Genomic DNA, 57,671 nt, shown 5'->3' on the forward strand with positions numbered 1-57,671 from the left:
TGCTGGTTCAGGCCATCGCCGCCGACAAGCGTATCCTGGTCGTCGGTGATTTCGACTGCGACGGCGCAACCGCCTGCGCGGTCGGCGTGCGCGGTCTGCGCATGCTCGGCGCGCAGCATGTCTTCCACGCGGTGCCCAACCGCATGGTGCACGGCTACGGTCTGTCGCCGTCGCTGGTGGACGAGCTGGCTGCGCTGCAGCCGGATCTGCTGGTCACCGTCGATCACGGAATCGCCTGCCATGCCGGCGTGACCGCGGCCAAGGCGCGGGGCTGGCAGGTGCTGGTGACCGATCATCATCTGCCCGGTCCGCAGCTGCCGCCGGCCGATGTCATCGTCGACCCCAATCTGGACGGCGACGCCTTCCCCAGCAAGTCGCTGGCCGGTGTCGGCGTGATCTTCTACGTGCTGATGGCGCTGCGCCGGCAGATGCGCGAAGCGGGTGTATTTGCCGATGGCAAGGGTCCGGACCTGACCACCCTGTTGGATCTGGTGGCCGTGGGTACCGTGGCCGACCTGGTGGTGCTGGATGCCAACAACCGCGCCCTGGTCAGTGCTGGTCTGCGTCGGCTGCGCTACGGCCAGGGCTGCGTTGGCCTGAAGGCGCTGATCGAAGCCAGTGGCCGCGACGCTGCGCGACTGACCGCCACCGACATCGGCTTCGGGCTCGGCCCGCGCTTGAATGCGGCCGGTCGGCTGGAAGACATGGCGCTGGGAATCGCGCTGCTGCTCACCGAAGATCCGCGGCAGGCCCGCGAGATCGCGCAGACGCTGGAGCAGATCAACGCCGAGCGGCGTGCGGTGCAGCAGTCGATGACCGATGACGCCGAACAGGCGCTGTCGCGGGTGGTGCTCGATACCGCCGGGCAGCGTCCGGTGGCGGCCTGCCTGTTTGATGCGGATTGGCACCCCGGTGTGGTCGGCCTGGTCGCTTCGAAGATGAAGGATCGCCTGCATCGTCCGGTGATCGCGTTCGCGCCGGCCGAGCCGGGTGCCGACACCCTGCGCGGTTCAGCGCGTTCGATTGCCGGCCTGCATATCCGTGATGCGCTGGCCCTGATTGATGCGCGCCATCCCGGCTTGATCGAGCGCTTCGGCGGTCACGCAATGGCTGCCGGCTTGAGCATGCGACTGGATCATCTGGCCGACTTCGAAGCCGCGTTCGTCGCTACCGTGCTGGAAATGCTCGACCCGGCGGCACTGCAGCAGCAGGTGCTCAGTGATGGCGAACTGGCAGCGGACGAACTCGATCATCGCCATGCCGATGCGCTGCGCCTGGCCGGACCGTGGGGACAAGGTTTCCCCGAGCCGCTGTTCGATGGCCACTTCGAAGTGGCCAACTGGCGCGTATTGAAGGAACGGCATCTGAAGCTGGAGCTGCGCCTGCCCGGCGTACCGGGCACGATCAACGCGATCCACTTCGGTGGCTGGCACGGCAACGCACCAGGCAAGCATGTCCACCTGGCCTATCGCCTGGCCTGCGATGACTATCGCGGTGGCGCCGCGATCCAGCTGATCGTCGAGCACTGCCTGCCCGCATGAAAAAAGGGGGCGTCAGCGGACCTCGCTTACCCGTGTCGGCAGCTCCCAGGTTCCACCAGGAACGCCGCGGCACAGACCGCCGCTGATTGCCGAGGTCGCGACGAAGTGCGTGCCATCCCAGGTCCACGTTTCATCCGACACGCAGTCGGCCAGGCCGCGGCCCTTGTGCGAGGCGACGATCTGCCCGTCGCCATAGTCGATCGCATCACTGGTCACCCACTGCGGCTGGTAAGGCGCTTTCTCACCGATGACCCAGTAACCATCGCCGGTGTTGTAGGCCGCGCGCCAGCAGGGAACGTTGACCAGCAGATGCTTGGCGTCCAGACGCTGTATCTGCAGTGGCGAATTGCTGATCGGAAGATCCGGGTCGGCCTCGAGCAGACCATCGCAGCTGGGCTCTTTCAGGGTGGCGCGCAGCGCTGCACGCAGCGCCGGTGACGCGGCCAGCTTGGCGAATGCCGGGTCGTCCGGCGGCGTCGACAAGGTCGCTGCCTTGCGCACCACGGGTTTGGCAACGGCGGCAGGTACGCTGCTTTCGGCGGCAGTACCCTTGCGCATCACCGCGCCCGGCGTCCCCACGCGGCCCTGGAACTCGTCGGCCTTCAACAGCACTGCTGCTGCGCCCTTGTCCGACAGCGGCCACGCGTGCCCGGCGGTATCGACAACGGTGATGCCGCCATCGCGCACCAGCGCCGACAGCACTGCGGTGGTCTGCGTCGGGCTCAGCGCATAGGTGCCTGTGTCCTTGGCCGGCGCCAGCACACCGAGGTCACGCTGCTGGACGCGCAGGTGCAGCGCGCCCTTCGGCTGCGGCTGGTCGTCGATCGGCTGCAACGACACCCGGCCGTTGATGGCTTGATCGGGGCCGCCCTTCCGCGTCAGCAGCACGCTCAGGGTGCTGTCGTCGTCGCTGGCATAGCCGGCCGCGCGGCAGGTGCGGGTGTTGTCGCAGGCCACGACCCAGTCGTGATGCTGGAAATACAGCCCTGCAGGCGCATCGACGGCGCCGGCGGCCAACGGCCAGGACAGCGCCAGCAGGGTGGGAAGCAGGGGGTAACGCATGAGCATCCTTGCGCGGGATCGGGAAGTCGCACATGGTGCGCCCAGGGGCGGCGAAGAGCCAGCATCGAATTGCGTTAACCCCATCCACCCGTTTGGTGCGTTCAAGCAATCACGATCCCACTGGAGTCCTGTCATGGTCTTCGCCCGCTGCTGCACCGTACTGCTGTTGGCCCTGGCAACCTGGCCGGCAATGCCCCAGGCGTCGCGTCGTCCGGCACCGCCGATCGCCTCCACCCCGCTGCTGATCGCACCCGCGGCAGAACAGCCCGTGCAGCTGCGACAGGCGCGCATCGAAGGCGAGGTGCAGGCCGGCATCGCCCAGACCCGGATCACCCTGGAGTTCCACAACCCCAACCAGCGCGTGCTGGAGGGTGAGCTGCAGTTCCCGCTGGGCGAGGGCCAGCAGATCACCGGCTTCGCCCTGGACATCAATGGCGAGTTGCGCGAGGCCGTACCGGTGCCCAAGGACCGCGGTCGCCAGGTGTTCGAGGAGATCGCCCGTCGTGGCGTCGATCCGGGCCTGCTGGAGCAGACCGCCGGCAACCAGTTCCGGCTGCGCGTTTATCCGTTGCCGGCCGGCGGCAGCCGCCGTGTGCAGCTGGTCGTACGCGAGCCGCTGGCATACGCCGGGCAGGGCTGGCGTTGGACGCTGCCGCTGCAGTTCGTCGCCGGTGCCGCTGCCGTTGAACTGGACGTGCAGGCACCGAAGGGTGCTGATACTGGCAGTGCGCCGTTCCGCATTGATGAGGGCCGTCTGCACTGGCAAGGGCGCGGCGCACAGTTGCCGGCCCAGCTGCAATGGACGCTGCCGGCCGAGCGCAAGGCGCAGGTGCAGGTTGCCCGCTGGCAGGACGGTCACTACCTGCTGGCCCAGCTGCCGGTGCCTACGTCGGCCGCGCCGCGCCGTGTGCCATCGGAAGTGGGGCTGCTGTGGGACGGTTCCGGCTCTGCTGGCCAGCGTGATCGCACCCGCGAGTTCGCGCTGCTTGATCGCTACTTCGCTGCGATGGGCGAAGGCAACGTCGCGCTGACGGTGCTGCGTGATCGTGCCGAGCAGTTGCGTCGTTTCCGTATCCGCGGGGGCGACTGGAGTGAATTGCGCCGGGCGTTGATGTCGGTGCAGCCCGATGGTGCCAGTGCGCTGGCGCAGTGGCAGCCGCAGCCGGAGGTGAAGGAATACCTGATGGTCAGCGATGGCCTGCTGACCTACGGGCCGGAAGCATTGCCGGCGCTGGCCGCCGACCAGCGCCTGTTTGCGATCAGCAGTGCTGGTGCACGCACCGATGCCACCCGCCTGCGCGGTTGGAGCGAGGCGCATGCCGGCACTTTCGTGGCACTCGGCAGCGATATCGATGCCGCCGCGCGGGAACTGCTGTCGGTACCGCTGGATGTCCAGATCGATGCCGGCCGTGGCGTGCAGGATGTGGTGATCGACCGCCGCAGCCAGGCCCAGGGCTGGCTGTGGTTGCATGCGCGGTTGGCGGCCGAAGGTGTGCCGATGCGCGTACGCGTGGCTGGCGGCGAGTGGCAGGCACTGCCCGCGACGCAGAAGAACGAAGACGGTGATCTGCTGGCCGGCCTGTGGGCACAGGCGCGCCTGCAGCAGTTGTCGAGCGATCGACGCAGCAACCGTGAGGCGATGCAGCGGCTGTCGCAGCAGTTCAGCTTGGTGGGCCCGGATACCTCGCTGATCGTGCTGGAAACCCTGGACGACTACCTGCGCTATGCGATCCGTCCGTCGGGCAAGCTGCGCGCCGAGTACGACCAGCGCTTCGCACGCCAGGTTGCAGACCGCGAAGCGGCCGACCGCCAGCGTCTGGACAAGGTGGTGACGCAGTGGCAGCAGCGCCAACAGTGGTGGAATCGCAGTTGGCCGAAGGGCACACCGCCGCAGGCGGATTCGAAGGCGCTGGAGGTGGCGGCCGGCGCCCCGCCGGCACCGGTAGCGATGCTGGTTGCTCCAGCTCCCGCCGCAGCGGAGATGCAGTCGAATGCAGCCACTGCGCGCCAGCGTTCGGTCGCACGCCCGGCACCGGCGCCCGCGCCGATGATGGAAGCGGCCGCCGATGCGATGGTCGCTGGGCCTGCCGCTGCCAATGACGGTCAGCTGGGAATCAAGCTGGCTGCGTGGCAGCCGGATTCGCCGGTTGCCCGCCGCCTGCGCCAAGGGCCGGCGTCGCAACTGTATGACCGCTATCTGGCCGAGCGCGCGGCGAACGCCGACAGCAGCGCATTCTTCCTCGACGTGGCCGACCTGTTGATCGAACAGGGGCAGCGCGATCTTGCCCTGCGCGTGCTCTCCAACCTGGCCGAGATGGATCTGGACAACCGCCATCTGCTGCGCGTGCTCGGTTATCGGTTGCTGCAGGCCGACGCTCCGGCGCTGGCGGTGCCGGTGTTCGAGCAGGTGCTGGCGATGGGCCAGGAAGAACCGCAGAGCTTCCGCGACCTGGGCCTGGCGCTGGCCGCAGCGGGCAAGCCGCAGCAGGCGCTGGCGCCGTTGTACCAGGTGGTCGTACGGCCCTGGGATGCTCGTTTCGACGGCATTGCGCTGATCGCCCTGGACGAGTTGACCAACCTGGTGGCCGCCAGCAAGCCGCGGCTGGATACCAAGGGCATCGACCCGCGTCTGCTGCAGGCGATGCCGCTGGACCTGCGCGTGGTGCTGGCCTGGGATGCCGACAACAGCGACATGGACCTGTGGGTGACCGACCCGAACGGTGAGCGCGCCTACTACGGCAACCGCCTGACCTACCAGGGCGGGCAGATGTCGCAGGACTTCACCGGTGGCTATGGCCCGGAACAGTTCTCGCTGCGCAATGCCAAGCCCGGCAAGTACAAGGTGGAGGCGAACTACTTCGGCAGCCGCCAGCAGCTGGTAACCGGCGCAACGACGCTGATGCTGCGCCTGACCACCCATTGGGGTACGCCGAAGCAGGAGGACCAGATGGTGACGATGCGGCTGAAGGACCGTGCCGAGACCGTGCTGGTGGGGGAGTTCGAGGTGCGTTGATCACTGGGACGCCCGTGTAGGGTCGAGCTGGCTCGACTGCTTCGCTGTAGAGCCGAGCCTGTGCTCGGCTCTACAACCGTGCTGTTGCGGCGCGTGTGATCGGTGACTCTGGTGGATCGGCACGCAGCCCGAACAGCGGCCGCAGCCAGCGCACTCGGCGCACCAGCAGTTCGTGGATCAAGAGGCAGCCGATGACGGTGCCGATGATCACCAGCACCGGCTCCAGCCAAGCGCCCAGCTGCAGGGGCCGCAGCCAGTACAGCAGTACGATCAGCACGGTCTGGTGCAGGATGTACCAGCTGAAGACCGCCTCGCGGCAGTAGCCCAGGCCACGCCATGGCCGCGCAAGCAGGACCTGCGCCCAGCCGAAGATGGCCAGCAGGGCGCACCAGGTGTACATCGCGCGGCCGACGCGCTCGGTCTGCGCCCATGGCAGCGACAGTACCCATTCCGGCAGATCGCCAACATCGGGCATCCGGGCAAGTGCGCGGATGCCCAGTTCGACAGTCAGCCCGATCACGGCCAATACCAGGGTCAACCGCCGGCCACGCACCAGCAGGTCCCATCCACGCTGCCAGCGCGCTGCAAGGAAGCCGCCGAGGAACAGGGGCAGCGATTCGGCGTGGACATACAGGTCATCGACCAGCGCATGGGTTGGCGGATGCGTGGGCAGGATGACCAGCAGTGCCCACGCCAGCCACAGCACCGGCAGTAGCAGGCCCAGCGTGACGATCCAACGGTCGCGAAGATGCAGGCCCGGCAGGCGGTGGCGTAGCGGCCGCACTACGCTGGCCAACAGGATCGTCAGCAGCGTGTAGGGGATCAGGTATGCCAGGTACCACAGGTGGTTCCAGGTGAAGCCATAGGCTGCACCGCTGAAGCTGGCTCCCGGCCACGGCCGGAATTGCCAGTAGCGCCACAGGAAGGCGCCGAGCCCCGGCGTGACGTCGCCCTTGTCCACCGCCTCGCAGTAGGCCTGCAGCGAGACGACCGCGACGATGCCGAACAGCAGCGGCAACAACAGGCGCCAGCTGCGCCGCAACGCAAACTGCCAACGGCCGTGCGCGGGCAGGCACAGGCCCAGTGCGATGCCGGAGATGGCGAACAGCAGCGGCATGCGCCAGCGATTCAGCGCGATCATCGGCCACTGCAGCCACCCGGCCGTGTGAGCGCTCTTGAGGTGGAAGTCCCATCCGGCCACGTACGCCATGGCCACGTGGTAGAGGATCAGCAGCCCGAAGGCGCCGATGCGCAGGGTGTCGAGATCGTGGCGGCGGGTCATGGCGCTATCCGTGTTGGTGTCGTTGCAGGGTGGAAGACCTGCCGCGGTGTCACCATCAGGAGGGGGTAGCTGGATGTCCCGCAGGGCCCAATGGCGGGGCTGGGGGACGAATGGGGTACGTCACCGGGGCTGTGGTTGGCGATAATCCAGTGATGGACGAGCACAACCAGCAGGACCCGCAAGTGCGTGGCGAACCAATGGGCAGCAGCAGGCAAGGACGGCAGGTAGCCGTGTTCTGGGTCGTACTCTTCCTGGGGACGGCGGCGGCCAACGTGCTGGCCAAGGTGATGATGGCGGCGCGTGATGAACTGCCGCCGCATTGGATGGCGGTGACGATCGATGAATTCAGCAGTGCGCTGGTGTCGCTGCTGCTGTTGGTGTTGTTGATCCGCGCCGCCTCGCGTTGGCCGCTGCACGCCGACACCTGGCGGCAGTGGCTGATGCCGTACCTGTTGGGTGCGGTCGCGTGGTGGCTGCTGCACGTGAGTGGGATGGTCCTGCTGCGCAAGGCCGCGCACACCTTGCTTGGCAGCCACTACACCTTCGGTGACTGGCCGACGCAATGGTTCTATGAGTTCTTCAAGGATATCCAGACTTACGCGCTGCTGGTCTCGGCGGTACATGCCGTGGCCTGGTTCGGTCGTCGCCGACAGGGCGAAGCGACCCTGCTCGCCGCCCCCGATGAGGGCCCGCCGGTCGAGCCGGTCGATCGTCCCGACCATTTCCTGGTGCGCAAGCTGGGCAAGGAGTTCCTGGTGGCCACGGCCGATGTCGAGTACGCCCAGGCCGCCGGCAACTACGTGAACCTGCGGGTGCGCGGCCATGACTACCCGCTGCGGATCACCATGGCGGTGCTGGAAGCGCGGCTGGACCCGGTCCTGTTCCTGCGCAGCCACCGCAGCTGGCTGGTCAATCGTGACCAGCTGCGCTCGATTGAGCCGCTGGATGGCGGCGAGGCCTTGCTGCACATGGCTGACGGGGCCCGCGTGCCGTGCAGCCGGCGCCAGCTGCCGCTGCTGCGGCAGGCCTTGGGCGGGTAGGGGCGTGGCAGAGCGGGACCGGCTTCTGCGCCGGTTCACCCCGGCCTGCGGTATCATTTGCAGTCATCTTTTGAATGTATGACCGCCGACATGATCGAACTGAATCCTGTCCGCCAGCGCATCGCCGATCTGACCGATCGCGTGTTGTCGCTCCGGGGGTATCTTTGACTACGACGCCAAGAAAGAGCGTCTTGAAGAAGTAACGCGGGAGCTGGAAAGCCCCGACGTCTGGAACAACGCCGAGTACGCCCAGAACCTGGGGCGAGAGCGCTCGACCCTGGAAAAGACCGTGGGCGGCATCGCCGCGGTGCTGGAAGGCCTGAGCGACGCCACCGAACTGCTGGAGCTGGCCGAGTCCGAGCAGGACGAGGACACCGCGCTGGCCGTGGTGGCCGACCTGGACAAGCACCAGGCGCACGTGGAGAAGCTGGAGTTCCAGCGCATGTTCTCCGGCCAGATGGACACCGCCCCGGCGTTCGTCGACATCCAGGCCGGCGCCGGTGGCACCGAAGCCCAGGACTGGGCCGAGATCCTGCTGCGCATGTACCTGCGCTGGTGTGAATCGCGTGGCTGGAAGACCGAGCTGATGGAAGTGTCTGGTGGCGACGTCGCGGGCATCAAGTCGGCCACGCTGCGCGTGGAAGGTGATTACGCCTATGGCTGGCTGAAGACCGAGACCGGCGTGCACCGCCTGGTGCGCAAGTCGCCGTTCGACTCGGACAACCGCCGCCATACCAGCTTCACCTCGGTGTTCGTGTCGCCGGAAGTGGACAACAACATCGAAATCGACATCAATCCGGCCGATCTGCGTACCGACGTGTACCGCTCGTCCGGTGCCGGTGGTCAGCACGTCAACAAGACCGAGTCGGCGGTGCGTATTACCCACATCCCGACCAACACGGTCGTGGCCTGCCAGACCGGCCGCAGCCAGCACCAGAACCGCGACAACGCGATGAAGATGCTGGCCGCCAAGCTGTACGAGCTGGAAATCCAGAAGCGCAACGCCGAGCGCGATGCGGTGGAAGCCACCAAGTCCGACATCGGCTGGGGCAGCCAGATCCGCAACTACGTGCTCGACCAGAGCCGTATCAAGGACCTGCGCACCGGCATCGAGCGTTCGGATACACAGAAGGTGCTCGATGGTGACCTGGACGAATTCGTCGAGGCCAGCCTGAAGGCCGGCCTGGCGGTTGGCTCCAAGCGCATCGATGCCTGATGCGTGCCCGGCGACAGCGGTACCGTCCGCTGCCCGGGCCCTGCGTTGCAGGACGTCATCGGCGTCCCGCAATGCCGTTGAAACCTGCAGGGCAGGGTGATGATGCGCAGTGAAGCCGAACGCAAGGAACTGGGTGGCTTTCTCAAGGCCTGCCGCGCGCGGGTCGAGCCAGCAACACTGGGGCTGCCGGCGGGACGCAGGCGCACGCCGGGCCTGAAGCGCGAGGAAGTCGCGCTGGCGATCGGGGTCAGCGTCAGCTGGTACACCTGGATCGAGCAGGGCCGCGAAGTGCGTGCCTCGCCCGAGGTGCTGGAGCGCCTGGCGCAGGTGCTGCGGATGAGCGACGACGAGCGCGCCTACGCGTTCGCGCTGTCCGGCTACGGGGTGCCGCTGGAATCGCCCGACGAGACGGTGACCGACGGCCTGCGGCAGCTGGTGGAGGCGATGCAGCCGATCCCGGCCTACGTGCGCAATACCCGTTTCGACATCCTGGCGTGGAATCCGGCCGTCGCCGATCTGTTTGTCGACTATGGTCAGTTGGCGCCGCATGAGCGCAATACGCTGCGGCTGATGTTCCTGTATCCGCCGTACAGAACGTTGATCCTCAACTGGGAAGAAATGACCCGCGGCCTGCTGGCCAGCTTCCGCGCAGCGATGGCGCAGGCGCCGGACAAGGCGCCGTTCCTGGCGCTGGCCGAGGACATCGGCACGCACAGCGAACAGTTCCGTGAGTGGTGGCCGGAGCACGATGTCCGTCGTTTCGACGAAGGTGCCAAGAAGCTGAACCATCCCACGCGCGGGCTGCTGGAGCTGCAGTACGTGGCGCTGGTGCCGGAGAGCCGGCATGACCTGTCCCTGGTGACCTACCTGCCGCGCAGGTAAGGGGTTGTTCGGCAGGGCTTGCAGCCCTGCACCTGCAGAGGCCAGAGCCGAAGCAACAGCAACAGCAACAGCGGGCTATCCGTGGGTTGGCGGGGCGGTGTCGGATTGCGGGGACGCCGTGAACCCATCCATGGGGGCTTGGCCGCGGCATCCATGCCGCGGACACCCCGCAATCCGACACCGCCCCACCTCTGACAGATCCCCGCGATCGGGTAGATCCACGCCATGCGTGGATGGATCTCCATCGAAATCGAATATTTCGACAATTGAACGAAGAGCATCCACGCATGGCGTGGATCTACTGTGTCGACCAAGGTCGACACCTACCAACAGCAGCGGGAAATTGTCGAAGGCGGGGTGGGTCCGGTTGCGGGGGCGTGAGCGCCATGGATGGCGCGACCGAGCTTACATGGACGTACTTGCAGCGTCCCCCGCAGCCGGACCCACCCCGCCATCCCTCAGGAAACCAGCTTCTGCTGTTGTTTCGGCTGTTGCCGTTGATTCGGCAGGTGCAGGGCGCAGCCCTGCCGATAACCCCAACCCCATTCAGGCAGGTAAGTGCAGGTCACAGGATAAACAGACGCCTTGTTGCCTTTGCCGATCGGGTCCACATTCCTTGTCAGGAAACGGGCAGCCGCCCGTTGTCGAGACAACAGGAGACCTGCATGTCCGCTTCCCCCGCAGCCCCCGCTGCCATTTCCCGTGATCCGGCCACCGGCCAGCAGATCGCCAGCCACCCCTTCGCCACTGCCGCCGAACTGGAAGCGATCCTTGATCGCGGACAGGCCGGCTTTGCTGCCTGGAGTGCGCAGTCACTCGAGCAACGCGCGAACGTGCTGCGTGCGATGGCAGCCGTGCTGCGTCGCGACCGCGAGCCCCTGGCCGCGCTGGCCACCGCCGAGATGGGCAAGGTCCACGCCGAGTCGCTGGCCGAGATCGAGAAGTGCGCGGTGCTGTGCGACTGGTACGCCGACAACGGCGCGGCGTTCCTGCGCGACGAACCGACGTCAGTGGCCGACAACAAGGCCTATGTCTCCTACCTGCCGCTGGGCGTGGTGCTCGGCATCATGCCGTGGAACTTCCCGTACTGGCAGGTGATGCGCGCGGCCGTGCCGATCCTGATGGGCGGCAATGGCTTCCTGCTGAAGCCGGCCGAGAACATCGTCGGCACCGCCGCGCTGCTCGCCGCTGCGTGGCGCGATGCGGGCCTGCCGGAGGGAACCTTCATCGCCGCCAACATCAGCCGCGAGGGCACCAGTGCCGCCATCGCCGATGATCGTATCGCGGCGGTGACCCTGACCGGCAGCGTCGCCGCCGGGCGCAGCATCGCTGCGCAGGCCGGGCAGGCGCTGAAGAAGGTGGTGCTTGAACTGGGTGGCTCGGATCCGTTCATCGTGTTGGCCGACGCCGACCTGGAGGCCGCGGTCGATGCCGCCGTGGCCTCACGGTTCCAGAACACCGGGCAGGTGTGCATTGCCGGCAAGCGCATCATCGTCGAAGAAGCCGTGTATGAGCGTTTCGTGGCGCTGTTCTGCGAGCGTGTGCAGGCGCTGACCGTCGGCGATGGCCGCGAAGCCGGCAACCGGATCGGCCCGATGGCCCGGCAGGATCTGCTTGAACAGCTTGATGCGCAGGTACGCGCCTCCGTCGAGGCCGGTGCGCAGCTGCTGGTGGGCGGCAAGCAGCTTGATCGCCCCGGCAGCTTCTATGCCCCCACCGTGTTGGCCGGCGTCGAGCCGGGAATGCAGGCGTTCGATACCGAGACCTTCGGGCCGGTGGCGTCGATCAGCCGTGCGCGCGATGCCGACCATGCGGTGGAGCTGGCCAACCAGAGCGAGTTCGGGCTCAGCGGCAATCTGTGGACGGGCGACCACGCCCGTGCGATGCAGCTGGCACGCCGTCTGCAGACCGGTGGCGTGTTCGTCAACGGCTTCTCGGCCTCCGATCCGCGCGTGCCGATCGGCGGCGTGAAGAAAAGTGGCTTCGGCCGCGAGCTGTCGCACTTCGGTATCCGTGAATTCGTCAACGCGCAGACCGTGTGGTTCGACCGCCGTTGACGCGGGCCATCCACGCTTGCTGTCAGCATCCCTGCAACGTTCCATCATCACGCATTGCGAGAAGGACGCCATTCCATGTCCAAGGGTTCCGATCTGCTCGTCGCCGCACTCGAAAACGAGGGCGTCGAGCGCATTTTTGGCATTCCCGGTGAAGAGAACCTCGATGTCGTCGAGTCGCTTCGCCACTCCAGCATCGAGCTGGTCATCACCCGCCACGAACAGGCTGCCGTGTTCATGGCTGCTACCTATGGTCGCCTGACCGGCAAGCCGGGCGTCTGCCTGGCCACGCTCGGCCCAGGCGCACTGAACTTCACCACCGGTGCGGCCTATGCACTGCTCGGTGCGTGGCCGGTGATCATGATCACCGGGCAGAAGGGCATCGTTGCCAGCAAGCAGGCGCGCTTCCAGATCGTCGACATCGTCAGCACGATGAAGCCGCTGACCAAGTCCGCACGGCAGATCGTCTCGGCACGCACCATCCCGACCATCGTCCGCGAGGCGTTCCGCACCGCCCTGGAAGAGCGCCCCGGCCCGGTGCTGCTGGAACTGCCCGAGGACATCGCGGCAATGGAGGTCGAGGACGTCGCAATGATCCCGCCACACCCGGTGGATCGGCCGATTGCCAGCCCCGAGGCATTGGATCGTGCGGCGCAGATCATCCGCGACGCCAAGCGGCCGCTGCTGGTGATCGCGTCGGCGGCATCGCGGCCGCAGTCCAGCGAGGCGCTGTCGGCCTTCGTGCTGCGCGCCGGCATTCCGTTCGTCACCACACAGATGGGCAAGGGCGCAGTCGCCGGCGGCTCGGGCCTGTACATGGGCACGGCGGCGCTGAGCGAGCGCGACTACGTGCACATGGCCATCGACCAGGCCGACGTGATCGTGACCATTGGCCACGAGGTGACGGAGAAGCCGCCGTTCGTGATGCGCCCGGGTGGCCGCACGGTCATCCATATCGGCTATTCGCAGGCTGCGGTCGAGCAGGTGTACTTCCCGCAGGTAGAGGTGATCGGCGATATCGGCCGCTCGCTGACCCTGCTGGCCGACCGTATCGAAGGCAACGTAGACAACGCCGCGGCACTGCTGCCGCTGCGTGCGACGATCCTGGAGCACATCGCCGATCGTGCCGAAGAGGCCGGCTTCACCCCGCAACGGCTGGTGCATGACGTGCGCCAGGTGATGCCGCCGGATGGCATCGTGGCGCTGGACAACGGCATGTACAAGATCTGGTTTGCGCGCAATTACCGTACCCAGGTGGCGAACACGCTGCTGCTGGACAACGCATTGGCGACGATGGGTGCGGGCCTGCCGTCGGCGATCATGGCCTCGATCCTGTACCCGCAGCGCCGCGTGCTGGCGGTATGTGGCGATGGCGGTTTCATGATGAACAGCCAGGAGCTGGAGACGGCGCGCCGGCTGGGCCTGAACCTGGTGGTGCTGATCCTCAACGACGGTGCCTACGGGATGATCCGCTGGAAGCAGGCGGTGGACGGCTTCGCCGATTACGGCATGACCTTCGGCAATCCGGACTTCGTCAAATACGCCGAAGCCTATGGCTGCCAGGGACACGAGGTGACCGCGATCGAGCAGTTCATTCCGACGCTGGAAGCGGCGTTCACGGCGGGTGGCGTGCATCTGGTGTCGGTGCCGATTGATTATTCGGAGAACCAGCGGGTGCTGGTGGACGAGCTGCGGCAGGCGTTCCCCGGGAACGGGTGAATCCGGGGCATGGCCCGTTAGGTGTGGACCTTGGTCGACACGGGGGCGCCAACCAAGGTTGGCGGCTACCAGGGCGTCGGTGCCGCGATATCCGGTAGGTGTCGACCTTGGTCGACACACGATGAATCGCCAACCAAGGTTGGCGGCTACCGGAGCAGGGGCGGCCCAAGGCCGGGGAGGGGCCATCCGGAGGCCGGGGCAGGGCGCTTTTGGTATGCTGGGCAACCGGCTGTGCCGGGCGCAAGACTCCCCCTCACTACACGATTCCCGCAGATCCATGAGCGAAGCTACCGATACCCCCCCCGTCGACGAAAACAAGTTGATCGCCGAGCGCCGTGAGAAACTCAAAGCGCTGCGTGGGCAGGGCATCGCGTACCCGAACGACTTCCGTCGCGAGGACTTCGCCGGCAGCCTGCAGGAAGAATTCGCCGATGCGGAACAGTGGACCGCCGAAACCTTGGAAGGCAACGGCCGCCAGGTGAAGATGGCCGGTCGCCTGATGGCCAAGCGGGTCATGGGCAAGGCCAGCTTCGCCCAGATCCAGGACGAGTCCGGTCGCATCCAGCTGTTCCTGCAGGGTAGCGTGCTGGGCGATGCCTACACCGCCTTCAAGGGCTGGGACGTGGGCGACATCATTGCGGTCGAAGGTAGCCTGACCCGTACCAAGACCGGCGAGCTGTCGGTCAAGGCCGAGTCTATCCGCCTGCTGACCAAGTCGCTGCGCCCGCTGCCGGACAAGTGGCACGGCCTGGCCGACGTCGAGCAGCGCTACCGCCAGCGCTATGTCGACCTGATCGTGACGCCGGAGTCGCGCGCGGTGTTCATCAAGCGCTCGAAGATCATCCGTGCGATGCGTGCATGGCTGGACAACCGCGACTTCCTCGAAGTCGAGACGCCGATGATGCATTACATCCCCGGCGGCGCGGCGGCCAAGCCGTTCACCACCCACCACAACGCGCTGGACCTTGACCTGTACCTGCGCGTGGCGCCGGAGCTGTACCTCAAGCGCCTGACCGTCGGTGGCCTGGAGCGCGTCTACGAAATCAACCGCAACTTCCGCAACGAAGGCGTCAGCACCCGCCACAACCCGGAATTCACCATGATGGAGCTGTACGAGGCGTATGCCACGTACAACGAGATCATGGACCTGACCGAAGGCGTGATCCGTGACGTGGCGCAGGCGGTCAACGGCTCCACCACGGTGGAGTGGGATGGCGCCAACATCGACCTGGGCCCGGCGTTCCGCCGCTGGCGCATGGACGAGGCGGTACGCCACCACAACCCGGAAATCTCCGCTGCCGACTGCACCGACCGTGATGCGCTGCTGCGCCATTGCGAGCGCTTGAAGATCCGCGTCAAGCCGTCCTACGGCTGGGGCAAGCTGCTGCTTGAGATCTTCGAAGCCACCGTCGAACACACCCTGATCCAGCCGACCTTCATCACCGATCACCCGGTGGAGGTCTCGCCGCTGGCCCGCGCCAACGACAACGATCCGGGCTACACCGACCGTTTCGAACTGTTCGTCAACGGCAAGGAACTGGCCAACGGCTTCTCCGAGCTGAACGACCCGGAAGACCAGGCCCAGCGCTTCCAGGCGCAGGTGGCGGCGAAGGAAGGCGGCGACGACGAGGCCATGCACTACGACGCCGACTACATCCGTGCGCTGGAGTACGGCATGGCGCCGACCGGTGGCCTTGGCATCGGCGTCGATCGCCTGGTGATGCTGCTGACCGGCAGCAGCTCGATCCGCGACGTACTGCTGTTCCCGTACATGCGTCCGGAGCAGTAATCGGCGTTTTTCGGCGTCTGTTTGTGCGCGCCGTCTCGGTTTGAGACGGCGCGATTGACGCGTCCCGCACTCGGCGTATCGTTATTGCACAACCTTGACACTGGCTATGGCTTGATGGCGTCAGGGGAGGCCGCAATGTGGAGAATCCGCTTCACATTGTGACGACGATCATGAATCGGGGAGCTTGTGACGGGAGTCGAGCCGATGCAGGGTGCCAGCGTGCACAGCGGCGGGGTATCCTCGCCCGCTGACCTTTCAGCATGGTCGAGAAAGCAGGCAGAGAACGCCTTGAACATCGTCATCGTCGATGACCAGACTTCCGCACGGACGATGCTTCGTCACGTCATCGAAGACATCGCGCCGGAACTGAGCGTGCATGACTTCGGCGATCCGTTGACCGCGTTGGCATGGTGCGAATCGTATCCGGTCGACCTGCTGCTTCTCGATTACCGCATGCCGGAGATGGACGGGCTGGAATTCGCCCGCCGCTTCCGCCGGCTGCCCAAGCATCGCGATATCCCGGTAATCCTGATCACCGTGGTCGGCGACGAGCCGATCCGGCAGGCGGCGCTCGAAGCCGGCGTGATCGATTTCCTGGTCAAGCCGATCCGCCCGCGCGAGCTGCGCGCACGCTGCTACAACCTGTTGCAGTTGCGCCAGCAGACCGAGAACGTGAAGCAGCGCGCCCTGTCACTGGAGCAGCGGCTGCTGGCCAGCATGCATGAGGTGGAGGAGCGCGAGCGCGAGACGCTTTCGCGGCTGGCACGTGCGATCGAGTTCCGTGATGCCGGCACCAGTGCCTACCTTGAACGGATGGCGCGCGTGGCGGGCCTGATTGCCGAGCAGCTGGGCCTGCCGGAAGACGACGTCAAGCTGATCGAAATGGCTGCGCCGCTGCATGACATGGGCAAGATCGCCATTCCCGATGCGGTACTGCTCAAGCAGGGCAAGCTCAATGATGAGGAGCTGGCGATCATGCGTCGGCATCCGCGCATTGGCCATGAGCTGCTCAGTGGCAGCCAGAACCGCTTCATCCAGGTCGGTGCATTGATCGCGCTGCGTCACCACGAGCGCTACGACGGCAGCGGTTATCCCGATGGCCTGGTCGGCGACGCGATCCCGCTGGAGGCGCGTATCGTCGCCGTGGCGGACGTATTCGATGCGCTGATCTCGCCACGCCCCTACAAGGAAGCGTGGACGATGGAAGCCACCATGGCCTACCTGTACGCCCAGCGTGGGCGTCTGTTCGATCCGCGTTGCGTGGATGCATTGCTGCGCGGCCGCGAGCAGCTGGAACAGATCTGCGCCGAGCACTCCATCGCCTCTGCACGGCCGGGACTGGGCGCGTGAAACGCCTGCTGTCGCGATTGCGGCTGCGCCTGTCCCAGCGACAGGACAGCGAGCACGGACAGCAGATCGTCCGCATCATCCTGATCAGCCTGATCCTGGCGTACGTGCTGCTGCCTTCGGCACGGCATGAACTGCCGCACAGCCAGTATGTCGGTGTGCTGGCGATCGTGCTGACCGGCCTGAGCCTGTCGCTGCTGTTGTTCGGCTGGCTGCTGTGGCGACCGCAGCGCTCCGATCCCCGGCGCGTGCTGGGCATGCTGGCCGACTACGGGCTGATCGCCGCCGGCATGATCCAGATGGGTGAGCCACTGTCGTGGGTCTACATCGTGGTGATGTGGGTGACGGTGGGCAACGGCATGCGCTTCGGCAACCACTACCTGTATGTGGCCGTGGCGATGGCGATGGTCAGCTTCGGCAGCACCGCACTGTCCACCCCGTACTGGCAGCAGAACGCACGCCTGGCCATCGGCCTGTGGCTTGGCCTGGCGGCGGTTCCCCTGTATTTTTCCACGCTGCTGCGGCAGTTGACCGAAGCGATGGCCGAGGCGCGGCGCGCCAGCGAAGCCAAGAGTCGATTCCTGGCCAACATGAGCCACGAGTTTCGTACCCCACTCAATGGATTGAATGGCATGACAGAAGTATTGGCGACCACGCGCCTGGACGACGAGCAGCGTGAGTGCGTGAGTACCATCCAGGCGTCATCGCGCAGCCTGCTGGCGCTGGTCGAGGAAGTGCTGGACATCTCGGCGATCGAGGCCGGCAAACTGCGCGTCGTTGCCGAGGATTTCGTTCTTTCCGAAGTGATCCAGGCCATCGGCCTGATCCTGTTGCCGCAGGCCAAGGCCAAGCGCCTGGACTATCGGGTGAAGGTGGCCGAGACCGTGCCGCCGACGTTGCGCGGCGATGTCGGGCATCTGCGGCAGATCCTGCTCAACCTGGCCGGCAACGCGGTCAAGTTCACCGATCATGGCCGGGTCGAGATCCGCGTCTGCGTTGTCCATGCAGACACGCAGGGTGGGGTGCGGCTGCGCTTCGACATTCTCGATACCGGCATCGGCGTCGCACCGGCGATGCGCCCGCGTCTGTTCGAGGCCTTCGAGCAGGCCGACGTCAGCATGGCCCGTCGTCATGAAGGTACCGGCCTGGGCACGACCATCGCCAAGGGGCTGGTCGAAGCGATGGACGGCGAGATCGGGTATCTGGACAACCCGCCGCAGGGCAGCCACTTCTGGGTGGAACTGCCGTTCGCGCCGCCGCAGCCGGTGGTCCCAGGTGCGGTGCCGACCCTTGCTGCGGGCGACGAAGCCGATGCTGGCGGCAACGTCATTGCGTTCGCCGACCCGTTCCTGCGCCATCGCGCGCGGGTGCGCAGCATGCAGATCCTGGTCGCCGACGACCACGAGGCCAACCGCATGGTGCTGCAGCGGCTTCTGCAGAAGGCCGGGCACAAGGTGCTGTGCGTCGATGGTGGCGAGGCGGTGCTCGACGCACTGGCTGAAAGCGAGTTCGATGCGGCCATCGTCGATCTGCACATGCCGGGCATGAGTGGCCTGGACATGCTGAAGGAGCTGCGGGTGATGCAGGCCGGTGGCGGCCCGCGCACGCCGGTGCTGGTGCTCAGCGCCGACGTTACTCCCGAAGCGATCCAGCGCTGTACCCAGGCCGGTGCACACGCGTTCCTGGCCAAGCCTGTGGTGGCCGTGCGCCTGCTGGACACCCTGGCCGAGATCGCCAACAACGCCCAGCTCAAGTCCAGTGCGCCGCCGATCGTGCGCACCGTCACCAACCTCGATGGCGTGCTTGATACCGGCGTGCTGGATGAACTGGCGTCGCTGGGAATGGGCGAGGGTTTCGAACGCGAGTTCATCCGCCAGTGCCTGGATGATGCCGAATCGTGCCTGCGCAAGGCCGAAGGCGATGGCGAAGCGGCACGCTGGGACGCTTTCCGCGAGCAGTCGCATGCGATCAAGGGTGTGGCCAGCAACCTCGGCCTGATACGCGCGTCCAACCGCGCCGGTGAATTGATGCGGATGGCCGATTGGCAGCTGAAAGCCGAATGGCGGCAGCGTCTTGCGGTGCTGCAGGGGGCGATCAAGGAAGGCCGGCATGCACTCGATGCGCGCGCCGAACGCAAGGCACGTGGCGTGGCCGACGATGGCGAACGCTAGCGCCGGGCCTGCCCGACCTGTGCGGCGGGTTACCCATGCTCGCGCGCCCCATAAAAAAAGCCCGGTGGCCAGCCGGGCTTGAACCCTGCGGGGGAGGGGAACGTATCAGGCCACATCCAGATTGGCGCGTCGGGTCTGCGCCTTGATCAAACGGTCCATGGTGCGCAGCGAGCGATCGCCCAGGGCCAGTGCCGAATCGACCCAGACCTTGGTGATTTCCAGCAGTTCGTCATAGCTGACCGCCTGCGCCAGGTTGCGCGCGGCATTCATTGCCAGGTACGACTGCGGCAGGCGCTGCTGCTGGCGGATCATCTCTTCGACTGCGCTGCGACCTTCACCTTTCCTGACCAGCACGTCGACCACGCCCATCGCGTGCATCTCCTCGGCGCTGTAGACACGGCCGTCGAGGATGATCTTCTCGGCCAGCTGCGGTGACACCCGGCGGCACAGGAACGAATAGGCGCCCATGCCCGGGAACAGGCCGAACAGCACTTCGGGCAGGCCCATGCCGCAGCCTTCCTCGGCCACGATGGTGTGGCAGGCCAGTGCCATTTCCAGGCCGCCACCCAATGCGTCGCCCTGGATCAGGGCGATCGAGCGGACGTCGCCGCCGAAGCCAGTGTGCAGGTGGTGCACGCCTTCCACGCAGCGTTGGGCGTAGGTCAGCAGCAGGTCGCGGTTGCCTTCCCGGATCAGCCGGGTGAACAGGTCCAAGTCGCCGCCCAGGTTGTAGGCGGCGGCGTCGGAGGCCAGCACGAAATGGCGCAGCTCGCCGCTGTGGCGCTGCGCCGGGCCGCGGGTGATGGCGCTCATGTAGCTCCACATCTCGTCCAGCATGTCCTTGCGGCAGCAGGGACGCACGCCGGTGGAGGCGTCGGCGTGCATGAACAGCCAGTGGGCGGCGCCGTCGGCGCTGTCCTGGGTGCGGATGGTGGCATAGGGCGAGCCGCTGCTGGGCAGCTTTTCGATGGTACTCATGGAAGGGTCCTCGGCGGTGCGGCCCGCAGATCAAGGTGGTGGCCGGCGGGCCGAACGGTCCACTCACGCGGCGATGCTACACCGGCCCCGGGCCCACGCACGCGAAAAGGCCCGGGTCGTTGCCGACCCGGGCCTGAGCGCGTTCAACTTTCCGCAAACCCTTACGGGGCGGGCGTATCGCGGAGTTCGCGACGCAGGATCTTGCCGACGTTGGTCTTCGGCAGCTCTTTTCGGAATTCAACGATTCTGGGGTGCTTGTAGCCGGTCAGGTTGGCCCGGGCGTGTTCCTTGACCATCTCGGCGGTCAGGTTCGGGTCCTTCTTGACGATGACCACCTTGACCACCTCGCCGGACTTCTCGTCCGGTACGCCCACTGCGGCCACTTCCAGCACGCCCGGCATCATCGCGATCACGTCTTCGACTTCATTGGGGTACACGTTGAAGCCGGACACCAGGATCATGTCCTTCTTGCGGTCGACGATGTAGAAGAAGCCGTGCTCGTCCATCTTCGCCATGTCACCGGTGTGCAGCCAGTCGTCGGCGTCGATGGCCTTGGCGGTTTCCTCCGGGCGCTGCCAGTAGCCCTTCATCACCTGCGGGCCACGGATGCACAGTTCGCCCACTTCACCCAGCGCCAGGATGTTGCCGTTGTCGTCCTTGATGCAGGCATCGGTGGAGGGGATCGGCAGGCCGATCGAGCCGTTGTACTCGGCCAGGGTAAGCGGGTTGATGCAGGCCGCCGGCGAGGTCTCGGTCAGGCCGTAGGCCTCGACCAGGGTGACGCCGGTGGTCTTCTTCCAGCGCTCGGCGACCGCACGCTGCACGGCCATGCCGCCGCCCAGGGTCACCTTCAGCGAGGAGAAATCGACGGTGTCGAAGCCGGGGGTGTTGAGCAGGCCGTTGAACAGCGTGTTGACGCCGGTGATGGCGGTGAAGCGCACCGACTTGAGCTCCTTGACGAAGCCCTTCATGTCACGCGGGTTGGTGATGAGGTGGTTGCAGCCACCGAACTTCATGAAGACCAGGCCGTTCGCCGTCAACGCGAAGATGTGGTACAGGGGCAGGGCGGTGATGATCCATTCCTTGCCCATCTCGATGCCCGATGCGCTGATCCAGGCCGAGGCCTGCTGCATGTTGGCGATCAGGTTGCGGTTGGTCAGCATCGCGCCCTTGGCCACACCGGTGGTGCCGCCGGTGTACTGCAGGAACGCCACGTCGTCGTGGTCGATCTCGACCTTCGGCAGCGTGTGGCGGCTGCCCAGCTTGAGCGCCTGCTTGAAGCGCACCGCGCCCTTCAGATGGTAGTTGGGCACCATCTTCTTGATGTACTTGAGCACGAAGTTGACGATCACGCCCTTGGTGCCGAGCAGGTCGCCCAGGCCGGTGGTGACCACATGCTTGACCGGCGTATCGGCGATGACCTGTTCGACGGTGTCGCCGAAGTTGTCCACCACCACGATCGCGGCCACCCCGGCGTCGACCAGCTGATGCTTCAGCTCGCGCGCGGTGTACAGCGGGTTGACGTTGACCACGGTCAGGCCGGCACGCAGCACGCCGAAGGTCGCCACCGGGTACTGCAGGCAGTTGGGCATCATCAGGGCGACGCGGTCGCCCTTCTTGAGCTTCAGCTCGCCCAGCAGGTAAGCGGCGAACTGCTCGACCAGGGCATCGGTCTCACCGTAGGTGAGGGTCTTGCCGAAACTGGAGTAGGCCGGTCGGTCGCGGTACTTCGCGACGGAGGCGTCGAAGACCGAAACTACCGAATGGAACTCGTTGACGTCGATTTCGGCGGGAACGCCTTTCGGATAGCTCTGCAGCCAGGGACGATCCAGACTCATATTCCCCCTCCAGGAAACGTAATGATGGGTGCGGCGCGGACAGTATCCGCCAGAACCGCTCTCCGCAGCATACCGTCCCGTAGGGAAAACGCGAAGAGGCCTGCCGCGTGGCGGCTGGATGCGGCAAAAGACGCCGGGCATGGCCCGGCGCTACCGATTGGGGGAAGAGGTGCCGGTAGCGCCGGGCCATGCTCGGCGGAGTAGCCGCGTCAGCCGTGGCTGCGCACCGGCGCGCCGTTGGCCTTGTAGTACGCCGCAGTGCTGCGCGGCAGCGGGGTGCGGCCACGGATCACATCCGCCAGCTTCTCGGCGATCATGATGGTCGGCGCGTTGAGGTTGCCGGTGACCACCTGCGGCATGATCGAGGCATCGACGATGCGCAGGCCTTCCAGACCATGCACGCGACCCTGGCCGTCGACCACCGCCATCGGATCATCGGCGTGGCCCATCTTGTTCGAGCAGGACGGGTGGTAGGCGGTCTCGGCATGCTCGCGCACGAACGCATCGATCTGCGCATCGGTCTGCAGCGCGCTGCCCGGCGAGATCTCGCGACCGCTGTACGGTGCCAGCGCCGGCTGCGCGAAGATCTCGCGGGTGATCCGGATCGCCGAACGGAATTCGCGCCAGTCCTGATCGTGCGACATGTAGTTGAACAGGATGCTGGGATCTTCGCGCGGGTCCTTCGAGCGCACGTGGATGCGGCCGCGGCTGGGCGAGCGCATCGAGCCGACATGCATCTGGAAGCTGTGCGCCTTGATCGGGTTGGAGCCGTTGTAATTGATCGCCACCGGCAGGAAGTGATACTGCAGGTTGGGCCAGTCGAATTCGGCATCGCTGCGGATGAAACCACCCGCCTCGAACTGGTTGCTGGCGCCGATGCCGGTGCCCAGGAACAGCCATTCGGCGCCGATCGCCGGCTGGTTGTACAGCTTCAGTGCCGGGGCCAGCGAGACCGGCTTCTTGCACTCGTACTGCAGGTACATTTCCAGATGATCCTGCAGGTTGGCGCCGACGCCGGGCAGGTGGTGCACCAGGTCGATGTCCAGGCTGCGCAGCAGGTCGGCCGGGCCGACGCCGGAGCGCTGCAGGATCTGCGGCGAGGCGATGGCGCCGCCGCACAGCAACACTTCGCGGCGCGCGGTGGCGCGCTGCGGCTGGTCGTTGTGCAGCCACTGCACGCCCACGGCGCGCTTGCCCGAGAACAGGATGCGGTCGGTCAGCGCGTGGGTGACGATGGTCAGGTTCGGGCGCGGCTTGGCCAGGTCAAGGTAGCCACGCGCGGTGCTGGAGCGACGGCCCTTCGGCGTGACCGTGCGGTCCATCGGACCGAAGCCTTCCTGCTGGTAGCCGTTGAGGTCGTCGGTGCGCGGGTAACCGGCCTGCACACCGGCCTCGACCATCGCCGCGAACAGTTCGTTGTTGCCGGCCTTGGGCGTGGTAACGCGCAGCGGGCCGTCGCCGCCGTGGTAGTCGTTGGGGCCGATGTCGCGGGTTTCGGCCTTGCGGAAGTACGGCAGGCAGTCCAGGTAGGTCCAGTCTTCCAGGCCCGGCATGCCGGCCCAGTTGTCGTAGTCCATCGCGTTGCCGCGGATGTAGCACATGCCGTTGATCAGCGACGAACCGCCCAGGCCCTTGCCACGACCGCAATCCATCCGGCGGTTGTTCATGAAGGGCTCGGGATCGGTCTTGTACGCCCAGTTGTAGCGCTTGCCCTGCAGCGGGAAGGCCAGTGCGGCGGGCATCTGGGTACGGAAGTCGAGCCGGTAGTCCGGGCCACCGGCTTCCAGCAGCAGCACGCTGACATCGGCATCTTCGGTGAGGCGGGTGGCCAGCACGTTGCCGGCCGAACCGGCGCCGATGATGATGTAGTCGTACTCGTTATGGGTGCTCATGGTTGCTCTCCTGCAGGCCGGGCGCGCTGCATGCAGGCGTCCCGGCGGAATGTCGGATCGGCGCGGTGGCCGGACGATGGGCGGTGCTCAGGGCGCGCCGGTCAGAACACGCTGGCGTAGTCGCCCAGTTCGACCTGCACCGACTTGATGCGGGTGTAGTGGCCGAGGGTGGAGATGCCGTTCTCGCGGCCGACGCCGGACTGCTTGTAACCACCCACCGGCATTTCGGCCGGCGACTCGCCCCAGGTGTTGATCCAGCAGATGCCGGCTTCCAGGCGATGGATGATGCGATGTGCGCGGCTGATGTCCTTGCTGACCACGCCTGCGGCCAGGCCGAAGGTGGTGTCGTTGGCGCGACGCACCACTTCGTCCTCGTCGTCGTAGGCGAGGATGCTCATCACCGGCCCGAAGATTTCTTCGCGGACAATGGTCATGTCGTCGCGGCAGTCGGAGAACACCGTCGGCAGCACATAGGCGCCCTCGGCCAGGGCGCCGTCGGTGGCGCGACCGCCGCCGGTCAGCAGGCGCGCGCCTTCGCTCTTGCCGCTTTCGATGAAGCGCAGCACGTTTTCCATGTGCGGGAAGCTGGTCAGCGGGCCGAAGTTGGTCTCGGCGGCCATCGGGTCGCCGATGCGGATGCGCTTGACGCGCTCGACCACGGCGGCCTCGAACGCGGCCAGCATGCTGCGCGGCACGAACACGCGGGTGCCGTTGGTGCAGACCTGGCCGGAGCTGAAGAAGTTGGCCATCACCGCGATGTCGGCGGCGCGGTCCAGGTCGGCGTCGTCACAGATCACCAGCGGCGACTTGCCGCCCAGTTCCATCGTCACCTCCTTCAACGAAGACGACGCGGCGCTGGCCATGACCTTCTTGCCGGTGGCAACGCCGCCGGTGAAGGAGATCTTCTCGATCACCGGGTGCTCGGTCAGCCAGTTGCCGATCTCGCGGCCAGGGCCCTGCACGACGTTGAACACGCCGTCCGGCACGCCGGCTTCGGTGTAGATCTCGGCGAGCTTGATCGCGGTCAGCGGGGTCACTTCGGACGGCTTGAACACCATCGCGTTGCCGGCGGCCAAGGCCGGGGCCGACTTCCACATGGCGATCTGGATCGGATAGTTCCAGGCGCCGATGCCGGCGACCACGCCCAGCGGCTCGCGGCGGGTATAGAAGAAGCTCGATTCGCGCAGCGGCAGCTGGATGCCTTCGATGGCCGTGGCCAGGCCGGCGTAGTACTCCAGTACGTCGGCGCCGGTGACGATGTCCACCGTGGTGGTTTCGGCCAGCGCCTTGCCGGTATCCAGCGTTTCCAGGTGGGCCAGCTCGTCATTGCGCTCGCGCAGGATCTCGACGGCGCGGCGCAGGATGCGCGAGCGCTCCATCGCGGTCATCGCTGCCCACACCTTCTGGCCTTCACTGGCGCTTTCAACCGCGCGCTCGACATCGGCCTGGCTGGCGATCTGCACGTCGGCCAGCACCTGGCCAGTGGCCGGGTTGATGGTCTGGAAGGTCTTGCCACTGGTGGCATCGACGCGGCGGCCGTGGATGTAGAGCTGTTGCACGGGCAGGGTGGTCATCGGCTTGCTCCTGGAAGGGGTGGGGCGGGTTGCTGGCGCGTTCAGGGCGCGTTGGCCTGCAATTGGAAATCGATGTAGCCGTAGGCGATGCGGCGTGCCTTGTCGGCGTTGAAGTCACCGCCGACCAGGCTGCCGCGCAGCCACAGGCCGTCGATCATCGCGGCCAGTCCGCGTGCGGACAGGCGTGCCTGTGCATGCGGCAACTGGCGGTTGAACTGGTGGCAGAGGTTGGAGAACAGTCGCTGGTCGTTGGCACGCTGCAGCCGGGTCAGTTCCGGCTGGTGCATGCTCGCGGCCCAGAACGTCAGCCATACACGCATGGCGGTCCCGTTGGTCTGGCTGTCGTCGAAGTTGCCATCGACGATGGCGCGAAGCTGTGAACGTGCGTCATCCGGCGCGGCGTCGCGATAGCGGGCGACGGCGGCCTTCAGCTCGCGCAGGATCTGCCGCATCGCGGCATTGAGCAGGCCGTCCTTGTCGCCGAAGTAGTGGGCGACGATGCCGCTGGACAGGCCGGCTTTCTTTGCGATGGTGGCGACGGTGGCATCGGCCATGCCGATCTCGTCGATGGTCTGGAAAGTGGCCCGGATCAGCTGCTCGCGGCGGACCGGCTCCACGCCTTTCTTCGGCATTGTCTCTCCACGGATTGCGACCCGGGATGCCGGGCTGGTGGAGATCATACTTTTTATTGATTGAACGTTCAATCAATAAACCCTACGATGCCGGTCGCGCCCCCACGCCATGGGCCCGGTTTCCGGTCCGGCCCCGCCCATGTGCCCCCCTGGACTGATGAGACGACCCCATGTCTTCCCTGGCTCATCCCAAGCGCTCGCCCCTGCGCTTGAACCGTTTCGTGTTCTTCAGTTCGTCGGTCTCCATCGGCATCCTCGGTGCGTTGACCGTGTTCTTCCCGCAGGCCAGCGAGCACTGGCTGCAATGGGCGCAGGCCGAGGTCTCGGCGGCGTTCGGCTGGTGGTACATGCTGCTGATCGTGGCCTGCCTGGGCTTCGTGCTGTGGCTGGCGTTCTCGCCGTATGGCCGCATCCGCCTGGGCCATAACGAGGAATCGCCCGCCTTCGGCTACGTGGCCTGGGTGTCGATGCTGTTCTCGGCTGGCATCGGCATCGCGCTGCTGTACTACGGCGCCTACGAGCCGCTGGACCATTTCCTCAACCCGCCCGGGCAGCCCGGCGGAACCGTTGCGGCCGGCCGCGAAGCGATGGTGCTGACCTTCCTGCACTGGGGCCTGCACGGTTGGGCGCTGTACGCGCTGGTCGGCGTGGCGCTGGGCTACTTTGCCTATCGACGCAACCTGCCGCTGGCGCTGCGTTCGGCGCTGTACCCGATCTTCGGCGAACGCATCCATGGCCGCATCGGTGACATGGTCGATGGCTTCGGCATCCTGGCGACGCTGATCTCGATGGTCACCAACCTCGGCATCGGTGCGCTGGTGGTGCAGTCCGGCCTGGTCTACCTGTTCCACATCCCGGATACGCCGCAGGTGCTGGTGGCGATCGTGCTGGTGATGATGGTCGTGGCCACCATCGGCGTCGTTGCCGGTGTGGAGAAGGGCATCGCCTGGTTGTCCAACCTCAACGTGCGCCTGCTGTGCCTGCTGCTGCTGTTCGTGCTGGTGACCGGGCCGACCCTGCATCTGTTCGACGGCCTGGTGCAGAACACCGGCGACTACCTGGGCGCGTTCGTGCGCAAGAGCTTCGACATGTATCTCAATGACCCGAAGGGGCGTGAGTGGATGGGCTCGTGGACGCTGTTCTACTGGGCGTGGTGGATTGCCTGGGCGCCGTTCGTGGGCCTGTTCGTGGCGCGCATCTCGCGTGGCCGCACTATTCGTGAAGTGATCATGGGCGTACTGCTGATCCCGCTCGGCTTCACCCTGGCGTGGCTGTCGATCTTCGGCAACACCGCCATCGACCTGGTGCTGAACCACGGCCAGGCGGTGCTGGGCGACGTGGCCCAGCATGATGCGGCGATGACCCTGTTCAAGCTGCTGGAGTATCTGCCCGCAGCACCGTACATCGCGGGTGCGGCGGTGGTGATTGGTTTCGTGTTGTTCCTGACCCCGGTTGATTCGGGAACGCTGATGATCGCCAACCTGTGCACCCGGCGTGTCGATGATGGCGTGGAGGACGGGCATGACGCGCCGATCTGGCTGCGCGTGTTCTGGGCGGCGGGCATCACCGTGGCCAGCGTCGGCCTGCTGCTGGCCGGCAACTTCAGCGCGATGCAGACGGCGGTGGTGCTGTGCGGCCTGCCGTTCTCGTTCATCCTGGCGTTCTACATGTGGGGCCTGTTGAAGGCGCTGCGTACCGACCCGGATGCGCCGCGCCGGTAGGTAGCGCCGGGCAATGCCCGGCGAGCGCCAAGGAAAAGGGCCGGATCTGCGAGGATCCGGCCCTTTTGTCTTTGCGCTGACAGCAGCCAGGCATGGCCTGGCTCTACCTATGCAGTGCGATCGATCAACGTGCAGCCAACTGGCGCAGCACGTACTGCAGCAGGCCACCATGACGGAAGTACTCCACTTCCTTCGGGGTCAGCAGCATCACCGAGACTTCGAAGGTCTTCTTCGTGCCATCGGCCTTGGTCGCGGTGACCGTGGCGCGCTTGCTGGCACCATCCTGCAGGCCGGTGACATCGATCACTTCCGAACCGTCCAGGCCCAGCGACTGTGCGTTTTCACCGTTGCGGAACTGCAGCGGCAGCACGCCCATGCCGACCAGGTTGGAACGATGGATGCGCTCGAAGCTCTCGGCGATGACCGCCTTCACCCCCAGCAGCAGGGTGCCCTTGGCGGCCCAGTCGCGCGAGGAACCGGTGCCGTATTCCTTGCCGGCCAGCACCACCAGCGGCACCTTGTCGGCCTTGTACTTCATGGCGGCATCGTAGATCGCCAGCTTTTCCGGCTGGCCGCCGTTGGCCGGGTAGTACAGGGTGTTGCCGCCTTCTTCGCCACCGAACATCAGGTTCTTGATGCGGATGTTGGCGAAGGTGCCGCGGACCATCACGTCATCGTTGCCACGGCGGCTGCCGTAGCTGTTGAAGTCGGCCGGCTGCACGCCGCGTTCCTGCAGGAAGCGGCCCGCCGGCGAATCCTTCTTGATGTTGCCGGCCGGGGAGATGTGGTCGGTGGTGATCGAATCGCCGAACAGGCCCATCACCCGCGCGCCGTGCACGTCGTCGATGGTGCCGACCTGCATGGTCATGCCGTCGAAGTACGGCGGGTTCTTGATGTAGGTGGAGGCATCGCTCCATTCGTACAGATCACCGTCCGGCGAGGCGATGGTGTTCCAGCGGGTATCGCCCTTGAACACGTCGGCGTAGTTCTGCTTGAACATCTCCGGGCCGACGGTGGCGGCGATGACGTCGCCGATTTCCTTGTTGCTCGGCCAGATGTCGCGCAGGTACACCGGCTGGCCATCGCTGCCGGTGCCCAACGGTTCGCTGGTCAGGTCGATGTCGGTGGTGCCGGCGATGGCGTAGGCCACCACCAGCGGCGGGCTGGCCAGGTAGTTCATCTTCACTTCGGGGTGCACGCGGCCCTCGAAGTTGCGGTTGCCCGACAGCACCGAGGTCACCACCAGGTCGCCACTGGCGATGCCGGCGCTGACTTCGGTCGGCAGCGGGCCGGAGTTGCCGATGCAGGTGGTGCAGCCATAGCCGACCACATAGAAGCCGATCTTCTCCAGCTCGGTGAGAACGCCGGCCTTTTCCAGATAGTCGGTGACCACACGCGAGCCTGGGCCGAGCGAGGTCTTGACCCACGGCTTGCGGTCCAGGCCCTTGGCGGCCGCGTTGCGGGCCAGCAGGCCGGCGCCGATCATCACCGCCGGGTTGGAGGTGTTGGTGCACGAGGTGATGGCGGCGATGACCACCGCGCCATCCTTCAGCCGCACCTTCCTGCCGTCCATCTCGATGTCGGCGTAGCCCTTGGCCAACTGCTCGTTGCCCACTGCGGCGCCGCCGCCTTCATTGACGAAGGTGGAGACATCCTCGCTGCGCTTGTCACGGTTGGCGGTCATGCCGACCAGGGCGTCGCGGTAGTTCTTCTGCACGTCTTCCAGAAGCACGCGGTCCTGCGGGCGCTTGGGGCCGGCCAGCGAGGGCTTGACCGTGCCCATGTCCAGTTCCAGCGTGGTGCTGTACTGCGCATGCGGGCTGTTGGCGTCGTGCCACAGACCCTGCGCCTTGGCATAGGCTTCAACCAGGGCGATCTGCTCTTCGCTGCGGCCGGACAGGCGCAGGTAGGTCAGAGATTCGTTGTCGATCGGGAAGATGCCGCAGGTGGCGCCGTATTCCGGAGCCATGTTGCCGATGGTCGCGCGGTCGGCCAGTGGCAGGTGCTGCAGGCCGTCGCCATAGAACTCGACGAACTTGCCGACCACGCCGAGCTTGCGCAGCATCTGGGTGACGGTCAGCACCAGGTCGGTGGCGGTAGCGCCTTCGGGCAGCTTGCCGGTCAGCTTGAAGCCGACGACCTGCGGAATCAGCATCGACGAGGGCTGGCCGAGCATGGCCGCCTCGGCCTCGATGCCGCCCACGCCCCAGCCGAGCACGCCGATGCCGTTGATCATCGTGGTATGGCTGTCGGTGCCGAACACCGTGTCCGGATAGGCGATGGCCTTGCCGTCCTTGTCCGCGGTCATCACCACGCGGGCCAGGTTTTCCAGGTTGACCTGGTGGACGATGCCGGTGTTGGGCGGCACCACCTTGAAGTTGTCGAAGGCCTTCTGGCCCCAGCGCAGGAAGCCGTAGCGTTCCTGGTTGCGCTGGAATTCGATCTTGCCGTTGAGGTCCAGTGCGTCGGGCTTGCCGAACACATCCACCTGCACCGAATGGTCGATGACGAGTTCGGAGGGGATCAGCGGATTGATCTGTTCCGGGCGACCGCCCAGCTTGACCACTGCGTCGCGCATGGCGGCCAGGTCGACCACGCAGGGCACGCCGGTGAAATCCTGCAGCACCACGCGTGCAGGCATGAAGGCGATTTCGGTGTCCGGCTCGGCGCTGGGCTGCCAGCGGGCGACCGCTTCGATGTGCTCGGGGCCCACGGTGGCGCCACCATCCTCGTGCCGGAGCAGGTTCTCCAGCAGGATCTTCATGGAATAGGGCAGGTGGGAGATGTCGAAGCGCTGGCCCAGCTTGGGCAGGCTGAAGTAATCGTAGGCCTTGCCGCCAACATCGAGCTGGCTGCGGGTGGAGAACGAATCGCTCATGCGGGATGACTCCTCTTGCGGATGGCTTGCAGTGGCCCGCATGGGCGGGCCTGCTTGCGTTTGCCGGTGGCACTCCGGCCCCGGATCCTGCCCAGTATCGGCGATCCGGCGCCCGGCAATGACCCGGCAGGCTTGGAACGCAAGGTTACAGCGATGTGTGTAGCCTTCGTGTCAGCGTACCCATCGTTTTTGCGCCGGCCCGCACGCAGACGGGGCGCTCATGGGCGCCCCGTCCAGGAATGCATCGGCTGCAGCAGTTACTTGCCGTTGGCGGCATCGAGCAGCGGGTTGCCGGTCTTGGCGCCACCGGTGCCGTTGCTCTTGGACTTGGCGGTCAGCACGCCGGCCTTGTTGAATTCGAAGACGGTCGATTCATTGATGTTCTTGCCGAAGCTCTTGATCTTGGTGAAGTCGTAGTACCAGACCTGGGTGTCGCCCAGCTGCTCGCGGCGATTGGGTGCTCCAAAGGCCTCGCTGACCTGCTTCTGGGTGGTCTTGCCGATCTCCGCCGCGTCCATCTGCGCCGGAGTGATCTCGGTGCCGGTGACGTAGGCACCGAACGGGTTGAAGGCGTGGGCCGCCGGAACCGACAGGGTCAACGGGGCAGCCAGCATCAGGGCAAGGGTGAGAGCGCGCATGAAACTTCCTTATTTATGGGGCGGATAGGTGCGGTAGGAACGCCGGGGCGTCCAGCCGGGGCGCAGCTGGGCTGCCGAAGGAGTCTAACCCCCGGATGCGACTGACGCGGGATGAAGGTCACATATCGGCTGGGTTTGTCCCGGATGCGACGGGTATGTATAATTCATACATACTTTTTGAGGCGTACCCCATGGAAGCCACCGTTGCTGAACGCGGACAGATCACCCTGCCCAAGGCGGTGCGTGATGCGCTGGGCCTGACCAAGGGCACCTTGTTGAAGGTAGAGCTGGAAGGCAGCCGGATCATCCTGCGCAAGAGCGTGGACGATGCGATCTCGCGCGCCCGCGGCAAGTTCTCGCTGGACGGCTTCGAATCGGCCGACGCGGCCGTGCGCGACCTGCGCGACGAGGAGTAAGCGGTGATGATCGCCGTCGATTCACCGGTGCTGGTCGAACTGCTCAGCAACGGCCCGCAGGCCGATGCGGTGGAAGCCTGCCTGCGGCAGAGCCTGGTCGGCGGCCGCGTGGTGGTCTGCGGCGCCACCCTGGCCGAGATCTGCGCTGCCCTGCGCGGCGGTGCCGAGGTACTGGAAGCGCTGGAGGAAATGGGCGTGCACTTCAACGCGCTGGAGGCCAAATCGGCCCTGCGCGCCGGTGAAATGCATCGCCGCCATCGCCAGCGTGGCAGCGGTCAGCGCCGTGGCCTGGACGAATTCATGATCGGTGCGCACGCGCTGCTGCAGTGCGATGGCCTGATCACCTGGAACGACACGTTTTATCGCGACTACTTCAAGGGCCTGAAGCTGATCGTGCCGCAAGCCTGAGCCCACTTTTTATTCACCTCACGCATTACCCGGGAGTTGTCATGTTGGAAGCCTACCGCCACCACGTCGCCGAGCGCGCTGCGCTTGGCATCCCGCCCCTGCCGCTGACCGCGCAGCAGACGGCCGATGTCATCGAACTGCTGAAGAACCCGCCGCAGGGCGAGGCCGAGTTCCTGCTCGACCTGCTGACCCACCGCGTGCCGGCCGGCGTCGATGACGCTGCCAAGGTCAAGGCCTCGTACCTGGCCGCGATCGCACTGGGCAGCGAGCAGAACCCGCTGATCAGCCGCGAGCGCGCCACCGAACTGCTGGGCACCATGCTGGGCGGCTACAACGTCGCGCCGCTGGTGCAGCTGCTGGACGACGCCAGCGTCGGCGCCATCGCTGCCGACGCGCTGAAGAAGACCCTGCTGGTGTTCGACGCCTTCCACGACGTGCAGGAAAAGGCCAAGGCCGGCAACGCCAACGCCCAGTCCGTGCTGCAGAGCTGGGCCGATGCCGAGTGGTTCACCAGCAACCCGGAAGTGCCGCAGAGCCTGACCGTCACCGTGTTCAAGGTGCCGGGTGAGACCAACACCGACGACCTGTCGCCGGCACCGGACGCGACCACTCGCCCTGACATTCCGATGCACGCCCTGGCGATGCTGAAGAACAAGCGCGACGATGCGCCGTTCACCCCGGAAGAAGACGGCAAGCGCGGCCCGATCCAGCAGATCCTCGACCTGAAGGACAAGGGTCACCTGGTCGCCTATGTCGGCGACGTGGTCGGCACCGGTTCCTCGCGCAAGTCGGCCACCAACAGCGTGCTGTGGTGGACCGGCGATGACATTCCGTACATCCCGAACAAGCGCGCCGGTGGCGTCTGCCTGGGTTCGAAGATCGCCCCGATCTTCTACAACACCATGGAAGATGCCGGCGCGCTGCCGATCGAGCTGGACGTGTCGAAGATGGAGCACGGCGATGTGGTCGAGCTGCGTCCGTACGAAGGCAAGGCGCTGAAGAACGGCGAAGTGATCGCCGAGTTCCAGGTCAAGTCCGACGTGCTGTTCGACGAAGTGCGTGCCGGTGGCCGCATTCCGCTGATCATCGGCCGTGGCCTGACCGGCAAGGCGCGCGAGGCGCTGGGCCTGGCCCCGACCGACCTGTTCCGCCTGCCGGTGCAGCCGGCCGACACCGGCAAGGGCTTCTCGCTGGCACAGAAGATGGTCGGCCGCGCCTGTGGCCTGGCTGAAGGGCAGGGCATGCGCCCGGGTACCTACTGCGAACCGAAGATGACCTCGGTGGGCTCGCAGGACACCACCGGCCCGATGACCCGCGACGAGCTGAAGGACCTGGCCTGCCTGGGCTTCTCGGCCGACCTGGTGATGCAGTCGTTCTGCCATACCGCGGCCTACCCGAAGCCGGTGGACGTCAAGACCCACCACACCCTGCCGGAGTTCATCTCCACCCGTGGCGGCATCTCGCTGCGTCCGGGCGACGGCGTGATCCACAGCTGGCTCAACCGCATGCTGCTGCCGGACACCGTCGGCACCGGTGGTGACTCGCACACCCGTTTCCCGGTGGGCATTTCGTTCCCGGCCGGTTCGGGCCTGGTCGCCTTCGCCGCTGCCACCGGCGTCATGCCGCTGGACATGCCGGAGTCGGTGCTGGTGCGTTTCAAGGGCAAGATGCAGCCGGGCGTGACCCTGCGTGACCTGGTCAACGCGATTCCGCTGTACGCGATCAAGTCGGGCCTGCTGACCGTGGCCAAGGCTGGCAAGAAGAACATCTTCTCCGGCCGCATCCTCGAAATCGAAGGCCTGCCGGAACTGAAGGTCGAACAGGCATTCGAACTGTCCGATGCCTCGGCCGAGCGTTCGGCTGCCGGCTGCTCGGTGCGCCTGAACAAGGAACCGATCATCGAGTACCTGACCAGCAACATCACCCTGTTGAAGTGGATGATTGCCGAGGGTTACCAGGATCCGCGTTCGCTGCAGCGTCGCATCGAGAAGATGGAAGCGTGGCTGGCCAACCCGGAGCTGCTGGAGCCGGATGCCGACGCCGAGTACGCCGCCGTCATCGAGATCGACCTGGCCGACATCCACGAGCCGATCGTGGCCTGCCCGAACGACCCGGACGACGTGAAGACCCTGTCCGAAGTCGCGGGTGCGAAGATCGATGAAGTGTTCATCGGTTCGTGCATGACCAACATCGGTCACTTCCGTGCGGCTGCGAAGCTGCTGGAAGGCAAGCGCGACCTGCCGACCCGCCTGTGGGTGGCCCCGCCGACCAAGATGGATGCTTCGGAGCTGACCAAGGAAGGCGTGTACGGCACCTTCGGCGCCACCGGCGCACGCATGGAAATGCCGGGCTGCTCGCTGTGCATGGGCAACCAGGCGCAGATCCGCGAAGGCTCCACCGCGATGTCGACCTCGACCCGCAACTTCCCGAACCGTCTGGGCCGCAACACCAACGTGTACCTGGGTTCGGCGGAACTGGCCGCGATCTGCTCGCGCCTGGGCCGCATCCCGACCAAGGAAGAGTACATGGCCGATGTGGGCGTGATCGCCGCCAGTGGCGCGGAGATCTACCGCTACATGAACTTCGACCAGATCGAGGAATACCAGGACGTGGCCAACACGGTCGCTGCCTGATCCTGCTGATCGGTTGATGGTGTAAACGAAGAACCCCCGGTGAAAGCCGGGGGTTTTTTTGTGGGCGCCAGCGCCGCCGGCTGCGCGTTAGACTTCGGCCTGCTTTTTCAGGAGGACAGGGATGTTGGCGGATCGACGACGCTGGGTAGCGCTGGCAGCGATGATGGCGGGCTGGGCCATGGCTCCGGCTGCAATCGCGCAGCAGGATGTGCGGGCCGATGAAGCGTCTGCCGATAGGCGGATGAGCGCTGACGAACACAGGGTGTTCCTGCTGCAGGAACAGTTCCTGGAGATCGCCCGGGCCAACGCGTCAAGGTCTGAGACAGCCGAAAAGGTGGAAACCTACGCCTCGGTTGATGCCGACTCGCAGCGGCAGCATCCCGTGCAGCTTGAGAACCATCAGCCACCCGAGCGCGGAGTTGGTGCGGCCACGCTGCTGGTGGACGTAGACGAGCAGGGCCGCCCGTATGCTGTGGAGATCGCGCGCGGCAGTGGATCGGCGGCGCTGGATGCGGCGGCCGTGGATGCGGCGTATCGATGGAGCTACAACGCCGCCAGCAGGGATGGCGTACCGGTGCGCGGAAAGGTGCGGATCACGGTGTCGGGACCGTAACTGCGACTGCGTGATGTGGCGGTGCCGGGCATTGCCCGGCAGGCAGTTGAAGCGGAGAACTACGGGCGCATTCCGAGGGTTGTCTGCTACTGGATGGTCCAGTCGGCAGTGCCTTGAAGGCGCTTCCCGGCAAAGAGCACATTGCCCCGGCCGCCGGAGACATCCATCTCGAACCAGGGCAGTCCATCACGGCTAAGCGGACGCACGTAGGCCTGGCGCTTGGCGCGGTCGAATTCGATGTAGTAGCGGCGATGAACGTTCGGGTACTTCGGGATCGACGCGCCTTTCCAGCTGACGCTCACCGCGCCGGGGTCTTCGCGCCCCACCAGCATCAGCATGAAGAACACATCACCCTGCTTGGCCTGGAAGTAGAACAGATCACCACTGGCGTCGGCGGGTGCCAGTGGCAGTGACAGCAGTGTGGCCGCCAGCACGGCCTTCCATATCCCTGTGATCATGCGCAGCATTCCTTGTGCAATACGGCTATCAAAGCACAGATGCGGGCAGCCCGTTGAACCGAAGAACCCCGGTGAAAGCCGAAGTTTTTTGTTACGTGATGGCCTGTAGCGCCGAGCCCATGCTCGGCTTGCCGGAGCGGGACCCGAAAAGCAGCCGAGCATGGGCTCGGCTCTACAGCCGTCCCATCAGCTGCGGGACAGCGCCAGCAAACGCTCGGCAATGCGCTCCAGCGGTACCTGTTCCTCGGCCGCGCCAAGTTTGAACGCCGCACCGGGCATGCCCCAGACCACGCTGGTGGCTTCGTCCTGCACCAGCGTCGGGGCACCGGCCTGGCGCATTTCCAGCAGGCCACGTGCGCCGTCATCGCCCATGCCGGTGAGGATGGCGCCGATGGCATTGCCACCTGCGGCCTGCGCCACCGAACGGAACAGCACGTCGACTGCCGGCTTGTGTCGGTTCACTGCCGGGCCGTCGTCGACCCGACAGCGCCAGCGCGCACCGTCGCGGATGATCCGCAGGTGCTTGCCGCCGGGTGGCAGGTACGCGTGGCCGGGCAGCACCGCTTCACCATCGCTGGCTTCGCGTACCGCCATCGCCGAATGGCGGTCCAGGCGCTCGGCGAAGGCGGTGCTGAAACTGGCGGGCAGGTGCTGGGTCATCACCACTGCGGGACCGTCGGCGGGCATGCCTTCCAGCACCACGCGCAATGCTTCGGTACCGCCGGCCGAGGAGCCGATGGCGATCAGGCGGTCGGTCGTGCGGAACTGCGTTGCTGCCGGACGCACGGCAGGGGCGGCGTCCAACGTGAGTTTCGGTGTGGCCACGCGCACCAGCGGACGCACCCGTGAGCGCGCAGCCATCTTCACCTTGGCGATGATTTCATCGGCATAGGCCTGCAGGCCACGGGCTACATCAAGCTTGGGCTTGGAAACGAAGTCCACCGCGCCCAGACCCAGCGCCTGCAGGGTGGTATCGGCACCGCGCTCGGTCAGCGACGAGATCATCACCACCGGCAACGGGTGCAGGCGCATCAGGTTTTCCAGGAACGCCAGGCCATCCATGCGTGGCATTTCCACGTCCAGGGTGATCACGTCCGGAGCCAGGCGCTTGATCTTCTCGCGGGCCAGCAGCGGGTCGGCAGCGGTGCCGACCACGTCGATGGCCGGATCGCTGGACAGGATTTCGGTGAGCATCTGCCGCACGACGGCGGAATCGTCGACGATCAGGACCCGGCAGGGGTCGTTGCCGGTCAGGGTCATTCGAACAGCTCCACGCCACCGGTGACCGGGGCCTTGGACAGGCGTGCGCGCACAGCCGATTCGGTCGCGGCCACTTCGGCTTCGTGTGCGTGCGGCAGGCGTTGCACGACGACGCGGCCGGTATCGGCGAAGAACCAGATCTTGCGCGGATGGATGCCGCACAGGTCCTCGGCGAGGATCGGGATGTGCTCGGCCTGCAGGTACTGACGCACGAACTCGGCGTTGCGCGTGCCTACCGGATTGCTGGTGAAGCCCTTCAGCACGTTGGCACCACCGAATACCTTCGCCTCGATGCGCTTGCGATGTGCGCCACGCTTGAGCATGTCGTTGATCAGCAGTTCCATCGCGTAGCTGCCATAGCGTGCGGGCGCGCCGTCGCCGGCGTTGCCCTCGGGCAGCAGGAAGTGGTTCATGCCGCCGATCTTCAGTACCGGGTCGCGCAGGCACGCCGCCACGCAGGAGCCGAGCGTCGTGGTCAGCGCAGTGGTGTCATCCACCACGAGGTACTGGGTCGGCAGCAGCTTGGCGGCGATGGTCTTGAAGCGTGCGTCCTGGTAGCGCATCACATCATCGGTGCGCAGCGAAGCATTCATGCGCTGGCTCCCTGCGCGCGCCGGTACAGGGTACGGCCGCAGGGCTGGATCAGATCGGCGGCGTGCAGGTAGTTCTCCGAGTGGCCGGTATAGAGCAGGCCGTCGTCGGCCAGGTGGTTGACCAGGCGGCCAAGAATCGCGCGCTGGGTGGGCTTGTCGAAGTAGATCATCACGTTGCGGCAGAACAGCGCATCGAACGGACCGCCGACGTCATAGCGCGGTGCCAGCAGGTTCAACGGGCGGAACTCGATCAGCTCGCGCAGCGCCGGCAGCACGCGGCACTGGCCTTCGTTGGGGCCACTGCCGCGCTGGAAGTAGCGGCGGCGCAGGTCCGGATCGAGGCCGGCGACACGGTCGATGTTGTAGACGCCGCGCCCGGCGGTGGCCAGTACCTGGGTGTCGACGTCGGTGGCAACAATGCGCACCGAAGGCTTCAGGGTGCCGAACGCTTCGCAGGCGGTGATCGCCATCGAGTAGGGCTCTTCACCGGTGGAGGCCGCGCATGACCACAGCAGCAGTGGACTGCGGGCGTTGCGCTGCTGCAGCTCTTCGCGCAGCTTGTCGAAATGGTGCGGCTCGCGGAAGAATGCGGTGAGATTGGTGGTCAGCGCATTGGTGAATGCCTGCCACTCGTCACCATCGCCCTGTTCCAGATGGTCCAGGTACTGCTGGAAGCTGCGCATGCCCAGCGTGCGCAGGCGGCGCGACAGGCGTCCGTACACCATGTCGCGCTTGGCCGGGGCGAGGGCGATGCCCACGCGCTGGTAGATCAGGTCGCAGACGCGGCGGAAATCACGGTCGGCGAACTCGAATTCGCGCGTACCGCTGACGATGGGGGTGGGGCTCTGCACGGGTGACGTGTCCATCGGCGGGGCGGCGGCCGCAGCCGCCGCGAGGATCAGAATTCCTGCCAGTCGCCGTCGTTGGAGACGACGGCGCTGGAGTGGTTACGGCGGATCGGTGCGGGCGTCGACAGCGGCCGCGAAGGCGCAGGGCTGGCGGCCTTCGGTGCGACCTTCGCGGTCACCGCCTGCACTGCGACGGCAACCTGGTTGTCGAGGCGGAAGATCGCCACGGCGTCGGCCAGCTGCGCGGCCTGCTCTTCCATTGCACGTGCGGCGGCGGTGGCTTCTTCCACCAGCGCGGCGTTCTGCTGGGTGGTTTCATCCATCTGCACCACGGTCTGGTTGACCTGTTCGATGCCGGCCGACTGTTCCTGCGAGGCGGCGGAGATCTCGGCCATGATGTCGGTCACCCGCTGCACCGAGGCGACGATCTCGCCCATGGTGCTGCCGGCCTGGTGGACCAGGCTGGAGCCTTCGGCAACCTTGCCGACCGAATCATCGATCAGGCCCTTGATCTCCTTGGCAGCGGCGGCCGAGCGCTGGGCGAGGGTACGCACCTCGCTGGCGACCACGGCGAAGCCACGGCCCTGTTCACCGGCACGGGCGGCTTCGACCGCGGCGTTCAGTGCCAGGATGTTGGTCTGGAAGGCGATGCCGTCGATGACCGAGATGATCTCGGCGATCTTCTTCGAGGACGCCTCGATGGCCGACATGGTGGTGACCACCTGACCAACGACGCTGCCGCCCTGCGAGGCCACGCCGTGCGCGCCGATGGCGAGTTGGTTGGCCTGGCGCGCGTGTTCGGCGTTCTGGCGCACGGTGGAGGTCAGTTCCTCCATCGACGCGGCGGTTTCTTCCAGATTCGCGGCCTGCTGTTCGGTGCGGCGCGACAGGTCGCTGTTACCCGAGGCGATTTCGCCGGCCGACAAAGTGATGCTGGAAGCACTGAGCTGGATCTGGCCAACGATCTGGGTCAGCTGGCTGACCGTGGCGTTGGCATCGTCACGCATGCGCGCGAACACGCCCTGATAGTCACCGTGCATGCGGGCGGTCAAGTCGCCGTCGGCGATGGACGACAGCAGCTGCGAGAGCTTGCCGAGGTTGTCATCACTGACCGCCATCATGGCGTTGAGGTTTTCCAGCATGGTGCGGAAATCGTGATCGAAGCGCTGTGCGTCGCCGCGCTGGCTGAAGTCACCCGCGGCTGCGGCACTGGCCAGCTGCTTGATCTCGGCGTTGATGCGGCCGAGGTTGGCCTTGACCGTGTCGACGGTGGTGGTCATCGCCGCCTTTTCGCCCGGGTAGCGGGCGATGTCGCCGCTGAGGTCGCCGACGGCGTACTGCTGCACCACGTTCAGTACATCGTGCAGGGTCTGCACGTGGCTGCCGACCAGGACATTGGTTTCCTGCACCATCAGCCCGTACTCGCCGGGGAAGGCGCTGGCGTCGATGCGGTAGCTGAGTTCACCTTCATCGTGACGGCGTGCCATCTCACGCTGGCCGCTGATGACTGCGTGCAGCTGCTGCTGCATGCGTGACATCGCTTCGAGCAGGCGACCGGGTTCGTCATGCGGCTGCGGGCCGATGTGGCTGTCCAGCTTGCCGCCGGCAATGCCTTCGGCGACGGCGGTGGCCTGCTTCAGCGGTCGCGCGATGCGGTTGCCGATGACCCAGCTCAACGCCAGCACGATCAGCACCAGTACGCCGCCGGCCAGGGTCATGATGGCGGTGAAGACCAGTGCCTGCTGCTGCACGTCATCCATGTAGACGCCGCTGCTGACCACCCAGTTCCAGGGCTTGAACAGGCCGGCATAGGCGACCTTTTCGACCTCGCCCTTCTCGCCGGGCTTGGCCCAGCGATAGGCGACGAAGCCGCCGCCGGCCTTGGCCGCTTCGATCTGGTCGTAGTAGATGCGGATGCCATCGCCGGTACGGAAATCCTTCATGTCCTTGCCCACCAGATCCTTGCGGAACGGGTGCATGAGCACGTGATAGCCGGTGTCGTAGATGTTGTAGTAGTAGGTATCGTTGTGCGCGCGCATGACTTCCAGCGCCTGCAGCGCGGCCGCTTTTGCAGCCTCCTCGCTGAGCTCACCGGTTCCGGCGAGGCGATGGTAGTGGTCGAGGATGCCGTAGCTCAGTTCGACCTGGGTCTTCAGCGAAGACTTGCGGGTATCGGTCAGGTCCAGGTACTGCATGCGGGCAGCGATCACCGAGAGCGCGATCACGCCCAGCGCGATCAGCAGCGTGAGCAGATTGAGCTTGCGCCGGACGGAGAGATTGCTGAAGTAGTGTTGCCAGCGATGCAGGAGATTCATCGAGCAGTACCCGGGTCGTGGTGGGTGGAGGCGCCGGTGCTGGTCGGGAGCAGCGGTGACATGACCGTTATCGGCCGCGGGGGCGGGGGATTGAGGCGGGGTGTTCGAACGTATTCAGGTTTGCTTGCAGCGGCGGCTGCGGCGCTGCCTGCGGCAGGCTTTGAAGCAACAGCAACAGCAACAGCAACGGCGTTTGGTCGGCTCTGAATTGTCAGTGGGCGGCTGGGTCGGGGCGGCCAGGCGAGACACGCCGTAAACCCATCCATGGGGGCTCGATGGCGCCATCCATGGCGCCAACGGTCCCGCCAGCCCGCCCCGACCCAGCCCTCTCGGCATTTCGGTGTCTGATGGCAAGAGCGTTGGGTTTCCAAGTGAAAAGAGGGTCGGATCCGTTTTCCTGCGGAAAACGGATCCGACCCCGGAAGCAACACGGCTGTTGCTCTTGCTCTTCTTTCTTCAATCCGGGGTGGACGCGCAAGGAAACTGTCCGTGGCCGGGAGGGTGGGTTGCGCAGGGGCGTGAGCCGCATGGATGCGGCGACCGAGCCTACAGGGACGTATTCACGGCGTCCCCTGCGCAGCCCACCCTCCCGGCCAACCCTCAGCAGCCCAGGGCTTCTAGCGACCATCCCGAGGGGCTTCGCCGTTGGCTGGATAATCAGATACTCCGGAAACCAAAACGCCCCAGCGCAGGGCCGGGGCGTCTTCATGCTTCAGGTCGGGCAGGAATCAGAATTCCTGCCAGTCTCCGTCGGCCAGTTCGGTCACTGCCGGGCGAGCGCCGCTGACGCGTCGGGCCGGCGGTGCCATCGGTGCCGGGGCAGCCGGGGCGGCTGCACGCGGTGCCGGCGTGCGCGCGGCGGCCACGACTTCGGCTTCATCGACCACGAAGATCGATACCGCCTCGCTCAGATGGCCTGCCTGTTCTTCCATCGCACGTGCGGCAGCAGTGGCTTCTTCCACCAGCGCGGCGTTCTGCTGGGTGGTTTCGTCCATCTGCACCACGGTCTGGTTGACCTGCTCGATGCCGGCGCTCTGCTCCTGCGAGGCAGCGGAGATCTCGGACATGATGTCGGTCACGCGCTGCACCGAGGCGACGATCTCGCCCATGGTGGCGCCGGCCTTGTGCACCAGCGCCGAACCATCATTGACCTTGCCGACCGAGTCGTCGATCAGGCCCTTGATTTCCTTGGCCGCGGCGGCCGAGCGCTGGGCGAGGGTGCGCACTTCGCTGGCGACCACGGCGAAGCCACGACCCTGTTCGCCGGCACGGGCAGCTTCCACCGCGGCGTTCAGCGCCAGGATGTTGGTCTGGAAGGCGATGCCGTCGATGACCGAGATGATCTCCGCAATCTTCTTCGACGAGGCCTGGATGGCCGACATGGTGGTGACCACCTGGCCGACCACTTCACCGCCCTGCGAAGCCACGCCGTGCGCGCCGATGGCGAGCTGGTTGGCCTGGCGTGCGTGTTCGGCGTTCTGGCGCACGGTGGAGGTCAGTTCTTCCATCGAGGCGGCAGTTTCTTCCAGGTTGGCCGCCTGCTGCTCGGTACGACGCGACAGGTCGCTGTTGCCCGAGGCGATTTCACCGGCGGCCGAGCTGATCGCGCGGCTGGACTGCTTGATGCGGGTGACGATCTCGCTCAGCTGTGCGGCGGTGGCGTTGGCATCGTCGCGCATGCGGGCGAACACGCCCTGGTAGTCACCGTGCATGCGCACGGTCAGGTCACCCTGCGACAGCGCGGCGAGCAGGCCGGAAATCTGTTCGATGCTGCCCGAGTTGGCGTCCAGCAGGCCATTGATCTGCTGGGCCAGCTGCAGGAAGAAGCCTTCCTTGTCGTTGGCATCGATGCGGCCGGACAGGTCACCGGCGGCGGCCTGGGCGATCACCCGTGCCACTTCGGCCTCGACCTGTGCTTCCTGGGTACGGTCGCGCCATTCCACCACGTAGCCGACGGTGTCGCCGTCTTCGTTGCGGATGGTCGACACGACCTGGGCGAACTGGGCATCGCCGTACTGCATCGGGCGGCGGGCAACGCCATGCTGCTTGAGGTTGGCAAGCAGCGTGTTGTCCATCTCGCCACGGTGCTCGAGCACGGTGACCGGCTTGCCGACCAGCGAGGCGTGGGCGTCGAAGTCGGGCAGGTCGCGGCGCAACTCGTCCTGGTACTGGGCCAGGGTCTGCTGCAGGGCGCGGTTGCTGTAGACGATGGTGTTGCTGGGATCGGTCAGGTAGACGCCGGTCGAGCTGTAATCCAGCGCGGTGCGGATGCGCAGGTTCTCGCGGGCGATGGCCTGGTCGGTTTCGGTGCGCTCGCGCAGGTCGCGCTGCATGCGCTGCATGGCCTGCATCAGTTCGCCCACTTCGTCCTGGCGGCTGACGTCGATGTGACCATCGAGCTTGCCACCGGCGACGTCGTTGGCCACCGAGACGGCGCCACGCACGCTGCCGACCAGGGCACGGGCGAACAGCCACACCAGCACCAGGCCGAGTGCGGCACCGCCGAGCAGGGCGATCACGGTCAGCACGGCCGAGGCGGAGTAGGTGGAGGCGGCTTCGTCGCGCGAGGCGCGGGCGAGGCGGTTGTCTTCGGCGATCAGTGCTTCCAGCGCGGCGCCCGCCTTGCGATGCTTGGTGCGGGTCTCGCCGACGAAGGTATCGATCGCGTCGTCGGGCAGGTCCAGCTCCAGCATCTCGGTGACGCTGTCATAGGAGGCCAGCGCGTCCTTCCAGTCCTTGGCGAAGGTATCGAACAGCTTCTTCTGCTGTGCGTTGTCGACCAGCTTCGGATAGTCCTTGATCGACGTGTCCATGCTGGTGCGCAGTTCGGCGGCCTGCTTGCGGGCGTCTGCCTTGACGTCGTCGCTGGCGCGGATCAGCTGCTGGTAGGCGCTGTTGCGATACTCGCCGAGCATGCCGCGCATCTCGCCGGCCATGCGGATGCTTTCCATGCGTGAACCGGCCAGCTCGGTGGTCACGTTGTTCAGCGAATGCAGGCCACGATAGGCGACGATGCCCTGCAGCAGCATCACCAGCAAGAGGACACCGAAGGTCAGCATGAGCTTCGGCATCAGTTTCAGGTTGTTGATCCACGGCATGGGCGTTGCGATCTCCTAAGGCAGACGCGGCCGGGCGCGGGGCCCGGTTGCAACAGCCACGCCGGCACGCTGGCCGGCGCGGTCTGACGGACAGCGGATTACTTGATGTTGGCCAGCTTCAGGCTGGACGGCGAGCTGACTTCGATTTCCGCACGCGACGCATCGCGCTGGATCTTGCCGATCACGCACACGGTCTTGCCTTCCAGGGTTTCCAGCGGGAAGGAGAACTTGCCGCGGTTCTCGCCGGCGATACGGGCCGAGAAGGTGTGGCGCGGGAAGGCGCCGCCCATGTACAGGAAGGTCGGCTGGCCTTCGGAACCTTCTGCGAAGCGGGCCTTTTCGACCTTGCCGCAGACCATGCCGTCCTTGCCGACGGCGCGCGGTGCCATCTCCGGCGGAATCATCTCGGCCGACTGCGCGAAGGCGGAGGAAGCGGTGGTGGCCAGGACGGCAGCCGAAACGAACGCAAGCAGGGACTTCATCGGGGTGATTCTCCGGGGATGGTGATGGTGGATCCGGCCTTGGCGCGTTCCTGCGCGACCGGCTTCTGTCCCCCTATCGGCATGGATGGGGGGAACTGAAGGGCTGCGTAACAGAAACGTGAAGAAGGTCCGTTTGATCAGGCGGCAGCGTCTTCGACGACGTGGGTCTGGCCCATGTCGGCGCTGTCCAGCAGGGTTTCGATATCCAGCAGGATCAGCATGCGGTCATCGTGGGTGCCGATGCCGGAAATGAAGCGGGTATCCACGGCTGCACCGAATTCCGGGGTCGGGCGGATCTGCTCGGCCGACAGCGGGATCACGTCGGAGACGCTGTCGACCACGATGCCGACCACGCGGTCTTCCACGTTGAGCACGATCATCACGGTGAAGGCGTCGTAGCGGGCATCTTCCAGGCGCAGCTTCAGGCGCAGGTCGATCACCGGCACGATGGTGCCGCGCAGGTTGATGACACCCTTGATGTAGTCCGGGGCATCGGGGACGCGGGTGACGGCGTCGTAGCCGCGGATTTCCTGCACCTTGAGGATGTCCACGCCGTAGTGCTCGGCACCGAGGGTGAAGCTGAGGAATTCGCCATCGGCGCCGGCGGCGGAGCTGTTCTTGTCGTTCATCGAGGGGTCCTGGTTCTGCCGGAAGTGCCGGTGTCAGGCTCGATATCGGCCCCGTAGTGGGGGACTTTAGGCATCCATCCACGCATGGCGTGGATCTACTGGGGAAGGGTAGTGCCGGCCGCTGGCCGGCAGATCCCGAAATGGGGATGTCAGAGCTCGCCGTTGCGGCGTGCCTTGCGCTGGCGGTCGATGCGGAAGATGTAGCGCTGGATGGCGCTGTCGCCGCCGCGGGGCAGTTCGTCGAAGCGCATGCCCACGCGCTTGACCTCGGTGCCGTTGGGCAGGCGTTGCGGCAGCAGGTTGCAGACCACAAGGTCGATCTGCAGGTCCGGGCCATCGGGCATCGACAACTGGGCCCGGTAGCGCTGCTGCAGGCTGAAGATGGCGCAGTCGGTGGGTACGGTCACCGCCAGGCCGCCGCCGCTGATGTCCACCACCCGCATCGACAACGCTTCGGCGCGAGCCTCGCCCGGCGGCAGCAACAACTGCGGTGAATCGGTGATGGGGGTCTCCAGCCGGTACATTTCACGCCGCTGCAGGTGCACCAGCTCCTCGGGGAACGGTGTCCGGAAGGCGACGTGGCCGTCGTTGTCCACGCGCTGCAGGTCGTGCAGGCGGAAACGCACCATCACCCGTTCCAGCTGGGCGAAACAAAGCAGGTGGTCGGCCTGTTCGGCGGCGCGGTTGGAGGCTTCCTGTGGGCTGCCATCGAGCAGCAGGATGTCCTCGTCGTCGTCCAGTTCGAGCAGGGCGGTCGGGAAGGAGCGATCGCGCCCGTCGATATGGGCGTTGATCAGTGATCGCTGCTCGATCAGGGAACGCAGCAGCTGCCGCACCTGGCGCGGATTGCGGACCAGAAAGCGATCGTCGGCGGCGTCGGCCGCATGGACTTCGGGCGATGCAGTGTCGTGGCCGTCGGACATGGAATCTGTGGTCAGGGGCGGGCGCCGACGCGTGTGGGTGCGTGGCTCGAAAGAAGTATCGGCTGCGTTGCGGATTTATGTAGCACCGGACGCGTTCGACGGCTTCGTTGTGCCATGCCGGAAGCCGAAGGGCAAGCGGGACGCTGGGGCCGGGCATGGCCCGGCGCCACCTGTCCGCTGTCGGGGTGGCGCAGGGCCACCCCGGTGCTGCGATCAGAACTCCTGCCAGTCACCGTCGCCGGCCAGCGCCGGCTGCGCAACGGGCTTGCGCACGCGCGATGGCGTCGCGATGGGGGCGGGTGCCGCTTTGCGCGGAGTACCGACGGCTGTGGCCATCGCTGCGCGCGGCATCGCATTGCCTGGGCTCGGTGCGGCCAGGCGGAAGCGTGCGACGGCCTCGCCCAGCTGCGCGGCCTGGTCTTCCATCGCCCGCGCTGCAGCAGTGGCTTCTTCCACCAGCGCGGCGTTCTGCTGGGTGGTTTCGTCCATCTGCACCACGGTCTGGTTGACCTGTTCGATGCCGGCCGACTGTTCCTGCGAGGCGGCGGAAATCTCGGCCATGATGTCGGTGACGCGCTGCACCGAGGCGACGATCTCGCCCATGGTGCTGCCGGCCTGATGGACCAGGCTGGAGCCTTCGGCGACCTTGCCGACCGATTCGTCGATCAGGCCCTTGATCTCCTTGGCGGCGGCGGCCGAGCGCTGGGCGAGGGTACGCACCTCGCTGGCGACCACGGCGAAACCACGACCCTGTTCACCGGCACGGGCAGCTTCGACCGCCGCGTTCAGCGCCAGGATGTTGGTCTGGAAGGCGATGCCGTCGATCACCGAAATGATCTCGGCGATCTTCTTCGAGGACGCCTCGATGGCCGACATGGTGGTGACCACCTGGCCGACCACTTCGCCGCCCTGCGAGGCCACGCCATGCGCGCCGATGGCGAGCTGGTTGGCCTGGCGTGCGTGCTCGGCGTTCTGCCGCACGGTGGAGGTCAGTTCCTCCATCGACGCGGCGGTTTCTTCCAGGTTGGCGGCCTGCTGTTCGGTGCGGCGCGACAGGTCGCTGTTGCCCGAGGCGATTTCGCCTGCGGCCAAGGTGATGCTGGAGGTGCTGGCCTGGATCTGGCTGACGATCTGGGTCAGCTGGGCAACCGTGGTGTTGGCATCGTCGCGCATACGGGCAAACACGCCGTGGAACTGGCCGTCCATGCGTGCGGTCAGGTCGCCAGCGGCGATCGCCTGCAGCAGCTGCGACAGCTGGCCAAGGTTGCCGTCGGCGACGTGCATCATGCTGTTCAGCTGCTCGATCATCACGCGGAAATCGTGATCGAAGCGCTGTGCATCGCCACGCTGGCTGAAATCGCCGGCGGCAGCAGCCGACGCCAACTGCTGGATCTGCGTGTTGATCGCCAGCAGGCTGGCCTTGGCCGCATCCATCGATTCGTGCAGGATCGCGCGGCTGCCCGGCAGGCGGCGTGCATCGGGGGCGAGGTTGCCGGTGGCGTACTGGTTGAGTACGTCGATGGCATCGCGGATCGCATCGAGGTGCTCGAAGATCACCGTGTTGATGCCGCCGGCAAGCTGCCCGTAGACGCCCGGGAAGTCTTCCGGAATGCGGTGGCTGATATCGGGACCGGCATGCATCTGTGCCATCAGCTGGGTCTGCTCGGAGAAGCGACGCAGCATCGCGGTCATCTCCGCGGTGGCCGCCAGCATGCGGCCCGCTTCATCCTTGCCGGTGGCCTGGGTGGTGACGCTGAGGTCGCCGCGGGCGACGGCCTGGATGGCATGCACGGCCTTGCCCAGCGGGCCGACCACGGCGCGCGAGATGATCACGGCCAAGGCGGCGGCGACCACGACCAGCAGCACGATGGCGGCGATGATGGCCAGCATGCTGTTGCGGTGGGTCGCGTTGGCGTCTTCGATCTTGCCCTGCATCTGGGTTCCCAGCAGCGTACCCAGCGCCTTCAGGTCCTCAAAGGCCTTGCGGCGCAGCGGGCGGGACTGCTCATCGGAGATCTGCCGGGCGGCCTCGCCATCACCCGCCGTCGCCGCTTCGCGCAGCTTGGTATTGGCGGCGAAGTAGCCATCGACGTCGGCCTGCACGGCCTGGTACAGCGTGCGCTCCTTGTCGCCGGCTGGCAGCTTGGCATAGGCGGCCAACTGCTCGCGCACGACCGCAGCGGTGTCGTTCATGCGCTTGTTGTAGTCGGCCACCTTTTCCGGCTGGTCCAGCATGCTGATCTGGGCCAGTTCATAGGTGCGGAACTCACCCAGCTGCGAGCGCACTTCACCGAGGTACTGCACCGATGGGATGTCGTTGGTCGCCATCGAGGTCAGCTTGGCATTGGCTTCGGACAGGCGGACCAGGGCAAACGCACCCAGCACGACGGTCATCAGGGTGGTCAGGGTGAATCCCACAGCCAGCTTGCGGGCGATGGGCAGATCGTGGAACCACTTCATGCAGGGTGCTCCAAGGTGGGCAGAATACCGGCGGCGGCGCCGCGGGCAAAAAGGTCGTTGCAGGAGGGAACGGTCGTGCCGGGTGGGGGTTCGGTGACTGCCGTCAACCCGAGATAGCGGCGCAGCTGCGCCGTACTTTATGGACCGATGTCACATTCGCTGGCGTAGGGGAAGCCCACGGAAAGCAAGCACTGGCGGGGCTTTCGCAGTGACCGCGTGGTTTCAGGCGAAACCATGCGCCCGCTCAGGTTCACGGCGCAGGACGACGGAGTTCACAGTTGTGGGCGCAGTCGCGTTGCGCGTGACTACGATTGCTGCCTGCGGCCCGCGCAAACAAAAACCGCCGCCCCTGAGGGCGGCGGTCAGGCACAGCGCGTGGAGCGGCTCAGGCGGCCTGCGGTACCCGCAGCGAACGCACCAGGCCGCCGATGTCGACGATCAGGGCGACGCGGCCGTCACCGAGGATGGTGGCGCCGGAGACGCCGCCGATGCGGCGATAGTTGTTCTCGATGTTCTTCACCACGACCTGCTGCTGGCCGACCAGTTCGTCCACTTCCAGCGCGATCTTCTGGCCATCGCCTTCCACCACCACCACCAGCGATTCACTGCCCGGGGCGCGCTGGCCATAGCCGTAGTATTCGCTCAGCGACAGGATCGGCAGGTATTCGCCACGCACGCGCAGCACGCGGCCTTCGCCGGCCATGCTGCGGATGTCGTCGGGCTGCGGCTGCAGTGCTTCAAGCACGTAGGCCAGCGGCAGGATCAGGGTTTCGCCGGCCACCGCCACGGTCATGCCGTCGAGGATGGCCAGGGTCAGTGGCAGCCGGATCAGCGTACGGGTGCCGGTTCCGAGGCCACTTTCGATCTGCACTTCGCCGCCCAGCGCCTGGATGTTGCGGCGGACCACGTCCATGCCCACGCCGCGGCCGGACAGGTCGGTGACCGCGTCGGCGGTGGAGAAGCCGGGCTGGAAGATCAGGTCCCAGACCTGCGAATCGGTGGGGTTGTCCGGCACGGCCAGGCCGCGTTCGTGCGCCTTGGCCAGGATCTTCTCGCGGTTCAGGCCGCGGCCGTCGTCGCTGACTTCGATGACGATGTGGCCGCCCTGGTGCGAGGCCGCCAGGGTGATCGTGCCGGTCTCGTCCTTGCCGGCATCGCGACGCACGTCCGGCATTTCCAGGCCGTGGTCGATCGAGTTGCGGACCAGGTGCACCAGCGGATCGGCGATCTTCTCGATCAGGCCCTTGTCCAGCTCGGTGCCTTCACCGATCGTGCGCAGGCGCACGTGCTTGCCGAGGCGGCCGGACAGGTCGCGGACCAGGCGCGGGAAGCGGCGGAAGACTGCGTCGACCGGCAGCATGCGCACGCCGATCACCGCTTCCTGCAGGTCGCGGGTATTGCGTTCAAGCAGGTCCAGGCCAGCGAACAGGCTCTCGGCATGGACCGGGTCCAGCGCGTGCGAGACCTGCTTGAGCATGGCCTGGGTGATGACCAGTTCGCCGACCAGGTTGATCAGTGCATCGACCTTGTCGACGCTGACGCGGATGGAGGTTTCCGCTTCCTGGCTGGCGCCGGCGCTGGCCGTCGGTGCGGCAGCGGCAGGCGCGGGGGCAGCCACTGGCGTGGGGGCCGGCGCCTGGGTGGCGAGGCTTGGCGGTGCGGCCGGACGGATGTCCAGTTCGCAGTCGTCCAGCACCCAGGCGAAGGTGTCTTCGATCTTGCTGCGCGGCACCTTGCCGACCAGGCCCAGGTCCCACGCAAGGTGGGCTTCGAGCGGGTCGAGCTGGGCGAAGCCGGGCAGGCGATCCATGCGTGCGGCCACCTGCAGCGAACCCAGGTGTTCCAGTTCGCGGATGATGCGCAGCGGGTCGTTGCCGCTCATGAACAGCGACGGCGCCGGGGCGAAGCCGATCTGCCAGGCTTCCGGCGTGTCGTCGACCTGGCTGGCGGCAGCAGGTGCGGCGGCGGCGGGTGCCTGGCCGGACAGCACCGATTCCAGGCGCGCTTTCACCGCGGCAACCGCTGCGGGGTCGGCGGGCTGGCCGTGCTCGGCCTCGCGCAACAGGGCACGCAGCACGTCCACCGACGACAGCATCGCATCGACGGCGTTGCCTTCGAGTGCGCGCTTGCCGGCACGCAGCTCATCCAGCAGCGTCTCCAGCACGTGGGTCAACCCGGCGATGGCATCGAAGCCGAACGTGCCGGCGCCACCCTTGATGGAGTGGGCGGCACGGAACACCGAGTTGATGATCTCCGGGTCCTGTTGTCCCGATTCCAGGGCCAGCAGGCCAGCCTCCATGGCGTCGAGGCCTTCGCGGCTCTCCTCGAAGAAAGTGGCGTGGAAGCGTTGCAGGTCCATGCTCATGGCAGTGGCGATCCGGAAGCGAAGAGGGGGAGCAGTGCGGGGCGATCAGCCCAGCACTTTCTGCACGGTGGCGACCAGCTGTTCGGGATTGAACGGCTTGACCAGCCAGCCGGTGGCACCGGCGGCCTTGCCTTCGGACTTCTTGTCCGCGGCCGATTCGGTGGTCAGCATCAGCATCGGCGTGAACTTGTAGTCCGGCAGCTGGCGCAGTTCGCGGATCAGCGCGATGCCGTCCATGTTCGGCATGTTGACGTCGGTGACCACCGCATTGAAGCGCTGGCCCTTGGCACGTCCGAGCGCGACCGCGCCGTCTTCAGCTTCTTCGACGGCAAAACCGGCCGAGGTGAGGGCGAAGGAAACCATCTGGCGCATCGACGCCGAATCGTCCACCACCAAGATACGTGCGCTCATGCAGCGTTCTCCACAGATTTCAGGTTGTCATGGGTTACGTCCAGGCCCAGGGCCTGGGTGACGCCCAACAGGCGTGCAGCGTCACGGAAGGTTGCAGTGCAACCGTGGAAGCCGGTGCCCAGGCCTGCCTCGCGGCGGGCCTGTACGAAGGCACACAGCACCTGCACGCTGGCGGTATGGATGCGACCGACCTGGCTTGCATCCAGGGTCAGCTCGCCTGCTTCCGCCACCAAGGGCGAAAGGCGGTTCTTGAGCTCGGTGCTGCTCTCGATGCCGAGATCCTCACCCAGTTCGACAGTGCTCATCGTTGCTCCGGACAAACGGTTCCAGCATTCATAACGGCACCGCGGGGCGGTTCTTTAGGGGAGGTATCGACGCGGAGCGCCGATTCACCCCAGCAGCTGCGTGGCGTCGAGCAGGATCATCGGCCGCTGGCTGATACGGGCCACGCCGCGGAACAGGTCATTGGAGATCTGGCAGATGCGGGCGGTATCGGGCGGTTCGATCTGCGAGTCGGTCAGGTTGGCGACATCCTCCACGGCCGACACGCGCAGCCCCAGGGTCTCGCCGTTCTCTTCGAGCACGACAATGCGGGTCTGCGCGTCATCTTCGGCGGAGGCCGCACCCAGGTGCAGGCCGAGATCCATCACCGGTACCACCTGGCCGCGCAGGTTCATGATGCCGAGCATTTCCGGGGCAGTACCGCGCAATGGCAGCAACGGCACCGGCAGCACCACTTCCTGCACCTTCAGCAGCTCCAGCGCGTAGGCCTGGGTACCGCAGCGCAGGCGCAGCCAACGTGAGGTGCGTTCGCCGGCGCGGCGGTTCTGCGGGTGCGGGCTGCTGGCGGGCTGATGCGCCTGGGCCTGCAGCTCCTGCCAGGTGCCGGGACGGTTGCTGGATGGGGTGTCCACCGCGACCCGCGGCGGTGGTGCGACGGCGGCGCGGGCCATCGACGGCATCGGCGCCGGCGCGGGGCGCGCTGCGGCCTTGGCAGCGGCCGGCGCGGCGATGGCAGGAACCACCTCGCCGTCGGCGGCGGCTTCGAAAGCGGCCTGCAGCCCGGGACTATCGGTGTGCGCGAGGCTGTCGGCGGCGTCGGTTTCGTAGATCACTTCATCCGGCAGGTCATCCCAGGTCGGTTCCGGCGCGGGCGGTGCGGCTGGTGCAACGGCCACGGGCGCGGTTTCATGGATGACATCTGCCGGCAGATCGTCCCAGGTCGGCTCGCGCTCCGCGTCGGCCGCAGGCGCGGCAGCGGCGTCGAAGGCGGCCTCGAGGGAGGCGTCGTCACTGGCAGGGGTGCCCGCGACGGTGTCGGTTTCGTAGATCACCTCGGCCGGCAGATCGTCCCAGGTCGGCTCGCGCTCGGCGTCGGTTGCAGGCACGGTAGCGGCGTCGAAGGCGGCCTCGAGCGCCGCATCGTCGCTGGCCGGGGCGGCCGCGACGGTGTCGGTTTCGTAGATCACTTCGGCCGGCAGATCGTCCCAGGTCGGTTCGCGCTCGGCGTCTGCTGCTGCGCTCGTCGGGCGGGGCGCGGCGTCAGCGGCGACCGGTGCCACGGCAATGTCGCCGAGCAGTTCGTCCAGATAGTCATCCAGCATGCCGGTGGTGTTCATGCCGCCTGCTCCAGGGCGCGTGCGTCCTCACCAAGGATCCAGTTCAGCGCGCGGCGATAGGCCGCCAGGCCACGGCCCGGGTAGTCCTCGCCGATGCTCGGCAGGGTCAGCCCGGCCGCGTTGCTGATGCGGGTGTCGATCGGAATCGCATCTTCCCAGACGCGGCTTGCGTGGCGGTCCTGCATGGCGCGCAGTGATTCATTGCCGGTGCGGGTGCGGCGGTCGAACAGTGTCGGCAGGATCGAGATCGGCAGCGGGCGGCGGCGCGAACGCTCGACCATCTCGCCGGTGCGGACCATGCCATCCAGGCCGTGCAGGGCCAGCGGCTCGGCCTGGGTGGGGATGATCAGGCGATCGGCCGCGGCCAGCGCGTTGATCATCAGCAGGCCCAGGGTCGGTGCGCAGTCCAGCAGGATGTAGTCGTGCTGGCCCTGGTGGCGGGCGAGGGCGTTCTGCAGTGCCAGGCCCAGGCCCGGCTGGTTGGCGCTGCGTCGTTCCAGCGTGGCCAGCGAGGCCTGCGCGCACACGTAATCCAGCCCGCCGATGTTGCTGGCGTGGCTGAGCGTGGACAGGTCGGCCGGTGGTGCGCCGAACAGTTCCAGCACGCCGGTCGGTGCCGGTTCGATCGGTACACCGAAAGCGCGGGTCAGCGAGGCATGCGGATCGAGATCGATCAGCAGCACGCGATGGCCGAGCGCGGCCAGGCCGCGACCGAGGGCGAGGGTGGTGGTGGTCTTGCCGACTCCGCCCTTCTGGTTGGCGACTGCCCAGATGCGCATCGGATTACTCCTTCATTGCCGGGGGAACGGCGGCGCCGACACGGCTGCCAGCCGGCACCGGTGGCAACTGCACCGGTGCGATGGGGGAACTGGAGGTGGTGGCCGGTGCTGCGGCGGCCTGTTCGCTCGCGTTGCGGGTGGCCCCGGTCGCGGCATTCAGACGTTCGCCCAGCGGGTCCACCGAATGACTGGTGTCGGCCAGGATGATGACCATCACCCGCCGGTTGCGGTTGCGGCCCTGCGCACTGTCATTCGCTTCGCGCGGGCGGAACTGGCCGTAGCCGACCATCGCCAGCCGCGACGGCTGCACGCCCTGGTCGGCAAACAGATGCACGACGCTGGCCGCGCGCCCGGCCGACAGTTCCCAGTTGGACGGGAAGGTGGCGGTGGCGATCGGCACGTTGTCGGTGTGGCCTTCCACGCGCACGCTGTTGGGCACGTCGCGCAGCACGCCGGCCAGGCTGGCCAGGGTGTCGCGCGCATGCACGTCCAGCGCTGCCGAGCCGGTCGGAAACAGGATGTCGCTGTTGATCTCGACTTCGATCCACAGTTCGGTGCGGCGCACGCTGATCATGCCGCGGTCGATCAGCGGTGCCAGCGCTGCGGTCAGGCGGTCGGCGATGCTGTTGAGCTGGCGCTCGGCACGCGCGATCTGCTCCTGGTTGTGCACCGACACCGGCATGCGCATCTGCGAGGCCATCGCCGGCAGCAGGGTGGGGTCGTGCGACGGCGCCGGAGCAGACGGCCCGATCTTGGTGCCGGACTTGATCACCGACGGGCTGTCCCAGCCACCGCCCTGCACCTGCTTGTTGCCGACCTGCACGGGATTGATGGTGCGCGGCGCACCACCGAAGGCATCGGTGAGGGCGTCGGCCATGATCCGGTACTTGCCCTCGTTGACCGAGGAGATCGCGTACATGACCACGAAGAAGGCGAGCAGCAGCGTCATCAGGTCGGCATAGGGGATGGCCCATGCTTCGTGGTTGGCGTGCTCTTCGTGGTGCTTGCGGCGGGCCATGTCAGTGCAGGAAGCCGGAGAGGTTGGTTTCGATGTTGCGCGGATTCTCGCCCTGGGCGATCGAAATCAGGCCTTCGATGACCATTTCGCGGTCGCGCGAGTTGTGGGCGATCACGCCCTTCAGCTTGGCGGCGATGGGCAGGAACAGCAGGTTGGCCGAGGCGATGCCGTAGATGGTGGCGGTGAACGCCGCGGCGATGCCGTGGCCGAGCTTGCTCGGATCGGCGAGGTTCTTCATCACCGCGATCAGGCCGAGCACGGCGCCGATGATGCCCAGCGTAGGCGCATAGATGCCCATCGCCTCGAATACCTTGGCGCCGGCCTGATCCTGGTGTTCCTGGCTGCCGAGTTCGATTTCCAGCATGTGCCGGATCGATTCGGGTTCCACACCGTCCACCAGCAGTTGCAGGCCCTTGCGCAGGAACGGATCACGCTGCGCTTCCACCTGCGATTCCAGGCCGAGCAGGCCCTGGCGGCGGGCGATGTTGCTCCATTCCACGATCTGCTGGATCAGTTCGCGACGGTCGCTGTGCGGCGGGCGCACGACCCAGCGCACGATCTTGAACGCATGCTTGAATACCGCCGGCGCGGTATGCAGCAGGATGGCGGCGATGGTGCCGACGATGACGATCACAAACGCCGCAGGCGACCACAACGACGCCAGGCCGGCGCCCTTGAGGATGCTGCCACCGACCAGCGAGGCCAGGGCGAGGAAAAGTCCAATGAGGCTGAGTCTATCCATGGGTCCGGTATCGGCTTGTATGAATGGGACTTGAGACACCGGGAGAATCTGGTGTAACGGAGTTCACAGTTTCCTGTGTCGCCGGGCTGGCCCGGCGCTATTGCGTGTCGCGTTCAGGAATCGGGTCAGTCGTGTGGGCTGCGCAGTCCGTCCACGTCCAGGATCAGGGCCATGCGACCATCGCCGATCAAGGTTGCACCGGCGTAACCGCGCAGGCCGCGCAGGGCCTTGGGCAGTGGCTTGATCACCACTTCCTCGCGCCCGCGCACCTGGTCCACCACCAGCCCGAAGCGTGCTTCACCGGCCTGCAGCACGACGATGGTCAGCAGCGGCGAGGCGGCCGGCGTCACATCCAGCCATTGCCGCAGGTCGACCAGCGCCAGCGTGTGCGAGCGACGGTCCAGCACGGCGCGGCCGTCGAACCAGCCCAGCGAAGTGCGCGGCGCATGCAGCACTTCCATCACGCGGGCCAGCGGCAGTGCGTAGACGTCTTCGCCGGCCTGCACCAGCAGGGTCGGCAGGATCGCCAGGGTCAGTGGTACGCGGATCATGAAGCGGCTGCCGCGGCCCAGTTCCGACTGGATCTGGATCTGCCCGCTCAGTTCGCGGATGCGCGACTGCACCACGTCCATGCCGACGCCGCGGCCGGAAATGTCGGTGACCTGCTGCTTGGTCGAGAAGCCGGGCAGGAACACCAGATGCAGGCATTCCTCGCTGCTCAGGCGGGCAGCGGCTTCCGGATCGATCAGGCCCTTCTCGCGTGCCTTGGCGCGCAGCTTTTCCGGATCGATGCCGGCACCGTCGTCCTGCACTTCGATGCTGACGTAGTCGCCTTCCTGCTGTGCCGACAGGCGCACATGGCCCATCCGTGGCTTGCCCTGCGCTTCGCGCAGTTCCGGCGTTTCCACGCCATGATCGATGGCGTTGCGGACCAGGTGCACCAGCGGGTCGGCCAGCGCTTCGACCAGGTTGCGGTCGAGCTCGGTCTCGGCGCCGATCAGTTCCAGGTCCACTTCCTTCTTCAGCGAACGCGCAACGTCGCGCGCCACCTTCGGGAAGCGCGAGAACACCTTGCCGACCGGCTGCATGCGGGTGCGCATCACCGCCGACTGCAGGCGCGCAGTGGCGATGTCCAGCGTCGACACGGCGCGGTCCAGCTCTTCATCGCGCAGGCGTGCGCGCAGCGTCTTCAACCGGTTTCGTGACAGCACCAGTTCGCCGATCAGGTTGACGATGGCATCCAGGCGCTTGGTATCCACGCGCACGGTGTGTTCGGCTTCGGCGACGGGCTTGTTGGGCGCCGGCTTGCTGGCAGTTGGCGGGGCAGGCGAGGGCGCCGGTCGCGGTGCCGGTGCGGCGACAACCGCTGCGGTGGCGTTGCTGCCCGGGGCGGCGCCACCATGCAGCTGGTCGAGCAGCGCCTCGAACTCGTCTTCGCTGATCATGTCGTCGGCTTTCTTCACCGCCGGTGCTACGGTCGTCGGCGCCTTGCCGCCGTGCAGCTGGTCGAGCAGGGCCTCGAATTCGTCGTCGGTGATCAGGTCTCCAGCGCCCGCATTCGGCGTCGCGGCCGAAGGTGCAGCCGCGCCACCGCCATGCACATCGAACTGGGCGACCAGTTCGGGCGGGGCAAAGCCGGGCTCGGAACCCGATGACACCGCGTCAAGCATCGACTGCAGGTAGTCCAGTGACTGCTGGGCGGCATCGAAGTGATGCGCCTGCAATACGGCCTGGCCGGCACGCACGGCGCCCAGCGCTTCTTCAGCGGCGTGGCACAGTTCGACCATCGCGGTGATGCCGAGGAAACCTGCGCCGCCTTTCAGCGTGTGGTAGCCACGGAACACCGCGTTGAGCTGTTCATTGTCCTGCGGTGCCTGTTCCAGCGACACCAGCTGTTCGCCAAGGCGATCCAGGATTTCCTGGGCCTCGATGATGAAATCGGCAGTGATGTCGTCGGCTACCGCGCCCATGGTTACAGCCCCAGATCCGACAACAGGTCGTCGGCGTCGTTCTGCGAGACCGCATGGCGGTCCAGTCCCTTCAGTGCCGGCCCGGCCAGTTCCGGGTCGGTGCGATGCTGTTCCGGCGGCAGGCCGAGCGCGCCGAAGCCTTCGTGCACGCGGCGGACGATGCCGACCACGCGACGGATGATCTGTCCGGTCAGGTCCTGGTAGCTCTGGGTCAGGGCGATCTCGGTGAGGTTGTGGCGGATGCGGTCGAGCTGCACGTCCTGGCCCGGCTGCAGGCCATCGGCGCGCAGCTGTTCGGTCAGGCTGCGGCACTCTTCGGCCAGGTCCAGGGTGCGATGGGTGGCCTGTTCGGTCATCGCCACCA

Annotated in this window: 43 protein-coding genes (2 of these 43 running past the window's edge); 15 read left to right on the forward strand and 28 right to left on the reverse strand. The window is 66.3% G+C overall.

Translation table 11 applies throughout. From position 1 onward, the window contains the following. Positions 1 to 1,541 carry the 3' portion of a single-stranded-DNA-specific exonuclease RecJ gene (gene recJ, locus QP457_RS10120; RefSeq protein ID WP_205406375.1) on the forward strand. It extends 217 nt beyond the left edge of the window, so only the last 1,541 of its 1,758 coding nucleotides appear in the window; the start codon falls outside the window, past its left edge; its stop codon occupies positions 1,539 to 1,541. A gap of 12 nt (positions 1,542 to 1,553) precedes the next feature. On the opposite strand, the gene QP457_RS10125 is transcribed toward recJ, so the two are convergent. Next, positions 1,554 to 2,603, reverse strand: a complete 1,050-nt coding sequence (locus QP457_RS10125) for a DUF1176 domain-containing protein (protein ID WP_205406374.1) — start codon at positions 2,601 to 2,603, stop codon at positions 1,554 to 1,556. Positions 2,604 to 2,736: 133 nt separating this feature from the next. Here QP457_RS10125 and QP457_RS10130 point away from each other — a divergent pair, with 133 nt between their 5' ends. Next, positions 2,737 to 5,616 carry a VIT domain-containing protein gene (locus QP457_RS10130; protein ID WP_205406373.1) on the forward strand — a complete coding sequence of 960 codons (2,880 nt, stop codon included), beginning with the start codon at positions 2,737 to 2,739 and terminating at the stop codon, positions 5,614 to 5,616. Positions 5,617 to 5,686: 70 nt separating this feature from the next. Here the strand turns inward: QP457_RS10130 and QP457_RS10135 are convergent, their stop codons facing one another. After that, the gene (locus tag QP457_RS10135) at positions 5,687 to 6,898 is read right to left on the reverse strand and encodes an acyltransferase family protein (RefSeq protein WP_205406372.1); all 1,212 of its coding nucleotides are present in this window, start codon (positions 6,896 to 6,898) and stop codon (positions 5,687 to 5,689) included. Between the two features lie 197 nt (positions 6,899 to 7,095). On the opposite strand from QP457_RS10135, the gene QP457_RS10140 reads away from it, so the two are divergent. The 8 genes from QP457_RS10140 (at position 7,096) to QP457_RS10175 (ending at position 19,116) form a co-directional block, all read left to right on the forward strand. Then, on the forward strand, positions 7,096 to 7,938 hold the full coding sequence (locus QP457_RS10140; RefSeq protein WP_205406392.1) for a LytTR family DNA-binding domain-containing protein: 843 nt from the start codon (positions 7,096 to 7,098) through the stop codon (positions 7,936 to 7,938). Between the two features lie 90 nt (positions 7,939 to 8,028). Beyond that, a protein-coding gene (gene prfB, locus QP457_RS10145) for a peptide chain release factor 2 (protein WP_099818762.1) occupies positions 8,029 to 9,154 on the forward strand; the annotation gives its coding sequence in 2 pieces (ribosomal slippage) (positions 8,029 to 8,103 and positions 8,105 to 9,154; 1,125 coding nt in all). Between the two features lie 99 nt (positions 9,155 to 9,253). Then, positions 9,254 to 10,036: a helix-turn-helix transcriptional regulator gene (locus QP457_RS10150; protein ID WP_205406371.1), complete on the forward strand. Its 783-nt coding sequence runs from the start codon at positions 9,254 to 9,256 to the stop codon at positions 10,034 to 10,036. Between the two features lie 665 nt (positions 10,037 to 10,701). Next, a complete protein-coding gene (locus QP457_RS10155) occupies positions 10,702 to 12,093 on the forward strand; it encodes an NAD-dependent succinate-semialdehyde dehydrogenase (RefSeq protein WP_205405277.1) in 1,392 nt (463 codons plus the stop codon). 75 nt (positions 12,094 to 12,168) lie between these two features. Continuing rightward, the gene (locus tag QP457_RS10160; protein ID WP_205405278.1) at positions 12,169 to 13,809 is read left to right on the forward strand and encodes an acetolactate synthase large subunit; all 1,641 of its coding nucleotides are present in this window, start codon (positions 12,169 to 12,171) and stop codon (positions 13,807 to 13,809) included. A gap of 277 nt (positions 13,810 to 14,086) precedes the next feature. After that, on the forward strand, positions 14,087 to 15,598 hold the full coding sequence (gene lysS / locus QP457_RS10165; RefSeq protein WP_205405279.1) for a lysine--tRNA ligase: 1,512 nt from the start codon (positions 14,087 to 14,089) through the stop codon (positions 15,596 to 15,598). 204 nt (positions 15,599 to 15,802) lie between these two features. Next, the gene (locus QP457_RS10170; protein WP_089240946.1) at positions 15,803 to 16,948 is read left to right on the forward strand and encodes a two-component system response regulator; all 1,146 of its coding nucleotides are present in this window, start codon (positions 15,803 to 15,805) and stop codon (positions 16,946 to 16,948) included. Next, entirely contained in the window at positions 16,945 to 19,116 is a 2,172-nt protein-coding gene (locus tag QP457_RS10175; protein ID WP_100552448.1) for a response regulator, read from the forward strand. The genes QP457_RS10170 and QP457_RS10175 overlap by 4 nt, the downstream gene beginning before the upstream one ends. A gap of 105 nt (positions 19,117 to 19,221) precedes the next feature. Here QP457_RS10175 and QP457_RS10180 read toward each other — a convergent pair whose 3' ends face one another. The 5 genes from QP457_RS10180 to betI all read right to left on the reverse strand — a co-directional run bounded on the left by QP457_RS10180 (position 19,222) and on the right by betI (position 26,030). Next, positions 19,222 to 20,094 (reverse strand): crotonase/enoyl-CoA hydratase family protein, encoded by an 873-nt coding sequence (locus QP457_RS10180; protein WP_205405280.1) that lies wholly within the window; start codon positions 20,092 to 20,094, stop codon positions 19,222 to 19,224. A gap of 161 nt (positions 20,095 to 20,255) precedes the next feature. Then, positions 20,256 to 21,932, reverse strand: coding sequence for a long-chain fatty acid--CoA ligase (locus QP457_RS10185; RefSeq protein WP_089240952.1), 1,677 nt, complete (start codon positions 21,930 to 21,932; stop codon positions 20,256 to 20,258). A 209-nt stretch (positions 21,933 to 22,141) separates the two neighbouring features. Beyond that, the gene (betA, locus tag QP457_RS10190) at positions 22,142 to 23,824 is read right to left on the reverse strand and encodes a choline dehydrogenase (RefSeq protein WP_180166978.1); all 1,683 of its coding nucleotides are present in this window, start codon (positions 23,822 to 23,824) and stop codon (positions 22,142 to 22,144) included. Between the two features lie 101 nt (positions 23,825 to 23,925). Further along, the gene (betB, locus tag QP457_RS10195; RefSeq protein ID WP_205405281.1) at positions 23,926 to 25,398 is read right to left on the reverse strand and encodes a betaine-aldehyde dehydrogenase; all 1,473 of its coding nucleotides are present in this window, start codon (positions 25,396 to 25,398) and stop codon (positions 23,926 to 23,928) included. A 41-nt stretch (positions 25,399 to 25,439) separates the two neighbouring features. Beyond that, positions 25,440 to 26,030 carry a transcriptional regulator BetI gene (betI, locus tag QP457_RS10200; protein ID WP_100465265.1) on the reverse strand — a complete coding sequence of 197 codons (591 nt, stop codon included), beginning with the start codon at positions 26,028 to 26,030 and terminating at the stop codon, positions 25,440 to 25,442. Positions 26,031 to 26,200: 170 nt separating this feature from the next. On the opposite strand from betI, the gene QP457_RS10205 reads away from it, so the two are divergent. After that, positions 26,201 to 27,751 carry a BCCT family transporter gene (locus QP457_RS10205; protein ID WP_180166980.1) on the forward strand — a complete coding sequence of 517 codons (1,551 nt, stop codon included), beginning with the start codon at positions 26,201 to 26,203 and terminating at the stop codon, positions 27,749 to 27,751. A 124-nt stretch (positions 27,752 to 27,875) separates the two neighbouring features. On the opposite strand, the gene acnA is transcribed toward QP457_RS10205, so the two are convergent. Further along, a complete protein-coding gene (gene acnA, locus QP457_RS10210) occupies positions 27,876 to 30,629 on the reverse strand; it encodes an aconitate hydratase AcnA (RefSeq protein ID WP_205405282.1) in 2,754 nt (917 codons plus the stop codon). A gap of 257 nt (positions 30,630 to 30,886) precedes the next feature. After that, a complete protein-coding gene (gene bamE, locus QP457_RS10215; RefSeq protein WP_089240964.1) occupies positions 30,887 to 31,267 on the reverse strand; it encodes an outer membrane protein assembly factor BamE in 381 nt (126 codons plus the stop codon). Positions 31,268 to 31,458: 191 nt separating this feature from the next. Here bamE and QP457_RS10220 point away from each other — a divergent pair, with 191 nt between their 5' ends. The 4 genes from QP457_RS10220 to QP457_RS10235 all read left to right on the forward strand — a co-directional run bounded on the left by QP457_RS10220 (position 31,459) and on the right by QP457_RS10235 (position 35,337). Beyond that, complete coding sequence (locus tag QP457_RS10220; protein ID WP_025878955.1) at positions 31,459 to 31,683, forward strand: AbrB/MazE/SpoVT family DNA-binding domain-containing protein; 225 nt, start codon at positions 31,459 to 31,461, stop codon at positions 31,681 to 31,683. A 6-nt stretch (positions 31,684 to 31,689) separates the two neighbouring features. Then, entirely contained in the window at positions 31,690 to 32,091 is a 402-nt protein-coding gene (locus QP457_RS10225; protein WP_089240966.1) for a type II toxin-antitoxin system VapC family toxin, read from the forward strand. 41 nt (positions 32,092 to 32,132) lie between these two features. After that, entirely contained in the window at positions 32,133 to 34,724 is a 2,592-nt protein-coding gene (gene acnB / locus QP457_RS10230; protein WP_100465271.1) for a bifunctional aconitate hydratase 2/2-methylisocitrate dehydratase, read from the forward strand. A gap of 121 nt (positions 34,725 to 34,845) precedes the next feature. After that, the gene (locus tag QP457_RS10235) at positions 34,846 to 35,337 is read left to right on the forward strand and encodes a TonB family protein (protein ID WP_205405283.1); all 492 of its coding nucleotides are present in this window, start codon (positions 34,846 to 34,848) and stop codon (positions 35,335 to 35,337) included. A gap of 86 nt (positions 35,338 to 35,423) precedes the next feature. Here QP457_RS10235 and QP457_RS10240 read toward each other — a convergent pair whose 3' ends face one another. The 19 genes from QP457_RS10240 to QP457_RS10330 all read right to left on the reverse strand — a co-directional run. Next, positions 35,424 to 35,795, reverse strand: coding sequence for a hypothetical protein (locus tag QP457_RS10240; RefSeq protein WP_205405284.1), 372 nt, complete (start codon positions 35,793 to 35,795; stop codon positions 35,424 to 35,426). Positions 35,796 to 35,981: 186 nt separating this feature from the next. Beyond that, positions 35,982 to 37,055: a chemotaxis response regulator protein-glutamate methylesterase gene (locus QP457_RS10245; RefSeq protein ID WP_205405285.1), complete on the reverse strand. Its 1,074-nt coding sequence runs from the start codon at positions 37,053 to 37,055 to the stop codon at positions 35,982 to 35,984. Next, positions 37,052 to 37,648, reverse strand: a complete 597-nt coding sequence (cheD, locus tag QP457_RS10250) for a chemoreceptor glutamine deamidase CheD (RefSeq protein ID WP_025878962.1) — start codon at positions 37,646 to 37,648, stop codon at positions 37,052 to 37,054. The genes QP457_RS10245 and cheD overlap by 4 nt, the downstream gene beginning before the upstream one ends. Beyond that, entirely contained in the window at positions 37,645 to 38,514 is an 870-nt protein-coding gene (locus tag QP457_RS10255) for a CheR family methyltransferase (protein ID WP_205405286.1), read from the reverse strand. The genes cheD and QP457_RS10255 overlap by 4 nt, the downstream gene beginning before the upstream one ends. A 32-nt stretch (positions 38,515 to 38,546) precedes the next feature. Next, positions 38,547 to 40,811, reverse strand: coding sequence for a methyl-accepting chemotaxis protein (locus QP457_RS10260; RefSeq protein ID WP_205405287.1), 2,265 nt, complete (start codon positions 40,809 to 40,811; stop codon positions 38,547 to 38,549). Positions 40,812 to 41,539: 728 nt separating this feature from the next. Further along, positions 41,540 to 43,909, reverse strand: a complete 2,370-nt coding sequence (locus tag QP457_RS10265) for a methyl-accepting chemotaxis protein (protein ID WP_205405306.1) — start codon at positions 43,907 to 43,909, stop codon at positions 41,540 to 41,542. 98 nt (positions 43,910 to 44,007) lie between these two features. After that, positions 44,008 to 44,391, reverse strand: a complete 384-nt coding sequence (locus tag QP457_RS10270; protein ID WP_025878966.1) for a hypothetical protein — start codon at positions 44,389 to 44,391, stop codon at positions 44,008 to 44,010. A 137-nt stretch (positions 44,392 to 44,528) separates the two neighbouring features. After that, positions 44,529 to 45,020, reverse strand: a complete 492-nt coding sequence (locus tag QP457_RS10275) for a chemotaxis protein CheW (protein WP_099818377.1) — start codon at positions 45,018 to 45,020, stop codon at positions 44,529 to 44,531. Positions 45,021 to 45,169: 149 nt separating this feature from the next. After that, the gene (locus tag QP457_RS10280) at positions 45,170 to 45,943 is read right to left on the reverse strand and encodes a flagellar brake protein (RefSeq protein WP_205405307.1); all 774 of its coding nucleotides are present in this window, start codon (positions 45,941 to 45,943) and stop codon (positions 45,170 to 45,172) included. 213 nt (positions 45,944 to 46,156) lie between these two features. After that, complete coding sequence (locus tag QP457_RS10285) at positions 46,157 to 48,403, reverse strand: methyl-accepting chemotaxis protein (protein WP_205405308.1); 2,247 nt, start codon at positions 48,401 to 48,403, stop codon at positions 46,157 to 46,159. A gap of 385 nt (positions 48,404 to 48,788) precedes the next feature. Further along, on the reverse strand, positions 48,789 to 50,768 hold the full coding sequence (locus QP457_RS10290; RefSeq protein WP_205405309.1) for a chemotaxis protein CheA: 1,980 nt from the start codon (positions 50,766 to 50,768) through the stop codon (positions 48,789 to 48,791). 45 nt (positions 50,769 to 50,813) lie between these two features. Continuing rightward, positions 50,814 to 51,179, reverse strand: a complete 366-nt coding sequence (locus QP457_RS10295) for a response regulator (protein WP_025878971.1) — start codon at positions 51,177 to 51,179, stop codon at positions 50,814 to 50,816. Continuing rightward, positions 51,176 to 51,484 (reverse strand): STAS domain-containing protein, encoded by a 309-nt coding sequence (locus QP457_RS10300; RefSeq protein ID WP_100465280.1) that lies wholly within the window; start codon positions 51,482 to 51,484, stop codon positions 51,176 to 51,178. Before QP457_RS10300 ends, QP457_RS10295 begins: the two co-directional genes overlap by 4 nt. An 84-nt stretch (positions 51,485 to 51,568) precedes the next feature. Then, on the reverse strand, positions 51,569 to 52,798 hold the full coding sequence (locus QP457_RS10305) for a chemotaxis protein CheW (RefSeq protein ID WP_205405310.1): 1,230 nt from the start codon (positions 52,796 to 52,798) through the stop codon (positions 51,569 to 51,571). After that, the gene (locus QP457_RS10310) at positions 52,795 to 53,577 is read right to left on the reverse strand and encodes a ParA family protein (protein WP_180166993.1); all 783 of its coding nucleotides are present in this window, start codon (positions 53,575 to 53,577) and stop codon (positions 52,795 to 52,797) included. Before QP457_RS10310 ends, QP457_RS10305 begins: the two co-directional genes overlap by 4 nt. Before the next feature lie 4 nt (positions 53,578 to 53,581). Further along, a complete protein-coding gene (gene motD / locus QP457_RS10315) occupies positions 53,582 to 54,595 on the reverse strand; it encodes a flagellar motor protein MotD (protein WP_205405311.1) in 1,014 nt (337 codons plus the stop codon). A gap of 1 nt (position 54,596) precedes the next feature. Then, positions 54,597 to 55,337, reverse strand: coding sequence for a flagellar motor protein (locus tag QP457_RS10320; RefSeq protein WP_089240989.1), 741 nt, complete (start codon positions 55,335 to 55,337; stop codon positions 54,597 to 54,599). Positions 55,338 to 55,462: 125 nt separating this feature from the next. After that, complete coding sequence (locus QP457_RS10325; RefSeq protein ID WP_180166996.1) at positions 55,463 to 57,307, reverse strand: chemotaxis protein CheA; 1,845 nt, start codon at positions 57,305 to 57,307, stop codon at positions 55,463 to 55,465. A 2-nt stretch (positions 57,308 to 57,309) separates the two neighbouring features. Further along, positions 57,310 to 57,671, reverse strand: the 3' portion of a protein-coding gene (locus QP457_RS10330) for a protein phosphatase CheZ (protein ID WP_025878978.1). The gene runs 244 nt beyond the window's last position; only the last 362 of its 606 coding nucleotides appear in the window; its start codon lies off the right edge, out of view; its stop codon occupies positions 57,310 to 57,312.

The sequence above is a fragment of the Stenotrophomonas sp. As-7 genome (assembly GCF_030291015.1).
GTDB lineage: Bacteria > Pseudomonadota > Gammaproteobacteria > Xanthomonadales > Xanthomonadaceae > Stenotrophomonas > Stenotrophomonas lactitubi.

Coding starts and splice junctions, on each gene's coding strand:
- QP457_RS10125 (WP_205406374.1), bottom strand. CDS start 2,603: ATGCGTTACCCCCTGCTTCCCACCCTGCTGGCGCTGTCCTGGCCGTTG.
- QP457_RS10130 (WP_205406373.1), top strand. CDS start 2,737: ATGGTCTTCGCCCGCTGCTGCACCGTACTGCTGTTGGCCCTGGCAACC.
- QP457_RS10135 (WP_205406372.1), bottom strand. CDS start 6,898: ATGACCCGCCGCCACGATCTCGACACCCTGCGCATCGGCGCCTTCGGG.
- QP457_RS10140 (WP_205406392.1), top strand. CDS start 7,096: ATGGGCAGCAGCAGGCAAGGACGGCAGGTAGCCGTGTTCTGGGTCGTA.
- QP457_RS10150 (WP_205406371.1), top strand. CDS start 9,254: ATGATGCGCAGTGAAGCCGAACGCAAGGAACTGGGTGGCTTTCTCAAG.
- QP457_RS10155 (WP_205405277.1), top strand. CDS start 10,702: ATGTCCGCTTCCCCCGCAGCCCCCGCTGCCATTTCCCGTGATCCGGCC.
- QP457_RS10160 (WP_205405278.1), top strand. CDS start 12,169: ATGTCCAAGGGTTCCGATCTGCTCGTCGCCGCACTCGAAAACGAGGGC.
- lysS (WP_205405279.1), top strand. CDS start 14,087: ATGAGCGAAGCTACCGATACCCCCCCCGTCGACGAAAACAAGTTGATC.
- QP457_RS10170 (WP_089240946.1), top strand. CDS start 15,803: ATGCAGGGTGCCAGCGTGCACAGCGGCGGGGTATCCTCGCCCGCTGAC.
- QP457_RS10180 (WP_205405280.1), bottom strand. CDS start 20,094: ATGAGTACCATCGAAAAGCTGCCCAGCAGCGGCTCGCCCTATGCCACC.
- QP457_RS10185 (WP_089240952.1), bottom strand. CDS start 21,932: ATGAGTCTGGATCGTCCCTGGCTGCAGAGCTATCCGAAAGGCGTTCCC.
- betA (WP_180166978.1), bottom strand. CDS start 23,824: ATGAGCACCCATAACGAGTACGACTACATCATCATCGGCGCCGGTTCG.
- betB (WP_205405281.1), bottom strand. CDS start 25,398: ATGACCACCCTGCCCGTGCAACAGCTCTACATCCACGGCCGCCGCGTC.
- betI (WP_100465265.1), bottom strand. CDS start 26,030: ATGCCGAAGAAAGGCGTGGAGCCGGTCCGCCGCGAGCAGCTGATCCGG.
- QP457_RS10205 (WP_180166980.1), top strand. CDS start 26,201: ATGTCTTCCCTGGCTCATCCCAAGCGCTCGCCCCTGCGCTTGAACCGT.
- acnA (WP_205405282.1), bottom strand. CDS start 30,629: ATGAGCGATTCGTTCTCCACCCGCAGCCAGCTCGATGTTGGCGGCAAG.
- bamE (WP_089240964.1), bottom strand. CDS start 31,267: ATGCGCGCTCTCACCCTTGCCCTGATGCTGGCTGCCCCGTTGACCCTG.
- QP457_RS10220 (WP_025878955.1), top strand. CDS start 31,459: ATGGAAGCCACCGTTGCTGAACGCGGACAGATCACCCTGCCCAAGGCG.
- QP457_RS10225 (WP_089240966.1), top strand. CDS start 31,690: ATGATCGCCGTCGATTCACCGGTGCTGGTCGAACTGCTCAGCAACGGC.
- acnB (WP_100465271.1), top strand. CDS start 32,133: ATGTTGGAAGCCTACCGCCACCACGTCGCCGAGCGCGCTGCGCTTGGC.
- QP457_RS10235 (WP_205405283.1), top strand. CDS start 34,846: ATGTTGGCGGATCGACGACGCTGGGTAGCGCTGGCAGCGATGATGGCG.
- QP457_RS10240 (WP_205405284.1), bottom strand. CDS start 35,795: ATGATCACAGGGATATGGAAGGCCGTGCTGGCGGCCACACTGCTGTCA.
- QP457_RS10245 (WP_205405285.1), bottom strand. CDS start 37,055: ATGACCCTGACCGGCAACGACCCCTGCCGGGTCCTGATCGTCGACGAT.
- cheD (WP_025878962.1), bottom strand. CDS start 37,648: ATGAATGCTTCGCTGCGCACCGATGATGTGATGCGCTACCAGGACGCA.
- QP457_RS10255 (WP_205405286.1), bottom strand. CDS start 38,514: ATGGACACGTCACCCGTGCAGAGCCCCACCCCCATCGTCAGCGGTACG.
- QP457_RS10260 (WP_205405287.1), bottom strand. CDS start 40,811: ATGAATCTCCTGCATCGCTGGCAACACTACTTCAGCAATCTCTCCGTC.
- QP457_RS10265 (WP_205405306.1), bottom strand. CDS start 43,909: ATGCCGTGGATCAACAACCTGAAACTGATGCCGAAGCTCATGCTGACC.
- QP457_RS10270 (WP_025878966.1), bottom strand. CDS start 44,391: ATGAAGTCCCTGCTTGCGTTCGTTTCGGCTGCCGTCCTGGCCACCACC.
- QP457_RS10275 (WP_099818377.1), bottom strand. CDS start 45,020: ATGAACGACAAGAACAGCTCCGCCGCCGGCGCCGATGGCGAATTCCTC.
- QP457_RS10280 (WP_205405307.1), bottom strand. CDS start 45,943: ATGTCCGACGGCCACGACACTGCATCGCCCGAAGTCCATGCGGCCGAC.
- QP457_RS10285 (WP_205405308.1), bottom strand. CDS start 48,403: ATGAAGTGGTTCCACGATCTGCCCATCGCCCGCAAGCTGGCTGTGGGA.
- QP457_RS10290 (WP_205405309.1), bottom strand. CDS start 50,768: ATGAGCATGGACCTGCAACGCTTCCACGCCACTTTCTTCGAGGAGAGC.
- QP457_RS10295 (WP_025878971.1), bottom strand. CDS start 51,179: ATGAGCGCACGTATCTTGGTGGTGGACGATTCGGCGTCGATGCGCCAG.
- QP457_RS10300 (WP_100465280.1), bottom strand. CDS start 51,484: ATGAGCACTGTCGAACTGGGTGAGGATCTCGGCATCGAGAGCAGCACC.
- QP457_RS10305 (WP_205405310.1), bottom strand. CDS start 52,798: ATGAACACCACCGGCATGCTGGATGACTATCTGGACGAACTGCTCGGC.
- QP457_RS10310 (WP_180166993.1), bottom strand. CDS start 53,577: ATGCGCATCTGGGCAGTCGCCAACCAGAAGGGCGGAGTCGGCAAGACC.
- motD (WP_205405311.1), bottom strand. CDS start 54,595: ATGGCCCGCCGCAAGCACCACGAAGAGCACGCCAACCACGAAGCATGG.
- QP457_RS10320 (WP_089240989.1), bottom strand. CDS start 55,337: ATGGATAGACTCAGCCTCATTGGACTTTTCCTCGCCCTGGCCTCGCTG.
- QP457_RS10325 (WP_180166996.1), bottom strand. CDS start 57,307: ATGGGCGCGGTAGCCGACGACATCACTGCCGATTTCATCATCGAGGCC.